The 57206-nt window shown below is 54.0% G+C and carries 54 protein-coding genes and 1 pseudogene (1 of these 55 running past the window's edge); 39 read left to right on the top strand and 16 right to left on the bottom strand.

What is annotated here, in order from left to right; all coding sequences use genetic code 11:
• Window positions 1-248 carry the final stretch of a PilZ domain-containing protein gene (locus ACPXV9_RS13705; protein WP_423898142.1) on the top strand. 319 nt of this gene lie to the left of the window's left edge, so 248 of the gene's 567 nt are visible here — the last part of the coding sequence; the start codon falls outside the window, past its left edge; it ends in the stop codon at window positions 246-248.
• Here the strand turns inward: ACPXV9_RS13705 and ACPXV9_RS13700 are convergent.
• Entirely contained in the window at window positions 245-1054 is an 810-nt protein-coding gene (locus ACPXV9_RS13700) for a flagellin (RefSeq protein WP_423898139.1), read from the bottom strand. The two genes, ACPXV9_RS13705 and ACPXV9_RS13700, sit on opposite strands and share 4 nt — an antisense overlap.
• Window positions 1055-1265: 211 nt before the next feature.
• Here ACPXV9_RS13700 and ACPXV9_RS13695 point away from each other — a divergent pair, with 211 nt between their 5' ends.
• From ACPXV9_RS13695 to ACPXV9_RS13685, 3 genes are read left to right on the top strand one after another with little or no spacing between them, the layout of a single operon-like run.
• Window positions 1266-3248, top strand: a complete 1983-nt coding sequence (locus tag ACPXV9_RS13695) for a M3 family metallopeptidase (protein WP_423898136.1) — start codon at window positions 1266-1268, stop codon at window positions 3246-3248.
• Window positions 3249-3261: 13 nt separating this feature from the next.
• A complete protein-coding gene (locus tag ACPXV9_RS13690; protein WP_423898134.1) occupies window positions 3262-3711 on the top strand; it encodes a cyclic nucleotide-binding domain-containing protein in 450 nt (149 codons plus the stop codon).
• Window positions 3712-3759: 48 nt separating this feature from the next.
• On the top strand, window positions 3760-4131 hold the full coding sequence (locus tag ACPXV9_RS13685) for a cupin domain-containing protein (RefSeq protein WP_423898131.1): 372 nt from the start codon (window positions 3760-3762) through the stop codon (window positions 4129-4131).
• A 115-nt stretch (window positions 4132-4246) separates the two neighbouring features.
• On the opposite strand, the gene argS is transcribed toward ACPXV9_RS13685, so the two are convergent.
• The 4 genes from argS to ACPXV9_RS13665 form a co-directional block, all read right to left on the bottom strand.
• Window positions 4247-5980 (bottom strand): arginine--tRNA ligase, encoded by a 1734-nt coding sequence (gene argS, locus ACPXV9_RS13680; protein WP_423898129.1) that lies wholly within the window; start codon window positions 5978-5980, stop codon window positions 4247-4249.
• A gap of 144 nt (window positions 5981-6124) precedes the next feature.
• Window positions 6125-7702 (bottom strand): DHA2 family efflux MFS transporter permease subunit, encoded by a 1578-nt coding sequence (locus tag ACPXV9_RS13675; protein WP_423898128.1) that lies wholly within the window; start codon window positions 7700-7702, stop codon window positions 6125-6127.
• A gap of 7 nt (window positions 7703-7709) precedes the next feature.
• Window positions 7710-8861, bottom strand: a complete 1152-nt coding sequence (locus ACPXV9_RS13670; RefSeq protein WP_423898125.1) for an HlyD family secretion protein — start codon at window positions 8859-8861, stop codon at window positions 7710-7712.
• Window positions 8862-8899: 38 nt separating this feature from the next.
• Window positions 8900-9343, bottom strand: coding sequence for a MarR family winged helix-turn-helix transcriptional regulator (locus tag ACPXV9_RS13665; protein WP_423898122.1), 444 nt, complete (start codon window positions 9341-9343; stop codon window positions 8900-8902).
• Window positions 9344-9537: 194 nt separating this feature from the next.
• On the opposite strand from ACPXV9_RS13665, the gene ggt reads away from it, so the two are divergent.
• Window positions 9538-11250: a gamma-glutamyltransferase gene (gene ggt / locus ACPXV9_RS13660; protein WP_423898120.1), complete on the top strand. Its 1713-nt coding sequence runs from the start codon at window positions 9538-9540 to the stop codon at window positions 11248-11250.
• 76 nt (window positions 11251-11326) lie between these two features.
• Window positions 11327-11740 carry a hypothetical protein gene (locus tag ACPXV9_RS13655; protein WP_423898117.1) on the top strand — a complete coding sequence of 138 codons (414 nt, stop codon included), beginning with the start codon at window positions 11327-11329 and terminating at the stop codon, window positions 11738-11740.
• A 17-nt stretch (window positions 11741-11757) separates the two neighbouring features.
• Here ACPXV9_RS13655 and ACPXV9_RS13650 read toward each other — a convergent pair whose 3' ends face one another.
• Together ACPXV9_RS13650 and ACPXV9_RS13645 are read right to left on the bottom strand one after the other, a co-directional pair.
• Window positions 11758-12315 (bottom strand): YSC84-related protein, encoded by a 558-nt coding sequence (locus ACPXV9_RS13650; protein ID WP_423898115.1) that lies wholly within the window; start codon window positions 12313-12315, stop codon window positions 11758-11760.
• 11 nt (window positions 12316-12326) lie between these two features.
• Window positions 12327-13157 carry an FHA domain-containing protein gene (locus ACPXV9_RS13645; RefSeq protein ID WP_423898112.1) on the bottom strand — a complete coding sequence of 277 codons (831 nt, stop codon included), beginning with the start codon at window positions 13155-13157 and terminating at the stop codon, window positions 12327-12329.
• Between the two features lie 120 nt (window positions 13158-13277).
• Between ACPXV9_RS13645 and ACPXV9_RS13640 the strand changes: the two genes are divergently transcribed.
• From ACPXV9_RS13640 to lipA, 14 genes are all read left to right on the top strand, one after another.
• Window positions 13278-15050, top strand: coding sequence for a protein kinase domain-containing protein (locus ACPXV9_RS13640; protein ID WP_423898111.1), 1773 nt, complete (start codon window positions 13278-13280; stop codon window positions 15048-15050).
• 74 nt (window positions 15051-15124) lie between these two features.
• On the top strand, window positions 15125-17710 hold the full coding sequence (locus tag ACPXV9_RS13635; protein ID WP_423898109.1) for an efflux RND transporter permease subunit: 2586 nt from the start codon (window positions 15125-15127) through the stop codon (window positions 17708-17710).
• Between the two features lie 34 nt (window positions 17711-17744).
• Window positions 17745-18998, top strand: a complete 1254-nt coding sequence (locus ACPXV9_RS13630; RefSeq protein ID WP_423898107.1) for a glutamate-5-semialdehyde dehydrogenase — start codon at window positions 17745-17747, stop codon at window positions 18996-18998.
• 6 nt (window positions 18999-19004) lie between these two features.
• Window positions 19005-19700, top strand: coding sequence for a nicotinate-nucleotide adenylyltransferase (gene nadD / locus ACPXV9_RS13625; RefSeq protein ID WP_423898105.1), 696 nt, complete (start codon window positions 19005-19007; stop codon window positions 19698-19700).
• Window positions 19685-20029 carry a ribosome silencing factor gene (rsfS, locus tag ACPXV9_RS13620; RefSeq protein ID WP_423898102.1) on the top strand — a complete coding sequence of 115 codons (345 nt, stop codon included), beginning with the start codon at window positions 19685-19687 and terminating at the stop codon, window positions 20027-20029. The genes nadD and rsfS overlap by 16 nt, the downstream gene beginning before the upstream one ends.
• Window positions 20030-20055: 26 nt before the next feature.
• The gene (gene rlmH, locus ACPXV9_RS13615) at window positions 20056-20523 is read left to right on the top strand and encodes a 23S rRNA (pseudouridine(1915)-N(3))-methyltransferase RlmH (protein ID WP_423898099.1); all 468 of its coding nucleotides are present in this window, start codon (window positions 20056-20058) and stop codon (window positions 20521-20523) included.
• 38 nt (window positions 20524-20561) lie between these two features.
• The gene (gene mrdA / locus ACPXV9_RS13610; RefSeq protein ID WP_423898097.1) at window positions 20562-22433 is read left to right on the top strand and encodes a penicillin-binding protein 2; all 1872 of its coding nucleotides are present in this window, start codon (window positions 20562-20564) and stop codon (window positions 22431-22433) included.
• A 19-nt stretch (window positions 22434-22452) separates the two neighbouring features.
• Window positions 22453-23571, top strand: a complete 1119-nt coding sequence (gene rodA / locus ACPXV9_RS13605) for a rod shape-determining protein RodA (protein ID WP_423898341.1) — start codon at window positions 22453-22455, stop codon at window positions 23569-23571.
• 70 nt (window positions 23572-23641) lie between these two features.
• Window positions 23642-24691, top strand: a complete 1050-nt coding sequence (gene mltB, locus ACPXV9_RS13600; RefSeq protein ID WP_423898095.1) for a lytic murein transglycosylase B — start codon at window positions 23642-23644, stop codon at window positions 24689-24691.
• A 19-nt stretch (window positions 24692-24710) separates the two neighbouring features.
• Window positions 24711-25565, top strand: coding sequence for a septal ring lytic transglycosylase RlpA family protein (locus tag ACPXV9_RS13595; RefSeq protein ID WP_423898092.1), 855 nt, complete (start codon window positions 24711-24713; stop codon window positions 25563-25565).
• 128 nt (window positions 25566-25693) lie between these two features.
• Entirely contained in the window at window positions 25694-26854 is a 1161-nt protein-coding gene (locus tag ACPXV9_RS13590; protein WP_423898091.1) for a D-alanyl-D-alanine carboxypeptidase family protein, read from the top strand.
• A gap of 15 nt (window positions 26855-26869) precedes the next feature.
• A complete protein-coding gene (locus ACPXV9_RS13585) occupies window positions 26870-27169 on the top strand; it encodes a YbeD family protein (protein WP_423898088.1) in 300 nt (99 codons plus the stop codon).
• A gap of 1 nt (window position 27170) precedes the next feature.
• On the top strand, window positions 27171-27854 hold the full coding sequence (gene lipB / locus ACPXV9_RS13580) for a lipoyl(octanoyl) transferase LipB (protein ID WP_423898085.1): 684 nt from the start codon (window positions 27171-27173) through the stop codon (window positions 27852-27854).
• 18 nt (window positions 27855-27872) lie between these two features.
• The gene (gene lipA, locus ACPXV9_RS13575; protein ID WP_423898083.1) at window positions 27873-28856 is read left to right on the top strand and encodes a lipoyl synthase; all 984 of its coding nucleotides are present in this window, start codon (window positions 27873-27875) and stop codon (window positions 28854-28856) included.
• A gap of 48 nt (window positions 28857-28904) precedes the next feature.
• On the opposite strand, the pseudogene mqo reads toward lipA, so the two are convergent.
• Window positions 28905-30389 (bottom strand): annotated as a pseudogene (gene mqo / locus ACPXV9_RS13570) (malate dehydrogenase (quinone)); the annotation flags it as partial.
• Between the two features lie 239 nt (window positions 30390-30628).
• Between mqo and ACPXV9_RS13565 the strand changes: the two are divergent.
• Complete coding sequence (locus ACPXV9_RS13565; RefSeq protein ID WP_423898082.1) at window positions 30629-31114, top strand: GNAT family N-acetyltransferase; 486 nt, start codon at window positions 30629-30631, stop codon at window positions 31112-31114.
• A gap of 49 nt (window positions 31115-31163) precedes the next feature.
• Window positions 31164-33218: a thioredoxin domain-containing protein gene (locus tag ACPXV9_RS13560; RefSeq protein WP_423898079.1), complete on the top strand. Its 2055-nt coding sequence runs from the start codon at window positions 31164-31166 to the stop codon at window positions 33216-33218.
• Window positions 33219-33221: 3 nt separating this feature from the next.
• Here the strand turns inward: ACPXV9_RS13560 and ACPXV9_RS13555 are convergent, their stop codons facing one another.
• Window positions 33222-33956 carry a glycerophosphodiester phosphodiesterase gene (locus ACPXV9_RS13555; RefSeq protein ID WP_423898076.1) on the bottom strand — a complete coding sequence of 245 codons (735 nt, stop codon included), beginning with the start codon at window positions 33954-33956 and terminating at the stop codon, window positions 33222-33224.
• A 2-nt stretch (window positions 33957-33958) separates the two neighbouring features.
• Window positions 33959-34846 carry a fructosamine kinase family protein gene (locus tag ACPXV9_RS13550; RefSeq protein ID WP_423898074.1) on the bottom strand — a complete coding sequence of 296 codons (888 nt, stop codon included), beginning with the start codon at window positions 34844-34846 and terminating at the stop codon, window positions 33959-33961.
• A gap of 84 nt (window positions 34847-34930) precedes the next feature.
• Between ACPXV9_RS13550 and can the strand changes: the two genes are divergently transcribed.
• From can to ACPXV9_RS13520, 6 genes are all read left to right on the top strand, one after another.
• Complete coding sequence (gene can / locus ACPXV9_RS13545; RefSeq protein ID WP_423898071.1) at window positions 34931-35530, top strand: carbonate dehydratase; 600 nt, start codon at window positions 34931-34933, stop codon at window positions 35528-35530.
• A 29-nt stretch (window positions 35531-35559) separates the two neighbouring features.
• Window positions 35560-35751 carry a YqaE/Pmp3 family membrane protein gene (locus ACPXV9_RS13540; RefSeq protein WP_423898069.1) on the top strand — a complete coding sequence of 64 codons (192 nt, stop codon included), beginning with the start codon at window positions 35560-35562 and terminating at the stop codon, window positions 35749-35751.
• A 142-nt stretch (window positions 35752-35893) separates the two neighbouring features.
• Window positions 35894-36523, top strand: a complete 630-nt coding sequence (locus ACPXV9_RS13535; RefSeq protein ID WP_423898067.1) for a DoxX family protein — start codon at window positions 35894-35896, stop codon at window positions 36521-36523.
• 93 nt (window positions 36524-36616) lie between these two features.
• Entirely contained in the window at window positions 36617-38143 is a 1527-nt protein-coding gene (rhlB, locus tag ACPXV9_RS13530; RefSeq protein ID WP_423898064.1) for an ATP-dependent RNA helicase RhlB, read from the top strand.
• A 136-nt stretch (window positions 38144-38279) separates the two neighbouring features.
• Window positions 38280-39548 carry a diguanylate cyclase gene (locus ACPXV9_RS13525; protein ID WP_423898062.1) on the top strand — a complete coding sequence of 423 codons (1269 nt, stop codon included), beginning with the start codon at window positions 38280-38282 and terminating at the stop codon, window positions 39546-39548.
• A gap of 42 nt (window positions 39549-39590) precedes the next feature.
• The gene (locus tag ACPXV9_RS13520; protein ID WP_423898059.1) at window positions 39591-40148 is read left to right on the top strand and encodes a heme-binding beta-barrel domain-containing protein; all 558 of its coding nucleotides are present in this window, start codon (window positions 39591-39593) and stop codon (window positions 40146-40148) included.
• A 1-nt stretch (window position 40149) separates the two neighbouring features.
• Here ACPXV9_RS13520 and ACPXV9_RS13515 read toward each other — a convergent pair whose 3' ends face one another.
• The 6 genes from ACPXV9_RS13515 to gatC all read right to left on the bottom strand — a co-directional run bounded on the left by ACPXV9_RS13515 (window position 40150) and on the right by gatC (window position 45092).
• Complete coding sequence (locus ACPXV9_RS13515) at window positions 40150-40596, bottom strand: MaoC/PaaZ C-terminal domain-containing protein (RefSeq protein ID WP_423898057.1); 447 nt, start codon at window positions 40594-40596, stop codon at window positions 40150-40152.
• Between the two features lie 20 nt (window positions 40597-40616).
• Window positions 40617-41378 (bottom strand): sulfate transporter CysZ, encoded by a 762-nt coding sequence (gene cysZ, locus ACPXV9_RS13510; protein WP_423898054.1) that lies wholly within the window; start codon window positions 41376-41378, stop codon window positions 40617-40619.
• 1 nt (window position 41379) lies between these two features.
• Complete coding sequence (locus ACPXV9_RS13505; RefSeq protein WP_423898051.1) at window positions 41380-41676, bottom strand: PA4642 family protein; 297 nt, start codon at window positions 41674-41676, stop codon at window positions 41380-41382.
• Window positions 41677-41805: 129 nt separating this feature from the next.
• Entirely contained in the window at window positions 41806-43257 is a 1452-nt protein-coding gene (gene gatB, locus ACPXV9_RS13500) for an Asp-tRNA(Asn)/Glu-tRNA(Gln) amidotransferase subunit GatB (protein WP_423898049.1), read from the bottom strand.
• Between the two features lie 34 nt (window positions 43258-43291).
• On the bottom strand, window positions 43292-44746 hold the full coding sequence (gene gatA / locus ACPXV9_RS13495; RefSeq protein WP_423898047.1) for an Asp-tRNA(Asn)/Glu-tRNA(Gln) amidotransferase subunit GatA: 1455 nt from the start codon (window positions 44744-44746) through the stop codon (window positions 43292-43294).
• A gap of 64 nt (window positions 44747-44810) precedes the next feature.
• Window positions 44811-45092, bottom strand: coding sequence for an Asp-tRNA(Asn)/Glu-tRNA(Gln) amidotransferase subunit GatC (gene gatC / locus ACPXV9_RS13490; RefSeq protein WP_423898045.1), 282 nt, complete (start codon window positions 45090-45092; stop codon window positions 44811-44813).
• Between the two features lie 331 nt (window positions 45093-45423).
• On the opposite strand from gatC, the gene ACPXV9_RS13485 reads away from it, so the two are divergent.
• The 11 genes from ACPXV9_RS13485 (at window position 45424) to ACPXV9_RS13435 (ending at window position 56904) form a co-directional block, all read left to right on the top strand.
• Window positions 45424-46458, top strand: coding sequence for a rod shape-determining protein (locus ACPXV9_RS13485; protein ID WP_423898042.1), 1035 nt, complete (start codon window positions 45424-45426; stop codon window positions 46456-46458).
• A gap of 126 nt (window positions 46459-46584) precedes the next feature.
• A complete protein-coding gene (gene mreC, locus ACPXV9_RS13480; protein ID WP_423898040.1) occupies window positions 46585-47418 on the top strand; it encodes a rod shape-determining protein MreC in 834 nt (277 codons plus the stop codon).
• The gene (gene mreD, locus ACPXV9_RS13475) at window positions 47396-47884 is read left to right on the top strand and encodes a rod shape-determining protein MreD (RefSeq protein WP_423898037.1); all 489 of its coding nucleotides are present in this window, start codon (window positions 47396-47398) and stop codon (window positions 47882-47884) included. The genes mreC and mreD overlap by 23 nt, the downstream gene beginning before the upstream one ends.
• A gap of 30 nt (window positions 47885-47914) precedes the next feature.
• Complete coding sequence (locus ACPXV9_RS13470) at window positions 47915-48529, top strand: Maf family protein (protein WP_423898035.1); 615 nt, start codon at window positions 47915-47917, stop codon at window positions 48527-48529.
• A gap of 10 nt (window positions 48530-48539) precedes the next feature.
• The gene (rng, locus tag ACPXV9_RS13465) at window positions 48540-50021 is read left to right on the top strand and encodes a ribonuclease G (protein ID WP_423898033.1); all 1482 of its coding nucleotides are present in this window, start codon (window positions 48540-48542) and stop codon (window positions 50019-50021) included.
• Between the two features lie 48 nt (window positions 50022-50069).
• Window positions 50070-54080: a YhdP family protein gene (locus tag ACPXV9_RS13460; RefSeq protein WP_423898031.1), complete on the top strand. Its 4011-nt coding sequence runs from the start codon at window positions 50070-50072 to the stop codon at window positions 54078-54080.
• A 2-nt stretch (window positions 54081-54082) separates the two neighbouring features.
• Window positions 54083-54907, top strand: a complete 825-nt coding sequence (locus ACPXV9_RS13455; RefSeq protein WP_423898028.1) for a carbon-nitrogen hydrolase family protein — start codon at window positions 54083-54085, stop codon at window positions 54905-54907.
• Between the two features lie 314 nt (window positions 54908-55221).
• Window positions 55222-55485, top strand: coding sequence for a BrnT family toxin (locus ACPXV9_RS13450; RefSeq protein WP_423898025.1), 264 nt, complete (start codon window positions 55222-55224; stop codon window positions 55483-55485).
• The gene (gene brnA, locus ACPXV9_RS13445) at window positions 55475-55714 is read left to right on the top strand and encodes a type II toxin-antitoxin system BrnA family antitoxin (RefSeq protein ID WP_423898022.1); all 240 of its coding nucleotides are present in this window, start codon (window positions 55475-55477) and stop codon (window positions 55712-55714) included. Before ACPXV9_RS13450 ends, brnA begins: the two co-directional genes overlap by 11 nt.
• Window positions 55715-56181: 467 nt before the next feature.
• Window positions 56182-56406, top strand: coding sequence for a hypothetical protein (locus ACPXV9_RS13440; RefSeq protein ID WP_423898019.1), 225 nt, complete (start codon window positions 56182-56184; stop codon window positions 56404-56406).
• Window positions 56407-56472: 66 nt separating this feature from the next.
• Entirely contained in the window at window positions 56473-56904 is a 432-nt protein-coding gene (locus ACPXV9_RS13435; protein WP_423898017.1) for a hypothetical protein, read from the top strand.
• Window positions 56905-57206: the final 302 nt, after the last annotated feature.

The raw sequence follows: 57206 nt of genomic DNA, 5'->3' as shown, positions 1-57206 counted from the left end.
GTCTGGCGTTCAATGTGTCGTCCGAGGTGGCGTCAGGCAAGTTGGTGGCGCTGGAGCTGCTGTTGCAGCCGGAGAATCTGCATCTCTATATTCACGGTGAGGTGGTGGATTCCACCGCCAGAGATGATCAGCCCGGCTATTATATGCGGGTTAAATTCACCCACGTATCGCCGTCTGATCAGGAATTGCTGATTCAGCACGTTGTGCGTCGCCAGGGTGCCCAGTTGCGTTATGCCCGTGAGGATTAGCTGAGCAGCTGTAGCACGTATTCGCCCCGCTGGTTTTGATTGGTCTGGGCGATGATGCTGGCGCTGAGCAGAATTTCATTGCGGGTTTTTTCCGCCACTTCCCGAGCAAAATCCGCGTCTGCAATGCGGGAGTTGGCGGCTTCGCTGTTGATGCGAGAGCTGTCCAGTTGATCGGTAACGCTGTCAAGTCGATTGATCAGAGCGCCAAAGTCGCTGCGCGAGGCGTTGACCTCTTCCTGAATCCCATCAATGGTATCCAGTGCCGCCTGTGCGCCAGCCTGAGTACTGAAATCAATGTCATTAAAACCACTGTTTTGCAGTTGCTCCACAAAGTTGGTGGTTTCAGTTGCGATGGTGTCCGTGCCATCTGGCCCCACTTGCAGGTTGATACTGGTGCTGTCTGACAGCAGAGGGATGCCATTAAAATTGCTGCTCTCGGCGACGCGATTAATTTCGTCTTGCAGCTGTTGCACCTCGGCATTGATCGCTTGACGGTCGCTGTCATTGAGGGTGCCGTTGCTGGCCTGAACCCCCAGTTCACGAATGCGCTGCAGGCTGTCGTTGATTGAACCCAGTGCGCCCTCGGCCGTCTGGGCCAGCGAGATACCGTCGGAAGCGTTGCGCGATGCCTGACTGAAGCCCTGAATGTCCGAGCGCAGCCCGGTTGAAATCGCCAGGCCGGCGGCGTCATCGGCCGCGGAATTGATCCGTTGTCCGGATGACAGGCGCTCAAGGGCCTGATCGAGCCCCTGTTGTGAGGCACCGATGGTGGGATTGACGCCGTAGCTGTTGATTCCTGTAGTCATAACTCACCCATTTAAAGACACTGCTCTTATCAGTTTACGCCTAAAAGGAATTTTGGTTAATGATTGATCAGTTATATCCATATTCAAATTATAACCGAGAGTTATTATCGGTTGGGCTGAGCCTGCCACCTGTTAAGCGGGTCGCAAATTCTGAAAATTGTCTTACTATTTCCTGTCTTGAAGCGAGCTAAAGGCCATGGGAGTAGAGCGCTTGAAAACCATCCACAAAATATTTGCCGCGGCGTTGATGTTGTCGGCGGTTACCGTATCGGCCGCCAACCTGGAGCAGGTCACGGCGGAATCCTTTACCGCTGAATGCAATTCGTCCGTTGCCACGATTACTGTGCAGTTACGCCAGCTGGAAGCGTTTGCTGGAACACCCGACAAACAGACATTTCTGCGCCCTCTGGATGAGGTGATGCTGAATCTGGCGGATGCGGCCAAGCGCGCCAATCTCTATCAGTCGGTCCATCCGGATCAGTCTCTGCGACAGGCCGCGGAGCAGTGCTCTCAGGATCTGGACAAGTTGAATACTGACATCAACTTATCGCAGCCCTTGTTTGAGGTGTTGTCGCGGCTGGACAGAAGTCCGTTGAGTTCAGTGGATAATTATCTGGTTGAAACTCTGTTGCGCGATTTCAAACTGGCTGGCGTCAATCTCGCAGACGATCAGCGCGATCAGGTCAGAGCGCTGCAGCAAGAGCTGGTTAAAGTGGGGCAGAATTTTAATCGCACCATTCGTGAAGACGTACGCCACCTTGAATTGCATTCGACTTCTCAGCTCAAGGGTTTGCCTGCCGATTACATTGCCGCCCATCAGCCGGGCGAAGATGGGGTGATACGTCTTTCAACCCGCTACCCCGATTACATTCCGTTTGTTACCTACGCCGAAGATGAAAGTTTGCGTGAGGCGTTTTACCGCATGGCGCGCTCGCGAGGTTACCCCGATAACAGAGATCATTTGCAGCAGTTGATCCAAAAGCGACATCAGTTGGCCGGGCTGTTGGGGTTTGACAGTCATGCCGATCGCATCACTGCCGACAAGATGATTGGTTCCGCGGAGGCAGCTGCCAGATTTATTGACAAGGTTTCTCTCGCCGCCGAGCCGGCCGCGCAGCGGGACAAGGCGCAACTGTTGCAGCGTTTACAGCAGCAGCGACCGGAGGCAACCCAGGTACAGCGCTGGCAGCTGAGTTATCTGCAGGACAAAATCAAGACCGAGCAATATCAGGTGGATGCCAAGCAGTTGCGCAATTACTTTGCCTATGGGCGGGTTAAAAGCGGTATCTTCGAGTTGGTTGAGTCCATGTTCGATGTGCAGTTCAAACCCTGGGATGCTCAGGTGTGGCATCCCAGTGTTGAGGCCTGGGAGATGTGGGGCGACGATCAGTTGCTTGGCCGTTTCTATCTCGACATGCACCCGCGTGATGGTAAGTATCAACACGCGGCCATGTTCCCGACGCGTACCGGTGTTGCCGGGCGTCAGGTGCCGGTGGCTACCCTGGTGTGCAACTTTCCGGGGGAAGGGAATCCCACCGAGAAGATGGAATTTACTCAGGTAAAAACCTTCCTGCACGAATTTGGCCATTTACTCCATGAGCTGTTTGCCGGCCGCAATCAATGGGTGGCCCAGTCGGGAATTTCCACTGAGTGGGACTTTGTCGAGGCGCCGTCGCAAATGCTTGAAGAGTGGGTTTATGACAAGACTACTCTGCAGTCTCTGGCGGTTAATGATGCCGGTGAGTCGCTCAGTGATGATGTGGTGACGCGGTTACAGGCGGCGCGCAATTTCAATCGCGGCGTTGGCACCCAGATTCAGATGTTTTACTCAGCGCTGTCGCTCAATTATTACCGGCATAACCCGGAACAACTGGATCTCTATCAGTTGATGCTGGATCTGGAGCAGCAATACTCACCGCTGCCGCCGGTAGAGGGCACCCACTTTTACGCCAACTTTGGCCACCTCAATGGCTACTCGGCGATTTACTACACCTATATGTGGTCGCAGGTAATTGCGCTCGATATGTTCAGTCGCTTTGAAACCGAGGGGCTGCTCAACCCTGAAACAGCGAAAGCCTACCGGCAGCTGGTGCTTGAGCCCGGCGGCAGCAAACCGGCCGCGACGCTGGTGAGAGACTTTCTGGGGCGCGATTTCAGCTTTGACAGTTTTGCCAGACGGCTTAACAGCCACTGAGGAGTCATCGGATATGGAAATTCCACGTCGCAAGTTACTTGATGTTCTCAATCGCATCGATCTGTTTGCCGACATCAGTGCTGGCGACAAGGAGCGCCTGTTGGTGCCCCGGCACATTGTTAAGGTGTTCCCTCAAAGTGACAGCCTGATTCAGGCCGGCGACAGTGACGACAACTTTTATATCTTGCTGGCGGGTAAGGCCGGTATCTATAAAGCTGGGCAGCGGGTGGCCGAGGTGACTCCCGGCGATTTTGTCGGTGAGATGGGGTTTATCTGCGGTGAACCGCGCACGGCAACGGTGACAGCGGACATGGATGTGATCGCCATGTGTCTGGACAACAAGGCGTTTGCAGGTTTGCCGTCGGGCTTGCGGGAAAAAATCAAAGACCGGTTGATCGGGGCTCTCGTCAAGCGGGTTGATAGTCTCAATCGGCAGCTGGCGCAATACAAAGCAGGCGCCTGAGCCAATCAATGTCAACAGTGACGACAAACCAACAATTAGAGGATGAGTATGTCTGGTAATACAGTGAGCGAACACGCCATTAAACGAATTGGTACAGATCAGGTAGAGGCGGAAGCCTATATGCCGGATCAGGAAAAAATTGTCGCGGGAAATCCGGCGCAGTTGATCTGGCATTGCTATGACAATCGCGACGAGACCTTTGGTGCCGGTATCTGGCAAGGCGAGCCGGGCAGCCACAAGGTCAACTACACCGAAGAGGAAGTGTGCTTTTTGCTGGAGGGTAAAGTCATTGTCAGTGACGATGATGGCAATGAGATCACGCTTAACAAAGGCGATATGTTTGCGGTACCAGCGGGCTTTTCCGGTGTCTGGACAACGGTGGAAACCGCCAAAAAACTCTACGTGATCTACGAAAAGTAATGGCTCTATCCAGAGCTAAGCAGTCCGAGGGGTATCTTCTGTCAACAGCCGATCGTTGCTAAAGATAAGAGATCCTTCGGCGCTGCGCTTCTCAGAATGACCGGGTATAGCCCGGTCACATTTTTTCCATGGTTTCAATGCCGAGTAAATCCAGGCCGGTGTGCAGGGTTTGCGCGGTGGTCTGGGCAATGGCCAGACGGCTGTTGCGGGTGGCCTCGGTGACATCGTCTTTCAGAATCGGACAGGCTTCGTAGAAGCGCATAAACAGGCTGGCCAGATCGTAGAGGTAATTGCACAGCATGTGCGGGTAAGCCTCACGGGCAACCTGAGACAGGGTTTCTTCAAATTGCAGCAATTTGAGCGCCAGAGCCTTCTCTTCTTCGGCTTCAATGGCGACCGTGTTCAAACTGTTTTTGTCGATGCCGGCTTTGCGGAAAATGCTCTGGATTCGCGCGTAGGCATACTGCAGGTAGGGGGCGGTATTGCCCTCAAAGCTGAGCATGGAATCCCAGTTGAAGATGTAATCGTTGGTGCGGGTTTTGGAGAGATCGGCGTATTTGACCGCGCCAATACCGACTTTGCGCGACACTTCGGTGCGCTCGGCTTCGCTCAGATCCGGGTCTTTGCTGGCGATCAGGCTGGCTGCCCGTTCCACCGCTTCATCCAGTAACTCGGCAAGTTTGACGGTGCCGCCGCTGCGGGTTTTGAAGGGTTTGCCATCGGAGCCCATCATGGTACCAAAGGCGTGGTGTTCAAGACTGATGGCATCACCAACAAAGCCGGCTTTTTTGGCCAGAGTGAACACCTGCTTCATGTGCAGGGATTGGCGCGCGTCGATAAAGTAGAGCACGCGATCGGCGTTCAGGGTGCCGGCACGGTAGCGTAACGCGGCCAGATCGCTGGTGGCATAGAGGTAGCCACCGCCCTGTTTCTGGATAATAACCGGGCTGGGATTGCCCTCTTTATCCGCCAGCTCCTCAAGGAACACGACCTGCGCGCCCTGGTCTTCCACAGCGAGGCCCTGCTGTTGCAGCTCAGTGACCACGCCCGGTAAGTCGTCGTTATAGGCGCTTTCACCACGGACGCTGTCGGCATCCAGAGTCACGTTCAGTTGCTCGTAGATTTCCTCACTGTGTTGCAGTGAGACCTGTTTGAATTTTTCCCACAGCGCCAGAATGCGTTCGTCTCCGGATTGCAGCTTAACCACGTAATCGCGGGCGCGGTTGGCAAAGGCTTCGTCCTCGTCAAAATGTTGTTTTGATTGCTGGTAAAACACTTCCAGATCTTTCAGCGCAAACTCGGCTTCAGTGTTGGTCTGCATCTGTTCTTCCAGTTCGGCAATCAGCATGCCGAACTGAGTGCCCCAGTCGCCCACATGATTCTGGCGGATAACAGTGTGGCCCTGAAATTCCAGGGTTCGCACCAGAGCATCGCCAATGATGGTAGAGCGCAGGTGGCCGACATGCATCTCCTTGGCCAGATTGGGGGAGGAGTAATCCACCACTATGGTTTGAGGGGTTTCGCAGGCTACGCCGAGTCGGGAATCTGTAAGTGCCCGGGCCAGAGCGTCGGACAGCCAGGCATTGCCCAGATGAATATTGATAAATCCCGGGCCGGCAATTTCCAGTTTGTCAGCGATATCGCCAAGATCCAGCTGCTCAACAATTTTTTGCGCCAGTTCGCGGGGGTTGGTTTTCATGGCTTTGGCGGCCGCCATGGCGCCATTGGCCTGATAGTCGCCAAATCCGGCTTTCTTGGCCGGCGCCAGATGAGCGCCAAATTCAGCCGGGATGCCGGCGGCCTGCATGGCCTGATGGACTTTGTGGTTGAGCAGTTCGCGAATATTCATAGTGGCGGTGCGGTATCCGTAGAGGTAATTGCAGCAATAGGGGTGCGGATTTTAACGGGCGCTGAGGCAGATGCAAGAAAGTATAGCGCTTGGCTCTCCAGACCCGCTACCCGGATGGTGGTCGTTGCAGGGTAAATCCATCCGTTATTTTTTTCGACCGAGGTAATAAGCCGGGATTACCCCAATGGCGAGCAGCAGCCCCATGTAGAGAAAGGTGTCCTGAAAACCAAGGCTCATGGCCTGGCGATAGAGTTCCTTTTGCATGATCCATGCGGCCAGTGGTTCCTGAGAGGCCATGTCGACACCGCTCTTGTGCAGCTCTGGAATCAGGCGGGTAATCATGGCTCCGGTCTGGCTGTTTTCCTCGTTCTGCAGGCTATTGATGTAGTCCATGTGTTTGGTGGTGCGGCGGTCGATGGCAACCGAGGTCAGGTTAACGCCAATGGCCCCCCCGAGCTGGCGGATAAAATTGAACGCGCCGGACGCCGAGGTCATTAGCTCGGTGGGCAGACTGGACATGGCCGCCTTGCTCATTGACGGCATGATCGCCGACATCCCGATGCGGCTCAGGATCAGCCACCAGCAGATGGTCCAGAAGGGGGTAAAGCGGTCGGCCAGTACCATGATGCCGGTGGCGTAGGCCATCAGGGCGACACCAAACATCACTACCCAGTTTGGCGGTGCCTTGTCGCTGAGCGCGCCAAAAATGGGAAACACCAGCGTCATGACAATGCCGGCGGGCAGCATGGCCAGGCCCGCCTCGGTGGCGGTGATGCCCTGAATGGTCTGCAAAAACAGGGGCACGGCGTACATGCCGCCGAACATGCCCATGCCGAACAGCACTGAGACAATCGAGGCGTTGGCGAAGTCGCGGTTGCGAAACAATCGCAGGTTCAGTAGTGGCGCGTCGGAGACCAGTTGCTGGCTGATAAAGGCGGCGGTGGCGAAGGCGCCGGTGCCGAGGCAGAAAAACACAAAATCTGAGCCCCAGCCGTAGCGCTGGCCATTACTGAGCCCGATAAGAATGCTGCTGGTGGCCACTGAGAGCCAGACCACGCTCTTGATATCCAGTCGCGCCTTATGATTCGGATCGACATAACCGGGCAGATACCAGAGGGTCAGAGGCAGGCCGATCAAAGCAATCGGCAGTGGCAGGTAGAATACCGAGCGCCAGCCAAAGGCGTCGACAGCCAGTCCGCCAAGATAGGGGCCCAGTGCCGGCCCCAGTACCGCCATTACGCCAAAAATGGCCATGCCCACGTCCTGTTTCTCGGGCGGGAAAATGCGGGTCATGACGTACATGGCGATGGGCATGTAAAAGCCGTAGGCAATGCCTTGAATCACTCGGGCGATGATCAGGGTTTCAATATTGGGGCTCACGGCCGCCAGCATGGAGCCCAGAATAAACACCAGTGACGGGTAGAAGAACGCGTTTTGTACGCCAAAACGGTCAATTACCCAGCCTGAAACCAGCATGCTGATGGTGGAACTGGCGAGAAAGCCGGTGGACAGCCACTGGGCATCACTCTGGTCGACCCCGAATGCCCCCATCACGTCGGGAATGGCGACGTTGATGATGGTCGACATCAAGAGCGCAATAAAGGTGCCCACACCCACCGAGGCAATGGCGAGGCCCGGGTATTTTTTGCCGTGGCGCTCACGCAGTGATTCAAAGGTGTCACCGCTGGCCTGACTGCCGAGGTTTTGAATAAAAGCCAGCATGGGTTGATCAGCTGTTTGGTGCGGTGCGGGTGTCGATATTGATCTGCACCATCATGCCCGGCTTCAGCAGTCCATCCACCTGATCGATGCTGAGCTTGATGCGCAGGCGTTGTGTGACCTTGGTAAAATTGCCACTGGGGTTGGGGTTTGGCAGCAGGGCAAATTCGCCGGTCGTGGCGTCATCGATGCCGATAACCGTCGCCTCAAAATCGCGGTCCGGGTAGGCGTCAACCACAATGGCCGCGGTCATGCCAGGGGCAATGTGACGCAGCTGGGTTTCCTTGATGTTGGCATTGATCCAGATCTTTTCAGGGTTGTGCAGCATCACCAGACGACTGCCCGGTGAAATGTACTCCTGAGCGTGACCAAAGGTTTTATCGATCACGCCGTCGATGGGGCTGCGAATCTTGCGGTCTTCCACTTCCAGAGCCAGTTGTTGCTGTTTGACCTGAAGGCGCTCGATATCCTGTTCCATGATCGCAATTTTGCGCTCGAGTAACTCCACGGTCATCAATTGGGCTTTGGCCTTGCGCAGTTCCGAGGTTTGCTGGGACAGGGCGGAGCGGGCCTGCTCATGGCTCTCTTTGGCCTGGGTGTAATGCAGTTCGTCTTCCTCGAAACGGCGCTGGGAAATCAATTCTTTTTTGAGTAGGGTGTTGGCGCGGCGGAAGTTGCTTTCAGCCAGTTTCAGGATGGACTCGGCTTTATTGGCGGCGGCCTTGGCGCTGTTGAGCTTTTCCTTCTGGCTGTCGAGGTGACTTAACTGTTCCTCACTGACCATGGTGCGCTCGCTCTGGGCGCGCTCAATTTCCGCCTGACGGGTGGCAATCTGCAGATCAATTTCCTGCAGCGCCAGCTGTGCGGTGCGGTCGTCGATTTGCACCAGTAAATCTCCGGCCCTGATCTGTTGGCCGCCCTTGACGGCAAAACTGTCAATCCAACCGGAGCGGTTGGCGCTGATTTCAACCACGTCACTGGCAATTCGGGCATCGCTGATGCTGACGGTATGGCTGCGCTCATAGCCCCACCAGCCGACAACGGTGGCGAGTATCAGCAGGATAAACCAGCGCAGGTTTTCCTTGTGGATGCTGTGTTCACCATCCTCATGTTTGAACAGGAAGGGCAGGATGCGTCGGATGCGATGTTGGTTCTTGGTCATAATGTCTTACTCAGAAATGGTTGCGCCTGAATTCGGCGTTAACGCATGTTGCTCAGGTTGTCGCTGACTGTGGCCAGCAGATCCAGCATCTGTTGGCGTTGTTCATCACTCAGGTGTGAGAAGGCTTTGTTGTTCAGATCCGCCGAGATGCCTTCGATGATGGGCATCAGGGGCTTGCTGGTGTCGGTGATGTAAATTCGCTTGGCGCGTCTGTCTCTGGGGTCCTGGCGCCTTTCAATCATGTTTTTCTGTTCCAGTTTGTCCAGCAGTACTCCCAGAGGTGCCTTTTCCATCAGCATGATGTCAGCCAGTTCGGACTGGATACGGCCATCTTCCACACTCAAGAAGGCCAGTACCCGCCATTGTGCGCGGGTTAAATCCAGTCCCTGCTGTTTCAGCGTCCTGTAAAACAGGCTGGTATAAAGCCGGTGAATATTGCTGAGCAGTACGGGCAGAGAATCTTTCAGTGCGGGCTCTGACATATCGGTTCGTTTAATTGGTTTACAGGATATAAGGTAATATTAGCATATAGTATACATTGGTTACTATTTTGGGAAAATCAAAAACCCGAACGGCTTTTTTCTCAAGCATGGGGCTGGTCCATGGCAGGGTCTTTCCCCCGGCACAGTCGGCTGGTTATGATGGGCGCCGTAATGGATGCTTTGCAGGAATATTTATGAAACGTCGTGGTTTGATGCTGGTTCTCATGGTGCTGCTGGCGCCTGTGCACGGTTGGGCGCAGGCACCCATTTTGCGCGACCCGGGTATTTTTCATCCGGTGGTGGCAACCAAAGGCATGGTGGCCACCCAGCATCGACTGGCGAGTGAAGTGGGTGCCCGGATTCTGAGTCAGGGCGGCAACGCGGTGGATGCTGCGGTTGCGGTGGGGTTCTCTCTGGCCGTGGTGTTGCCACGGGCAGGCAATCTGGGTGGCGGTGGTTTTATGTTGCTGCATTTGGCCGAGGACAATAAAACACTGGCTATCGACTACCGGGAAATGGCTCCGGCCGCGGCGCACAGGGATATGTTTCTGGACCAAAGTGGTCAGGTAGACAGTGATAAGTCGCGCTTCAGTCACGCTGCCGCCGGTGTACCCGGTACCGTGGCCGGACTCATTTATGTACAGGAGCAATATGGTCTGTTGTCGCTGCAGCAGGTGTTGCAGCCGGCTATCGAGCAGGCCGAACAGGGTTTTGCGGTGACTCACGATCTGTCGAGCAAGCTGCAGGCCTACAAGCACCTGAAAAACAATCCGGCCACTCGTGCGGCCTACTTTAAACAGGGCGGTGAGGCCTATCAGGCCGGTGAAATCCTGAGGCAATCGGATCTGGCTTGGAGCCTGAAACAGATTCAGATGCAGGGTGGCGAGGCCTTTTATCAGGGTGCTATTGCCGAGCGTCTGGTGGCGGAAATGCAGCGCGCAGGCGGCTTGATAACTGCGGAGGATCTGGCCAATTACAAAGTGGTGGTGCGCGATGTGGTGCGTGGTGACTATCGCGGTTATGGCATCGCTTCCATGCCGCCGCCCAGTTCCGGCGGGGTGCATCTGGTGCAGATGCTGAATGTGCTGGAACAGGCGCCATTGGGGCAATACGGATATGGCAGTGCCGATGCCATGCACTGGATGGCAGAGACAATGAAGCGCGCCTATGCGGATCGAAGCAAGCATCTGGGCGATCCGGATTTTGTGCCGGTACCGGTGGCACAGCTGACCAGTAAGGATTACGGCCGCTACCTGTTTGGTCAGATTGACGGGGAGCGTGCCACCCCCGCTAACGAGGTGCATCCGGCGGAGCATTTTGATCATGAGAGCCGCGATACCACCCACTATTCGATTATGGATGCCGAGGGTAACGCCGTTGCCAATACCTACACCCTCAATTTTTCTTTTGGCTCGGGGATCACGGTGCCGGGTACCGGAATTCTTCTCAATAACGAAATGGATGATTTCTCGGCCAAGCCTGGTGTGCCCAATGCCTATGGTTTGCTGGGGGCTGAGGCTAATCGGATTGAGGGCGGCAAGCGTCCGTTGAGCTCGATGACGCCGACTATTGTGTTCAAGGGCGATAAACCCTGGCTGGTTACGGGCAGCCCGGGCGGCAGCCGAATCATTACCACCACCCTGCAGGCCATCGTTAATACCATCGATCATAAAATGAATGTGGCTGCGGCCGTTTCGGTCCCGCGTTTTCACAATCAGTGGCTGCCTGACAAGGTGTTTGTCGAGCCCGGTTTTAGCCCGGATACTGTCAAGCTGCTGGAGCTTCGGGGGCATGGGGTAAAGCAGGTTCGGGGGATGGGCAGTGCTCAGTCAATCATGTGGGAGGATGGCGTATTTTACGGCGCTGCCGACCCGCGCAAGCCCGATGCGGCAGCGGTGGGCCTGTGAGTTTTTTGGGTGTAAATGGCGCAATAGTCTTCTATACTGAAATGCCTTCAGTGAGTTCGACAGTTTAATCAGTCCTATGGATATTTCAGCCGCCGATACGGTGAGTTCTCAGATCATCAACCCTGCCCGGGAATCGCAACAGGTTCAACGGGAGCAGGAGCGCTCGGCCCGGGCTCAGGAGTTGCCTGCCGCCCGATCTGAAAGCCTGTCGTCGTCGCCCATTGAAAGAGCGGCAGTGGCGCCGGTTGAGCCTCAGGTACCTGCCCGGGAGTCAGGCAATCAATCCCGCTTCCCATCGAGCCCTGACCGGGTCAGTCTGTCGGCTGAGGCGCTGCGAGCAGCGCAAGAATCTCAGAGTGGTGCCGGCGAAGGTGGGACGGTGATCGATAACGATACCGGTGAATTGGTGCCGCAGCGGCCAGAGCCCGAGCCGCAAAACCGCAGTGCGATTAATGCCTACGCTTCGGTGCAGCAGCTGACCGGTTTGTGACTCTGGCCTGAGTGCTGCTATTTATTCAGTTTGGAGCTCTTCCAGTATTTGGTACCTTGCAGGGTCGCTTGCAGGGCCAGTCCACTTTCGGTCAGTTGGTAAACGGTAACGCCGGGAATCACCGTCGCGGCGCCGCTGGCTTCATCGCCTTTTTTGCCGGACTTTGCCGCAGCATCAGCCTGTCCGGAAAAGTCCCAGCCTTGCTCCACAAAATCATTCATGGCATCGCGGTCGTGGAACACAAACACGGCGCGGAAATCCTTGACGCCCATGCCGATGCCCAGCCCGGCAGAGGCCATATTCATGTAGATGTCTTTGCCGGTCTTGTTGTCGCGAACCACGCCATTACCACCGGCGGCGGAAAAGAAAATGACATTGATGCCAACGTTGGAAAAAACCCCGTAGCCGGCCGCCTGTTTGATTTCGTCGCGGGTGTCAGCTTCCTCCCGATAAAGTCTTTGTAAAACTTCACTGCGCATTTCCCGAATGTCTTTGCGTTCTTTCTCAGCACTGGCGCCGAAGGCCTGTGTGGATGAAAGCAGTGCGAAAATCAGTGTGCTGATCAATAGTTTCATTTGTGGGCTCCTCAAATAAATCCCAGATAGACGAGTGCTGCGAGCATGGCGGTGCACAGTAGTAGGCTTAGTAAAAACGGCAGATGTGAATTTTGCTTTACCGGCTCCACGCGGTTGCCTGGCGAGGTGGGGCGAGTTTTCCATTTCTTGGGTGAGTCATCGGTGCTTTTACGGGCTCTGGCCGAAACCGGCGGGGCGGGTTTACGCACCCGGGTTTTGTCGTGGTCGGTGTTGGGGCCGCGAATTTTGAACGGATAGATGTCGACACGAATTTCATCCCCGGGGTGGGCACTGGCCTCGGTAATTTTGCTGTTGTTCAGGTAGGTGCCGTTGGAGGAGCCCAGATCACGGACTAGAAGCTGATTGCCCTGAATCTGGATCTCGGCGTGCTGGCGCGACAGGTGAGTGCCCGGAATCACGATGTCGCACTGACTGCTGCGGCCGATGATGGTTTTTGGTTTGCTGAGCACAAATTCCTGACCGGTCAACCAGCTGCTGCTGGCGATCAGCGCCCACTTGGGTATCTGGGCATCGTTCAATGCTGTCTGGCTGATAGACTCGTGGGGGTGAAGTATCTGCAGGTCGATGCTGCCGATAGTCAGGGTGTCGCCGGGGCGAATCTCACATTCATCCACCACCTGACCATTGACGCAGCAAGGGGGGTGAGAGGCAACGGCTTTCAACAGCAATTGTTGGTCCTGAGTGATAAGCTCGGCGTGTTGCGGGGACAGGCTCTGGTCATCAAGAATCAGATGGCAGGCGGGGTCGGTACCTATGCTAAAAAGCTTATCTACAATCCATACCGGTTCGCGACGTTTGTCTTTAAACTGAATTTTAAGCATTGTGCTGGTATAAATTCCTGTAATAGGCAGCAACATAGAAGTCATGGGGTAATGCGGGCGTCCTGCCGCATCGATAATAGCAAGAATAGCAGCCCTGTGAAGATTGAGGAGAATAGGTTTGTGGCGCTGGAACTACCAGGCTATCGGTTTGTAGAAAAAATTGGCGAGGGAGGCATGGCGACTGTGTACCTTGGGGTGCAGGAGTCACTACAGCGCCCGGTTGCCATCAAGGTATTGAGCGCCCAGATGCGGCAACAGGGGGAGGTGCGTGACGCCTTTGAGAGGGAGTCACTGATTGTCGCCCGGCTTGCCCACCCCAATATTGTCTCGGTCATTGATCGCGGTGTGTCCGAGCGTGGCACGCCCTATTTTATTATGGAGTTTGTCGACGGGGTGGACTTGTCCCGGGTTTTGGCCGAGGGACAGTTGGGGTTGAATCGTAAGCTGGAGTTGGTGCTGCAGGTCGCCAAAGCGCTGGCCTATGCCCATCGCAACGGCGTGATTCATCGAGACATCAAGCCTGGCAATATTCTGGTCGACAAGGATTGGCACGTGCGGGTGGTGGATTTCGGCATTGCGCATATGCTGCGTGACGCCCGGTCAGACAGCCGGGCTGGGTGCGGTGTCGCAGAGACCAGTCCGAGTATTATGGGTACCGAAGCCTATATGGCGCCGGAACTGCAGCAGGGTGAAGTGGAGGCCTCGGTTCGCAGCGATTTGTATTCTCTGGGGGTGATCCTGTTTGAGCTGCTCACCGGGCGTCGCCCTGACGGTTCACCGACGCCGCCCTCGGCGTTGGCGGAGGCCATACCCCGGGAGCTGGATCTGCTGGTTCTCAAGTGTCTGGCCCCCGATCCGAAAATGCGCCCCCAGCGTGCGGAACAGGTCTGCGATGCTTTGCTGGAGTTGTTGCATGGCGCCCATTTGGATAACGCCCAGAAGCAGCGCGCAGAAGCGACTCTCAATAAAAAAAGTTTTGCGCTGCTGGATGTCTGGCGGGAAGCGTCCTCTGGCGCGGTTTATCTGTTTCTGGAGCGCAAGACCGGTCGCCGCTATGTGGTCAGGAAATCCTCCTCAATTCATCAGGGGTATGGTGCCTGTTCCAGCCTGTCCGGATTGGAACACCCACATCTGGTCAAGGTGCATGGGGTGTCGAAAAATAATCGCGCCTTTATTGCGGTGCTGGAGTATATGCCGGGTGGCAGCTTGCAGGAGCGGATGGCGCGCCCGTTTGAACTGAATGCATTTTTGCCGGTGGCGATCCAGATGTGTCAGGGATTGGCGTTCGCTCACGGTCGGGGTGTGGTGCATGGTTTTCTCAGGCCCAGCAGCGTTCTATTTGATCAGCTGGACAATGTGCGAGTGGCGGATTTTGGCTGGCCCTCTCTGCTAGGTGACAAGGCGTTGCAAGTGGCGGAGGCAGATAGCGATTTCAAACTGCTGGATGAGCCGCGCGAGCAACCACTGGATGTGTACGCCTGTGGCGCCATTTTTTATCGAATGCTGGTGGGCGACTGGCCGCGCTACAGTCGCGGTCAGTTGTCGGCTGGCGCGGCGTTTAAGCGCCTGCCCGAGGCACTGCGGCAACTGCTGAAATCCATGCTGAGTCAGGAGCCATCGGCCCGTCCCGAATCCTTATTGCAGGTGGTCGGGGTGCTGGATGGCCTGGGGGACAACCTGCCGACTCAGGTATGGTCGCAACAAGTTGTCGATACTCCAGCGCCATCCGTTAACAAAGAAGAGGGACAGCAAAAGGAAATGCTGCTGTTTCTGTTGCTGATACTGTTATTCCTGGTATTGGTTAATACCGGGGTGATTGCTGTCTTTGAGGGTTGGCCCATGCCCTTCGGTGAGTCGCTGCGGGAATTGTTATTGGATTGGCTGGACCCATGAGTGGTTTTAAAGTCCGGCAGAATTGCTCATAATGCCCGACTTTTTTAGCGCTTGTGCTCAAGGATCTGAGATAGATGTCAGTTTTTGAAAAGTTGGTTTCCCTTTATCAGCAATTGGTGATTCAGCGCCCCAAGTTGGCGTTGTCGCTGGTGGCGGTAACGGTGTTGGCGTTTGCGGCTGGATTGCCCAATTTTCGCCTCGATGCATCGGCAGACTCGCTGACTCTGGAGACGGATACCGATCTGGATTACTTCCGCGAGGTCAATAAGCGCTACCAGAGTGGCGATTTTCTGGTTATCACCTTTAAGCCTCATGATGAGCTGTTTTCCGATGATTCCATCGAGTTGATGCAGGCGTTGGTGGCGGATTTGTCGCAGGTCGACGGTGTGACCTCGACATTGTCGATGCTCGATGCCCCGCTGCTCTACAGCCCCAAGGTTTCCCTGACCGAAATTACCGAGCCCCGCACCCTGTTGACTGAGGGGGTGGACTGGCAGGACGCCAAGAGCGAGTTCCTTGAGAGCCCCATTTACGAAGAGATGATTCTGGGGCCCGATGGCCAGACCACCGCCATTATGCTCAATCTGCGAGTCGACGAAGACTACATTCGCATGGTGCGCCACCGCGACAGCCTGCGCGCCAAGCGCAACCAACACGGCTTGACTGCGGCGGAACAGCAGGAGCTGGACCGGGTTTCGAAAGAATTTCTCGATTATCGCACCGCGTTATCAGACCGCGATCATCTGCGGGTGGAAGAGGTGCGCCGCATTGTTGCCAGCTACCGCGATCGAGCGGAGCTGTTTGTGGGCGGTGCCACCATGATCACCTCCGATATGTTGAGTTTTATCGAGCACGACCTGAAGGTATTTGGCATTGCCATTCTGGTCTTTATGGTGGCGATCATGGCGTTGATCTTCCGCCAGAAGCGGTTTGTGGTGTTACCTTTGCTGACCTGTTTCAGTGCCGTGATTATCATGCTTGGCGGGCTGGCCTGGGTTGATTGGCGACTGACGGTCATTTCATCAAACTTTGTGTCGCTGTTGTTGATTATTTCCCTAGCGATCACCATTCATTTGGTGGTGCGCTATCGCGAGTATCACGCCGCCACCCCGGATGCACCCCAGTCGGAATTGGTGATGAATACGGTGCGGTTTATGGCGCGCCCGTGTCTCTACACCACCTTGACCACCATGGTGGCTTTTATTTCGCTGGTGGTGAGTGATATCCGCCCGGTGATCGATTTCGGTTGGATGATGAGTATGGGGCTGGCACTGGCGCTGGTTCTGGCCTTTATCATTATTCCTGCGGGCTTGATGGTGCTGCCCAAAGGCGAGCCAAAAGACAAGGGCGATAATTCCCACGTCTTCACCCTGAAATTTGCCTGGTTTATTGAGAAACACCATGCTCTGGTGTTGTGGTTGAGTCTGTTGGCTGCGCTGGTGAGCGCCTATGGCATCAGCAAGCTGGAAGTGGAAAACCGGTTTATTGATTACTTTCACAGCTCCACGGAAATTTATCAGGGCATGGAAACCATCGATAAAAATCTTGGTGGCACCATTACTCTGGACATCACACTGGATGCGCAGGAGCTGTCCGACGGGTTTGATTATGCCGCCGAAGGTGTGGCTGATGAGGACGACCCGTTCGGTGAAGCGGATCCGTTTGATGAGCCCGATCCGTTTGCCGAAGCGGATCCATTCGGTGAGGCCGACCCCTTCTCGGAACAGAACCCGGAAGCCAAAGCCAAAGACTCTGTGTGGTTTACTGTGTCCGGCTTGGAGCAGGTCAAGCGCATTCACGATTATCTGGATACCTTGCCTGAAGTGGGCAAGGTGCAGTCGCTGGCGACGGCCTACAAGGTGGGTAATGACGTCAATGGCGCGCGGCTGAATAACTTTGAGCTGGCGTTGATGAAGAAGAGCCTGCCGCCTGAGATCAATGATGTGCTGGTAGCGCCCTATCTGTCGGAGGAGTACAACCAGACCCGAATCACCATGCGTGTCAAAGAAACGGATCCGGATCTGAAGCGAATGGAGTTGCTACAGCGTATCCATCACCAGATCGTCAACGAGCTGGGGTTTGCCGAGGAGCAGGTGAAGCTGTCAGGTTTGCTGGTGCTTTACAACAACATGCTGCAGAGTCTGTTTACCTCGCAGATTGTGACCCTGGGTGCGGTGTTTCTGGGTATTCTGCTGATGTTTATGGTGTTGTTCCGCTCACTATCCCTGTCGCTGGTGGCGATTGTGCCCAACCTGCTGGCGGCTGCCGTAGTGCTCGGTGGCATGGGCCTGTTCGGGGTGCCGCTGGATATGATGACCATTACCATTGCCGCGATTACCGTTGGTATCGGGGTTGATGATACGATTCACTATATTCATCGCTTCAAGAAAGAGTTTGTCATCGATCACGATTACGTCGAGGCGATGCACCGCTCCCACGCGTCCATTGGTCGCGCCATGTTTTACACCTCGGTGATTATTGTGGTGGGCTTCTCGATTCTGGCGCTGTCGAATTTTATCCCGTCCATCTATTTCGGTTTGTTGACGGGGCTGGCCATGGTGGCGGCGATTCTGGGTGCTTTGACCCTGTTGCCGCGGTTGATTTTGTTGTTCAAGCCGCTGGGGCCGGGAAAGGTTCCCGAAGAGCTGCAACACGTATAACGATGTAAATGAATGTAAGTAAAAGCTGTTTGATATGAATGTAAAAGAGTATATGGCCCGATTGGGCGAGCAGGCGCGCAAGGCCTCGCGAGTGATTGCCATGGCTTCAACCGGGCAAAAGAACAAGGCGCTGGCAGCCATTGCCGATGCCATGGACGCCTCCCGTGACAAGCTGCTGGCAGCCAATAAAATTGATCTGGAAAACGGTCGTGCCAAGGGGCTGGATGCGGCGCTGCTGGACCGTCTTGATATCAATGACGATCGCATCGATGCCATGATCGAAGGTTTGCATCAGGTGGCGGCGTTGCCCGATCCCTGTGGCGCCATCAGTGACATGAACAGTCGCCCCAGTGGTATTCGCGTCGGCAAGATGCGTGTGCCTCTGGGTGTTGTGGGTATCATCTACGAATCCCGCCCCAATGTGACCATTGATGCGGCCAGTCTGTGTCTGAAATCCGGCAATGCCACGATTCTGCGAGGCGGCAGTGAGGCCTTGCATTCCAATCAGGCCATTGCCGAGTGCATCAAGCAGGGGTTGGAGACCGCTGGTTTGCCGCAAGCGGTGGTACAGGTGGTGGAAACCAGCGATCGCGAGGCGGTGGGTGAGCTGATTCGCATGCCCCAGTTTGTCGATGTCATTGTTCCCCGTGGTGGTAAAAGCCTGATTGAGCGTATCAGTCGCGAGGCGGAAGTGGCCGTGATCAAGCACCTTGATGGCATCTGCCATGTCTATATTGATGACCGAGCCGATAAGGACAAGGCGTTTGCCATTGCCCTGAACGCCAAAACCCATCGCTATGGGGTCTGCAATGCCATGGAGACCCTGCTGGTGCACGGGGGAGTGGCCGCCGATATCCTGCCGCGTTTGGCTGAGGCCTATGGCGAGAAAGGCGTTGAGCTGCGTGGGTGTGAGCGCACCCGTCAGTTTATCGAGGCGTTGCCCGCCACTGAAGAAGATTGGTCTACCGAGTATCTGGCGCCCGTGCTGTCGATTCGGGTTGTGGATGATATGGAAATGGCCATTGAACACATCGATCGCTACAGCTCGGGTCATACCGAAGCCATTGTGACGGAAGATTACAGCCGCGCACGGGCGTTTCTGACGCGGGTGGATTCCAGCTCCGTGGTGGTCAATGCTTCCACCCGTTTTGCCGATGGCTTTGAGTACGGATTGGGTGCCGAGATCGGTATCTCCACTGACAAAATTCATGCCCGTGGCCCCGTTGGGTTGGAAGGGCTTACCTCGCAGAAGTATGTCGTCTTGGGCGATGGCCAGATTCGGGAATAAGCCCCGATGAGCCAGTCTTTCCAGGGCGTCATTCGCGGCGTTTACGGTTACTTTGGCGGCACCTTCGACCCCATTCACAATGGCCATCTGCGGATGGCCATTGAGTTGCAGGAAACCCTTGGTTTCGATCAGTTTGCGCTGGTGCCCTGTCATCAGCCTCCTCATCGGCAAGCCCACAGTGATGATCGCGTCAGGGCGCAGATGGTGTCTTTGGCGTTGGAGCAGTGCCCCGGCCTGCAGCTTGATCCCCGCGAGCTGGAGCGCGATAGCCTGTCCTACAGCATCGACACCTTGCAACAGTTGCGCGACGAGCTGGGTGATGCTGCCTCAATCAGCTGGTGTGTGGGCATGGATTCCCTGGTCAATATCGGCAGTTGGCATCGCTGGCGGGAGTTGCTGGATTATGCCCATTTGGTGGTGGTGGCGCGTCCGGGATGGCAGTTGCCACAGAGCGGAGAGGTGGCTGACTGGTTGCAGCAGCATCGGGCCGATACCGACGTGTTACATCGCCGGCCTTGTGGTGCGGTGGTGATTCAGCCGTTAAGTCTGCTGCAAATATCCGCAACCGATATTCGACAGAGAGTTGCGAGCGGAAATAGCGTACAATTCCTGCTGCCGGAACCGGTGCGGCAATTTATTGAACAAAACGGGCTCTACCGCAGGGCTCCTGGAGAAAGCGAAAACCCATGTCTACCGAAGTAAGCCGTTTGGCTGTTGAAGCTCTGGAAGATCTGAAAGGCAATGACATCGTCAGCCTTGATGTAACCGAACTGTCCGACGTGATGGATACCCTGGTGATTGCCAGTGGTACCTCCAATCGTCACGTCAAATCACTGGCCTCCAACGTGGTCGAGGAACTCAAGGACAAGGGTGAGCGACCGATCGGGGTAGAGGGTATGGACAGTGGCGAGTGGGTGCTGGTGGACTTTGGCGATACCGTTGTCCATGTGATGATGCCCTCCACCCGTGATTTTTACGACCTTGAAAAGCTCTGGAGCACCGAGCCCAGTACCCGCTCCGGCGACAGTTAATCCCTATCCGAACAGGTTGGTAGTCCATGCGATTTAAAATTATTGCCGTGGGCACCAAAATGCCCGGCTGGGTCACCGAGGGCTGGAACGACTATGGCAAGCGTTTGCCTCGTGATTTTCAGATCGATCTGGTGGAACTGCCCCTGGGGCCAAGAGGCAAGAATCAATCGGTTGAGCGCGCCATCGCCAAAGAGAGTGAGCAGATTTTGGCGGCAATTCCCAAGGGGGATCGGGTGATTGCCCTGGAGGTAACCGGCAAGCCCTGGAGCACCGAGCGACTGGCGGCCAATCTGGCTGACTGGTCAATGGATGGCGGCAATTTTACCCTGATGATTGGCGGCCCGGACGGCCTTTCCCGCGACTGTTTGCAGCGGGCTGACCACAAGTGGTCGTTGTCGGCGCTGACCTTGCCGCACCCGCTGGTGCGAATTGTGTTGATTGAACAGTTGTATCGGGCCTGGTCGATACTCAATAATCATCCCTACCACAAATAATAAAAACGCTCGTGACAGCGTCCCAGTATCTGAACTGAATGTCTGAACTGCATCACATTAAGGATCACCACACCGAAGCCCGGATTTTTACCCGTCGGCTGATTTTTGCTGCGTTGGTGATTGTGCTGCTGTTGTCGGTGTTGCTGGTGCGCTTCTACAATTTGCAAATCGTCAATCACGACGAGTATGTAACCCAGTCGGATCGCAATCGGGTACAGGTTCAACCCATCCCCCCCACCCGGGGTTTGATTTACGATCGCCACGGCCAGCTGCTGGCCAATAATCGCCCCAGTTACACGCTCAACATTGTTAAAGAACAGGTTGATGATCTGGATCAGGCGTTGCTGGTGCTGCAAACCCTGATCAATTTTCGCGACGGTGAAATCGAAAAATTCAACAAGCGCCTCAAGCAGCGACGCCGCCCGTTTGAGCCGGTGCCTTTACGCTTCCGCTTGACCGAAGAGGAAATTGCCCGCGTTGCCGTAAATGAATACCGGTTGCCGGGGGTCAAGGTAGATGCCGAATTGGTGCGAGATTACCCGACCGGGGAATTGTTAGCTCACAGCGTGGGGTATGTGGGGCGCATTAACGACCGCGAGCTGGAGCGTTTCGATGAGGAAACCTATCGCCGCTACAGTGGCACCTACACCATTGGCAAGATCGGTCTGGAAAAACAGTATGAAGCCGAGTTGCTGGGGGAGGTGGGTTATCAGTACGTTGAGACCAACGCCCGGGGCCGGGTGCTGCGAGTGCTGGAGCGCATCGATCCGGTGCCGGGTGCCAATCTGCGTCTCTATCTGGACAGTCAGGTGCAACAGATGGCGCATCAGAGTCTGGGTGAAAATCGCGGCTCAGTGGTTGCCATTGAAGTGGCCACCGGAGGTGTATTGGCCATGGCCAGTACCCCGAGCTTTAACCCCAATCTGTTTGTGACCGGCATCAGTTACAAGGATTACAAAGCGCTGAACGAATCTCTCGATTTGCCTCTCTACAATCGCTCGATTCAGGGACAGTACCCGCCGGGATCGACCTTAAAGCCGATGCTGGGACTTGGGGCGCTGCACCACAATGTAGTTGACTACCGCTACTCCGTGCCGGATCCCGGTTACTACCAGTTGGAGGGTGACGAGCGGCTGTATCGGGACTGGAAAAGGGGCGGTCACGGTAGCCGCATCAATCTGCGACAGGCCATTACCCAGTCCTGTGATATCTATTACTACGATATGGCGTTCCGGATGGGGATTGATCGGATGCACGAATTTGGCGTGCATTTTGGTCTGGGACAGAAGGTGGGTATCGATATTCCCAGCGAGCGAAAAGGCCTGTGGCCTTCGCGTCAGTGGAAGCGTGAGTCGCGGCGCCTGCCCTGGTTTCCCGGGGACAGTTTGAATGTTGGGTTGGGTCAGGGCTATGTTTTGGCGACACCATTACAGCTGGCGGTAATGACGGCCACCATGGCACGCAAAGGCGAGTTTATTGCTCCGAAAATGGTGTACAAGGTTGGTGATCAGGTGCTGAGCGCCAAGCGCAGGGCTCATGAAGCGCAGGTTAACCCGTCGCACTGGGAACATGTGCACAGTGCCATGGTGAATGTCGTTCACGGCCTCAAGGGCACGGCTCAGGGGGTGCGACGCGGCATGAATTATCGGATGGCCGGTAAAACGGGTACGGCTCAGGTGGTGGGTATTGCTCAGGAGGAGGAATACGATTCCGAGAAACTGCTTGAGCGTCAGCGTGATCATGCTTTGTTTGTCGCCTATGCGCCTGCCGCTGATCCACAGATTGCGGTGGCGGTGATTGTAGAAAATGGCGAGTCAGGGTCATCTTCTGCCGCTCCCGTTGCCCGTAAAGTAATTGACGCCTACATGGCCTCTGTGGCCTCGGCTGAGGAGAGAGCAAGTGAGCAGTAGCGCAGACTTTAGAAGGCAAATGCCGGAGGCCAGTCGCGATTTGCGCCAGCCTGTCAGTCTGTCCCAGCGCTGGCACATTGATCTGCCGTTGCTGGTGCTGTTGTTGTTGCTCGGTGGCTTTGGTTTGTTGGTGCTCTACAGCGCCAGCGGCCAGAACATTTACTATATGAAGCGCCAGATCATGTTCTTTATTCTGGCCTTTGGCGTGATGTTTACCGTGGCGCAGTTTCGTCTCAAAACCATGGAATCCTGGGCGGTCTGGTTTTACGGTGGCGGCGTATTTTTGCTGATCATGGTGCTGTTCTTTGGTGTCGGGGCCAAGGGCGCGCAGCGTTGGTTGAGTCTTGGCGGTTTCCGCTTTCAGCCTTCAGAGATTCTCAAGTTGGCGGTTCCATTGATGGTGACCACTTACTTGTCAGCCAGGATTTTGCCGCCGAGATTCAAGCACGTGTTCTGGACCCTGACCCTGATCGGCGTCCCGACCCTGCTGATTATGAGGCAGCCGGATTTGGGTACCTCGCTGCTGATTGCCTCGTCCGGCTTGCTGGTACTGTTTTTTGCAGGGCTGTCCTGGAAATATATTTTTTCGGCGGTGGGGCTGGTGGTGGCCAGTGCCTGGCCAATGTGGCAGTTCGGTTTGCACGATTACCAGCGGCAACGGATTTTGACGTTGCTGAATCCCGAGGAGGACAAACTGGGTGCCGGCTGGAATATTATCCAGTCCAAGACTGCCATTGGCTCTGGCGGTTTTGATGGCAAGGGTTGGCTCAATGGTACCCAGTCACAGCTCAACTTTCTGCCGGAAAGCCACACGGATTTTATCATTGCGGTTCTGGCCGAGGAGTTCGGGTTGCGGGGGGTGCTGTTATTGATGACCCTGTATATTCTGATTTTGGGACGTGGTCTATGGATTGCGGGCAACGCCCAGACTACATTTGGGCGATTGCTGGCTGGCAGCATTACTTTCACCTTTTTTATCTATATTTTCGTAAATATTGGTATGGTGACAGGATTGTTGCCGGTGGTGGGGGTGCCTCTGCCACTGGTCAGCCATGGGGGAACGTCCATTGTCACCTTGATGATGGGGTTTGGTATCTTGATGGCGGTCAGTACGGAACGTCGCAGAGTAACGATCTGATTGCGTTTATTGGTTTTAGTTGTTCAAGGAGTCAGGTGACGTCGCGCTAGTGGCCACCTTGGGGGAAGTTATGAAGTACGGGGTATCTGTTGATTGGTTGCGTGGTTTGAGTGCGGCCATGGTGTTATTGCTGCCAGTGGTGGCAGCGGCGGAAAGTTATGGTGACAGACCCGAAATAAAAACCTTTATCGATGACATGGTGGTGCGCCATCAGTTTGATCGGCAGCAACTGCAGCAGCAGTTTGATCAGGTGCAAAAGAAGCAGCGCATTATTGATGCCATGTCCCGTCCGGCCGAAAAGACCAAAAACTGGGGCGAATACCAGGACATTTTTATCAAGCCGCAACGCATTCGTAAGGGCGTGAAATTCTGGCAGGAAAACAGCGAGGCACTCGCCGCGGCTGAAAAACAGTTTGGCGTGCCGGCGGAAATGATCGTCGCCATTATCGGTGTTGAGACCAACTACGGCGGCAATAAGGGCAGTTGGCGAGTAATGGATGCGCTGGCGACACTGGCGTTTGATTATCCGGATCAGGATAACAAAAAATATGTGGAGCGCCGCAAAACCTTTTTTACCAAAGAGCTGGAGCACTTCCTGTTACTGGCGCGTGAGCAGCAGCGAGACCCTCTGACATTGAAGGGCTCCTACGCTGGTGCTATGGGTTATGGCCAGTTTATGCCGTCGAGTTATCGTCGCTACGCCACCGATTTTGATGGCGATGGCTTTACCGATATCTGGGAGAATAAGCGCGATGCCATTGGCAGTGTGGCCAACTATTTTCTGGAGCACGGTTGGCGTGCGGGCGAACCGGTTACCAGCCGCAATCGGGTTGCCAAGGGTTACGACAAGTCGGTGTTGAATCTGTCTCGCAGCAAGCGCAAGGCCGCCGGTTTGACCGTGGCAGATCTCGCTGAAAAAGGTTACACCCCGGTACAGCAAGTGGAGTCCACGTTGCTGGCCGGCGCGATCAAGCTTCAGGGTAAAAAGGGCGCTGAGTTCTGGATGGGATTCAATAATTTTTATGTGATTACCCGCTATAACACCAGTATCAAATACGCTATGGCGGTGCATCAGCTCAGTCAGCAAATTGCCGCAGCCAAGGCGGCGGCAGAAGTCTGAGCAGGTCAGGGTGCAGATTATGAGCGTGCGATTCGGATTTTGGACTCTGCTGGCGGTGGTACTGACTGGCTGTGTGGGTGGCGGTGACATCAAAGACAGTGGCCCGACTAGGCCGGTGGATATGTCCCATGTCCCCGATGCGGTTCCTCGTGCTGAAGTCAGAACCAAAGCCGGCAATAAGTCGCCCTACACGGTGCTTGGCAAAACCTACACGGTATTGCCATCGTCGCAAGGCTATAACGAAGTGGGTGGCGCCTCCTGGTACGGCAAAAAATTTCATGGCCGGCGTACCTCCAATGGGGAGGTTTACGACATGTACGGAATGACAGCGGCCCACAAAAGCTTGCCGATTCCCTCCTATGTGCGGGTGACCAATCTGGCGAACGGCCGTCAGGTGGTCGTGCGCGTCAATGACCGTGGTCCCTTTCATGGTGGCCGTATTATTGATCTGACCTATGCGGCGGCTTCCAAGCTGGGGTTTGCCCAGCAGGGTACCGCACAGGTTCGGGTAGAAACCGTGGGGCCGGGTGATCAGCCACCACAATCAGTTGCGGTCAGCCCGGAACCAATACAGAGACCCACCGTCAAACTGTCACCGCCAGAAAGCGGCAAGCCGGTTAACACCCAACCCGTTTATCGATTGCCGGCCAATACCTATCTGCAGGCAGGGGCGTTTTCCAGTCGTCAGGGGGCGGAGTCGGTGCAGCAGCGTATTAGTCAGCTGACTTCGGTACCGGTCACCGTCACCGAGACGGTCAGCGATAGCCTGTTTCGGGTGCGATTGGGCCCGGTTACCGACAATCAGGTGATTATCCGGTTGCGTCAGTTGCTGGCAGAAAATCAATTGCCCGTGCCTCATGTTGTTTACGAATAACGATATGAACAAATAAACGGACCAGAGTGCTCTGACAGTCGCGACTCATGGTTCACCCATGGTGCGGTCACTGGTAAACTGGCGTCCTTATTGATGTACCCCAACTTATTGGTTTAACAGTGAATTCAATGCAAACAATCTTTTCTCGCGTTTTCCTTGTGGCTTTGACGTGGTTTGTCGCTGTTTCGGCGCAAGCATCTCAGGTTATTATTCCTGCTCCGCCGCAGCTGGCATCTACCGCTTATCTGTTGCTCGATGCCGATACCGGTAAAGTACTGGTAGAGAATAACGCCGATCAGCAGCTACCTCCGGCCAGTCTCACCAAGATGATGACGGCCTATATCGTCTTCTCGGAGATTTCCCGTGGCAATTTGCAGGAAGATGATCTGGTGGATGTCAGTGTCAAAGCTTGGCGTATGGGTGGCTCCAAGATGTTTATCCGTGAGGGCACCCGAGTTGCGGTTAAGGACCTACTGAGAGGCATGATCATTCAGTCGGGCAACGATGCCAGTGTGGCCTTGGCCGAGCATGTGGCGGGCAGTGAAGATGCGTTTGTGGATGTTATGAATCAGCAGGCTGCACTGTTGGGCATGAACGATACCCTGTACCACAATGCCACGGGCTGGCCAGCGGAAGGGCATGTAACCTCCGCTCGCGATCTGTCGTTGTTGGCTCAGGCATTGATCAACGATCACCCCAGCTTTTACAAGCTCTATTCGGAAAAGTATTTCAAATACAACGGCATCAATCAGCCTAACCGCAACAAATTGTTGTTCCGTGACAAGAGTGTCGACGGCATCAAAACCGGCCACACCGATGAGGCGGGTTTCTGTCTGGTGTCTTCTGCCAAGAAAAACGGCATGCGTTTGATTGCCGTGGTCATGGGCACCCGTTCTGAAGCGGCCCGGGCGGCGGAATCGCAAAAACTGCTCACCTATGGTTTCCGTTTCTATCAGACTCGCACGGTCTACGCCGGAGGGGAAGAGCTGGACAGTTCCCGGGTCTGGGCTGGCCAAACCAATCAGGTGAGTCTGGGTATAGAAAACGATCTGCTGCTGACCATCCCCCGCGGCGCGGAGAAACAGCTGCAGGCTTCCATGCTGGTGGATGAAGTGATTAAGGCGCCGGTACCGGTTGGCAAGGTGCTGGGTGAACTTGAGATTCGCCTGGGCGAGGAAGTGGTCGCGAAACAGCCTCTGGTGGCGTTGAATGCGGTAGAGCAGGCGGGTTTCTTTGCCCGCCTGTGGGATGCCATCAAGTTGTTCTTTTCGCAGATGTTTGCCGGCTAAAGGTGGGTTATAGCGATGTCAAACAATTCAAATACCAGTGCTCCGGGTCAGCCGGAACCCCCCAAAATTGAATTTCCCTGCCCCGATTACCCAATCAAGGTAATGGGGGAGGCGGGCGATGAGTATTATCAATTCGTCATCGATGTGATGCAGCGCCACGCACCGGGTTTCGATCCGGCCAAGGTGGGGATTAAAGAGAGCCGTAATGGCAGCTTTCAATCCATCACTTTTTTTATCACGGCAACCGGGGTCGATCAGCTGGAAGCGCTGCACAACGAGCTGCGTGCCAACAGCAAAACCAAGATGGTGCTTTGAGATGACCGAACCCCAAGGCTCGGTTGAAGTTCGAAATCTGGGTTTACAGCCCTATGAACCCGTATGGCGTGCCATGGCCGACTATACGGACCAGCGCGATCAGGACAGTCCTGATCAGTTCTGGGTCGTTCAGCACCCCCGGGTGTTTACTCAGGGGCAAGCGGGTAAAGCCGAACATGTGCTGATGCCGGGCGATATACCTGTGGTGCAGGTGGATCGTGGAGGTCAGGTGACCTATCACGGCCCGGGACAGTTGGTGCTCTACCCTTTGATTGATCTGCGGCGTTTGGGTATCGGTGTGCGGGATCTGATCACCGCCACCGAAAATGCCATCGTCGCCTGTCTGGCGGAACTCGGCATCAGCGCCTTCCCCAAGCCCGATGCGCCCGGCGTCTATGTCGATGGCGATAAAGTGGCTTCTTTGGGATTCCGGATTCGTAAAGGCAAGAGTTTTCACGGCCTGAGTATCAATGTGGACATGGATCTGGAGCCGTTTCAGCGCATTAATCCCTGTGGTTATCAAAGCCTGAAAATGGTGCGGACAGCGGATCTCAGTGAGGATCCCAGAGCCGTTGCCGTTGACGCCGTGCAAGAGATTCTGGTGCCAGAGCTGGCACGCGAACTGGGTATTAGCGGCATCGAAGAGGTGTCGAATCCGGCCGATGTGCTGGCCCCCTATCTGTAAATGATGTGAGTAATGAGTATGACCACGGATTCCGAATTTGAGCCGGTAAAACGCACCCGTCGCATCAAGCAGGGTGAAAAGTTGCGCGATGCCGACAAGGTTGAGCGGATTCCTGTCAAGGTCATTCAAACCGACCAGTTGCAGCGCAAGCCCGACTGGATTCGAGTGCGAGTTCCGGCTTCACCCGAAGTGGATCGCATTAAAAAGTTGCTGCGGAAAAATGGTCTGGCAACTGTGTGCGAAGAGGCCTCCTGTCCCAATCTGGGGGAGTGCTTCAGTGGTGGTACGGCCACCTTTATGATCATGGGTGAGATCTGTACCCGCCGCTGTCCTTTCTGCGATGTCGGCCATGGTAAGCCGCTGCCGCTGGATGTTGAAGAGCCCGCCAATCTGGCTCGTGCCATTGCCGATATGCGTCTCAAGTACGTGGTGATCACCTCGGTTGATCGCGATGATCTGCGTGATGGCGGTGCCCAGCACTTTGCCGATTGCATTCGCGAAGCCCGAGCCCTGTCACCGAATCTGGAAGTGGAAATTCTCACCCCGGATTTTCGCGGGCGCATGGATGTTGCTTTGGATATTCTGGAAAACGAGGCGCCCAATGTGTTTAACCACAATCTGGAAACGGTGCCGCGGCTGTATCGCCAGTCCCGCCCCGGGGCCAATTACAAGTGGTCACTGAAACTGCTGCAGGAATACAAAAAGCGCCGCCCCGATGTGTTGACCAAGTCCGGCCTGATGGTTGGCTTGGGTGAGACCAAAGAGGAAATCTTCGAGGTGCTGCGGGATATGCGAGAGCACGACATCGACATGCTGACCATTGGTCAGTATCTGCAGCCCTCTCGCGATCATCTGCCGGTTGAGCGTTATGTACACCCGGATGAATTTGAGGAATACACCCAGCTCGCCAATGAGCTGGGGTTTGTCCACGCGGCCTGTGGACCGCTGGTGAGATCGTCTTACCACGCAGACAAACAGGCACACGGTGAGACGGTCAAGTAACCGGACGTTATTACTGTGTTGAGGGCCGGTCAGGCCGGCCCCGTGGGCTTAGGACTGCAGACCCAGTGTCGATAGCGTGCGCTGGCGAATGCTGGCGGTGAGCTCAGCGTCCGTTGCCAGATCTTCGCCGTACGAGGGAATGATCTGCTTTAGTTTGTCTTTCCAGTCGCCATTTTCCAAACGATCTTTAAAGCAGTGCTCCACCACTCTGATCATGGTTTGAGTGGCCGTAGAGGCGCCTGGTGAGGCGCCCAGCAAGGCCGCCAGAGTACCATCCTGACTGGCGACAATTTCGGTGCCGAATTCCAGTTTGCCCTTGCCTTTCTCGTCTTTCTTGATGATTTGAACCCGCTTGCCGGCGCGGGCCAGTTGCCAGTCCTCGTCTTTGGCGCCCGGGTAGTATTCGCGCAGGGCTTTCATGCGCGACTTGTTTGATTGCATGGCCTCGCTGATCAGGTATTTGGTCAGCCCCATGTTTTTGGCGCCCACCTGCAACATGGGTTTGAGGTTGTTGCGCTTGATGGACTTGGGCATGTCCATTTTCGATCCCTCTTTTAGGAACTTGGTGGTAAAGCCAGCGAAAGGACCAAATAAGAGCGCCTTCTTGCCATCGATAACGCGGGTATCCAAATGTGGGACCGACATCGGAGGCGCTCCGATAGCCGCTTTACCGTAGACCTTGGCCAGATGTTGGGTGACCACTTGTTGTTTGTTGCAGACCAGCCATTGCCCGGCAACCGGAAAGCCGGCGTAGCCTTTGCCTTCCGGGATGCGTGATTTCTGCAGCAGTGGGAAGGCGCCGCCGCCGGCACCCAGAAACACAAAACGCGAGCGGATCGGGCGGGTTCTGCCGGTGTTCTGATCTTTTAGCAGCAGGGTCCAGCCACCGGGAGCGGCTTTGAGATTGACTACGGCGTGGTTGAGAATCAGATCGAAGCTGCCCCGGCGTTGCAGATTGCCCACCAGCTGGCGAGCGAGGGCGCCAAAGTTGACGTCCGAGCCGTGCTCCACCTTGGTGGCAGCCACGGCTTCATCGGATTGGCGGTTCTCCATGACCAGTGGCATCCACTTGGCAATGGTGTCGGGGTCGTCACTGAATTGCATGCCCTTGAACAGGTGGTGCTGGCTCATCAGCTCGTAGCGTTTGCGCAAAAACTCGACATTTTCACGCCCCCAGACAAAGCTCTTGTGGGGGGTGCGATTGATAAAAGATTTGCTGTCGGCAATCACGCCCTGCTCGACCAGATGGGACCAGAATTGCAGGCTGACTTCAAACGCCTTGTTGATGCCGATGGCCTTGCTGATATCGATATTGCCCTGCTTGTCTTCCGGGGTGTAATTCAACTCGCAGTAGGCTGCGTGTCCGGTGCCGGCATTGTTCCAGCCATTGGTACTCTCATTGGCGACACTGTCGAGTTTTTCGACCATGGCGATGGAAAGGTCGGGGTCAAGTTCTTTTAGTAACATGGCCAGTGTGGAGCTCATGGCTCCGGACCCGACCAATAGCACATCAACGGTTTGAGTTGCCATAAAATTGCTCTCTGTTTGTCTAAAACGCTCAAAAAGTGCGTTTCAGGGCTTAAAAATAATTGGGGGCGCGATTCTACTGGTCTGATGAACGGGGGCAATGGTTTATTTGTCTATTGGTCGTCAGCAAACTCGAATATGTCGCAAAATGTCGATACAGGGGCTGTTTTTGGGGTAGTCTGAGTTATTTTCTGGACGATTTGAGGTGTGTTTTGGCTGTTGGAGAGGGGGCTGGATCGAGTGTTTTGGCGTCGCTGCGCCTGCTGGATCTGCGTTGTTGCCGGGAGCGGTTGGCGACAATAGCCAGCTGGCATCAACTGGAGTGGCAGCAGCAGGATCTGTCCGAGCGCACCCGCCAGTTAACCACTCATCTGGAGACTGAGGCCATTCCCACCACGCTGGTTGCCTTGAGCGGTGATTGTGCCGTAGGCTCTGTAAGCTTGGTCCGATATCAGCGGCTGGGAGGTTATCCTGCCAGTGTCTGGCTGGCCAATATGTACGTTGTGCCGGAGCTGCGTCTCAAGGGAGTCGGTTCCAGACTGGTTGCGGGTGCAGAGGCGGAGGCCGCTCGACAGGGCGTCGAAAAACTCTTTCTCTATACTCACGATCAGGAAAATTATTATAAAAAACTGGGGTGGCATAGCTTGCGACAGCATCGATTGGCTGGTCGGCCTGCCACAATCATGACGCGCACACTGGATGAGGCGCGTAATCAAAAGGCGTGTGGTTAAACGCCTTCTGCATGGACGTCTTTTGGGATTGCCCTGAGGATTGGCACGCATGAATGCATTGCAGAATAGGCTGAGTCGCGAAAGCAGCCCCTATTTGCAATTACACCGCAAACAACAGGTGGCCTGGCAAACCTGGTCGCCTGAGACTCTTGAGCTTGCCCGAAAACAGGGTAAACCTATCCTTCTGTCCATTGGCTACTCAACCTGCCATTGGTGTCAGACCATGTCGCGTGAAAGCTTCGAAGATGAAGTGCTGGCGCAACAGATGAACGATAACTTTATCAATATTAAAGTGGATCGCGAGGAGCGTCCCGACCTCGATCAGATTTACCAGTTGGCGCACCAGATGTTGAATGGCCGATCCGGTGGTTGGCCTCTGCATGCATTTCTGTGTCCGGAAACACAGCTGCCTTTTTTTGTCGGCACCTATTACCCCCGGCACAGTCAGGGTGAGCAGCTGGGGTTTGCCGATTTACTGCCGCGCTTGCTTAACTACTTTCACAATAAAAAAGACGACTTTGCCAAGCTGGTTAATCAGGTTGAAGAAAGTTTCAATCACATGGCCAGACCGCTACCTGCCCCAGATGATGATGGTCATCATTCTTTTTGGGCGGACGCTCTCGAGCGACTTATGTTGCAAAAGGATGAGATCAACGGTGGTTTTGGTTCTCAGCCTAAGTTTGTGATGCCGGTTAATCTGCAGTTTCTGTTGTCCTCTGTGGCCCGTCAGAAGGCTTCAGAAGAAGACAGTTATCATTTGCACTTTACCCTTAAAGCCATGGCTGAACGGGGGATCAATGATCGCATTGGTGGTGGCTTCTTTCGCTATTGCAGTGATGCAGCCTGGAGTGTGCCGCATTTTGAAAAGATGCTCTACGACAATGCCTTGCTGATGGATGTGTTTGCCAACGCCTGGGAAATAAATCGCAACCCACTGTATAAAAGTGCGTTGTTTGGTATCCAGCGCTGGATGCGCCAGTTTATGTTGTCCGAGTACGGGGCTTTTTTTAGCGCTCTGGATGCCGATTCAGGTGATCGCGAGGGAGGCTTCTATCTTTCTTCCAGAGAAGAGATCAAACATCATCTGACCGGTGATGAATTCGAGTTGTTTCAGTTGATGTTCGGTTTGCAGGGAGAATCGCCGTTTGAAGGCGGTTGGCACTTTGCTCAGCAGATGGATCTGGCGGCGGCTCGTAAATTGATGCTGACCCGTGACAGTGCTCTGGATTTATATCGCAGTGGTCGGGAAAAAATTGAAGCCATGCGCGCCGAGAAAAGCTGGCCGCGCATCGATCATAAAATCCTGACCGGCTGGAATGCCATGGCGATCAAAGGTTTTGCCATTCTCGCTAGGGTATCTGGTGATAAAAAAAATCTGGTACTGGCGCAGCAAACAGCAAACTTTATTCGCAAGAATCTGTGGATGAATCAGCGCTTGTTTGGCAGCTGGCAAAAAGGGCAGGCCAAGGGGCACGCTTTTCTCGATGACTACGTGTACCTGATGGATGCGCTGCTGGAGCTGTTGCAAGTGCAGTGGCGGGATGAAGACTTTCAGTTTTTGAATGCCTTGGCAGAATCGCTGCTGTCGCGTTTTGAAGATGAAGAGCACGGCGGCTTTTTTTATACGCCCCATGATCATGAGTCGTTGATTTATCGCAGCAAGCCGTTTGCCGATACCATTATGCCCGCCCCCAACGCTGTGGCCGCCAAAGTTTTTCTGCGGTTGTCTGTGCTGGCAGCCGAGCCCCGCTATCAGGAGGTGGCTCACAATACGCTGCTGGCGGGGTACCGGGCCATGCAGCAGTTGCCTGAAAATCATCTGACCCTGGTTCAGGCCTGGGAGGAATATCTCAAGCCGCTGCCGCAGGTATTGCTGGTAGACGGTGGCGATATGATGAATTGGCAGGAGGATATCCGCTCGCACTTTTCCAGCCGGGTACTGAGTTTCCGGATTCCTTTCTGGACGGAGGTGCAGCCACCCTGCATCCTGGGGGTGGAAGCCGGTGATGCAGTAGTGTGCTTTGGCGATCAGCATGTGGCCACCCTCAAATCTCGTATTGGTGTTGTTACGGAGCTTTCGAGACTGGTTGGGGCTGGCGGTTAACGGCTATTTCTGGTTTTGTGAGAGCTGGTTTAAATCCAATAATTTCTGTGGGTGATCCGTGAACACGCCGTCTACCCCCAGTTCGCTCATATGGCACAGGTCGTCTATTTCATTAACGGTATAAACCCACACCTGAAGACCCCGGTTATGGGCGTCGTCCACCAGATCGCGATTGATGAAATTGACATTGGGGTGGAAGGAGTAAGCTTCCAGTTCGTCGCAACACTGGGCATAGTGTAACGGGATACCTTCAACCAGAACGCCCCGCTTTACCTGTGGCAGGCGCTGTTTAAAATCAAACAACTGATGCTGGTCAAAGCTGGAAATAACGTAGTTGTCGAAGCTGGCGCCGGTGTCGCGAACGAACGCTTCGAGTAGCTCGGCAACCGGTTCACTGCAGCCCGGGCCTTTTAATTCGATGTTCAGGGTGGCCTTGTTACCGACCAGTTGCAGGATGTCATGCAGACTGGCTATTTTGTTGCCGCAGGCCATTTCCAGATTGCGCAGATACTCAGGGTGATGATCGATCAGTCGACCCTGGCCGGGCAGAGTGCGCCCCAGTCTCCGATCATGGGTAATCAGCAGTTCACCACCAATTTGCCAGGTGTCTATTTCAATCGCATCAACCGGCAATGTCAGGCATTGTTGCAGGGCCGCCAGTGTGTTCTCTGTGTGGTTGCCAACGCCACCGCGATGGGCAATACAGTACAGAGGCTTGGGTAAAATGATTGAATCCATAATTACCGTTCCATAATCCGCTTCAGCAGTCTGCTGGCGGAACCCAGATAGCTGCCGCCAAACAGGTTGGCGTGATTCAGTAGATGGTACAACTGATAGATATCCCTTCGCTGTTGGTATTGTGCCGGGATGGGCTTGGTGTCGTGATAGCCCCGATAAAATTCGTCCGGGAAGCGACCGAATAATTCGGTCATGGCCAGATCCGTTTCGCTGTCGCCAATATAGCAGGCGGGATCAAAGATTACCGGTTGATGATTACAAAAACCGATATTGCCCGACCATAAATCTCCGTGAACCAGAGAGGGAGGTGGTTGATGTGTTTCGAGCTGACGGGCGATTGCATCGATACATTGCTGCCGTTGTCTGTCGCTGTGCTGTTGCAATAATTCTAATTGCCGGCCAATTCTTTGCTCGGCAAAAAACTTTGCCCAGTTATCTGCCCAGCTATTGTTTTGCAACGTCGTACCGCAATAGCTGTCCTGATGCCAGCCGTAGTTTGTCCCGGCCGGGGCCAGATGCATAGTGGCGAGCTGTTGCCCGGCCACCCTCCAGTCGCCGTGGTGCTCAATGTTCAGTGCTGCCAGTAATAAGTAAGCTTGCTCTTGGTGTTGTCCCCAGCTGATGGCGTTGCAGGTGGCAATGGTTGCTGATTCTGCAATGGCATTGAGGCCGTTCTTTTCGGCGACGAACATGGGCAATTGATCGCAGCGGTTCACTTTTAAAAAGTACTGGCCAGTGGTTGTGTCAATTCGATAGCTCTGGTTGATGTCGCCGCCCTGAACGTTCTGGATGCGAATCTGGTCGGATTGTTTTGACAAGGGGCTTGGTAATCCCTGACTGATATGCTCAAACAGGTCGCTAATGGATTTGGTTTGGTCTGTTGAGAGCATTTATACTAGCCGCCGTTTTTTAAACAGTTTAGAGAGCTATGCCCCCGTGTAAAAAGGGGATTGATAAAGTCGGAGATAAATAAAATGAGCGATATAGAGCAGTTATTTGCCAACAATAAGGCATGGGCCGATGGCATTAAAGCGGAAAATCCGGATTTCTTTGCCCGTCTGGCCGAGGGGCAAAGCCCCGAATATCTGTGGATTGGGTGCTCGGACAGTCGCATGCCAGCCAACCAGCTGGTGGGGATGGATCCTGGTTCCATCTTCGTGCACCGCAACATCGCCAATGTGGTACCGCCCTCGGATATCAATTGCCTGTCGGTAATTCAGTATGCTGTTGAAGCGCTGAAGGTGAAGCACATCATGGTTGTTGGTCACTATGGTTGTGGTGGTGTTTGTGCTTCCATGGAAGATCAGAATCTGGGTTTGATTGATAACTGGCTGAATCATATTCGCACTGTGCAGAGTCGTCATGAGCAAGAGTTGAATGCCTGTGCCACACTGGAGCAGAAGCAGGATCTGATGTGCGAGCTCAACGTCAAGGCCCAGGTCGAACATGTCTGTCAGACCAATACGGTGCGAGAGGCCTGGGCTCGTGGTCAGGAGTTGACTGTTCACGGCTGGATTTACCGCCTGAAAGATGGTGTAGTAAATGATCTGGATGTTTCCGTCAGTGGAAATTAATACGATCCCTGTTTAATTGAGGTTTTTCTATGCGTTTGATTCTCGCGTTGCTGTTGCCCTGGTTGCAGTTCTTTACCATTGGTCGTCCCTTTGCCGGTATTATTTGTCTTATCCTGCAACTGACATTGGTGGGTTGGCTCCCCGCAGCAATCTGGTCGGTGTATGCACTGAGTCAGTACAAAACGGATAAAAAAATTGAGGATGCGCTGGGCGACAAATAGTTACCATGATGTGTGCTTGCCCTGCCGATGGTGGCAGGGTGTCGCAGTTCAAATTTCTGAATACCTCTGCGCCTTGCGTGGAACTCCCCTCGGCAAATCAAGTCTTAAATCACTCTAATAATAGTTTGCTGGAATCCTTGCTATGAAGCAGCTCTTTGGTGGCATTGCTGGTCACTATCAATCGTCTGTCGAAAAAATCACCGTGGCCGATGGCTTGGCTCCGTTGTTCTTGCGTCTCTATCTCGGCCCTATTTTTATCTATGCCGGCTGGAAAAAGCTGACCGGTATCGAAAACACCATTGCCTGGTTTGGTAATCCGGATTGGGGGCTGGGATTGCCCATGCCCGAGTTGCTGGCATGGCTGGCGACCCTCACCGAGTTGGGAGGGGGTATTGCCCTGCTGTTGGGATTGGGGGTGAGGTTGTTTGCCATTCCGCTGATGGTGACCATGCTGGTGGCGGCTGTTACTGCCCACTGGCAAAACGGTTGGCAGGCGGTGGCCGACCCCGGTTGGCTGTTTGCCAATGAACGGGTGATTGAGTCTGCAGAGCGGCTGGCTGTTGCCAAGGAAATTTTGCGTGAACATGGCAATTACAGCTGGCTTACAGAGCATGGCAATTTTGTGGTGCTCAATAATGGCATCGAGTTCTCCATGACCTATTTCATAATGTGTCTGGTATTACTGTTTACCGGGGGAGGCCGTTTTGTCAGCCTCGATTACTTCGTATCCCGCTATTTCTCTCCTGCAGCCTTAAAAGTCACCGGGAGCTGATTGAAATCTGTGCGATTGGTTGAACAGATATCACCCAGAGCCTGCTTTGGGTGATATACTGCCGGCCTTTTAGTCTGAGTACAGGTCATTCCCTTGTTAGGTAACCTATTTCGTAAGCGCTCTGCGGAGCAGCCCAAAGCCGATGCCACCAAGCCTGCTGATAAGCGCAGTGGCGGCAAGAAAGCCAATCACGGCAAAGACGCCGCCAAGAAAAGCGGCGGCAAGTCACAGCATTCTCATGGCGGTAAGCGCCGCAATCAGCGTCGTCGCAAGTCTGAGGTCAGCAACAAGCCGGCATGGAGTCTGGATCAATTCAAGGTGCCAGAGGTTGAAGGCAAGAGCCGTTTTCACGATCTGGATTTGCCGCTGGAATTGATGCACGCCATCGCGGATCTGGGTTTTGAATACTGCTCGCCGATTCAGGCGCAATCACTGCCGCACACCCTGAATGGTCACGATATGGTGGGTAAGGCCCAGACTGGTACCGGCAAGACGGCGGCGTTTCTGGTGTCCATTATTGACGATCTTATTCGCCATCCACTGCAAGAAGAGCGCTATGCCGGTGAGGCGCGTGCTCTGATCATTGCACCGACCCGTGAGCTGGTGATTCAGATTGCTGACGACGCCAAGGCCTTGACCAAACACACCGATTTACAGGTGCATACTCTGGTTGGTGGCATGGATTACGGTAAGCAACAGCGTCGGTTGCAGGATTCTCTGGTAGATATTCTGGTGGCTACGCCGGGGCGTTTGCTGGACTTTTGTGGCAACCGCGACGTTTATTTGGATCAGGTTGAAGTGCTGGTTATCGACGAAGCCGATCGCATGTTGGACATGGGCTTTATCCCTCAGGTGCGTCGCATTATTCGCCAGACGCCGAAGAAATCCCATCGCCAGACTTTGTTGTTTTCCGCCACCTTTACCGATGATGTATTGAATCTGGCCGAACAGTGGACCGATAATCCGGCCCGAATTGAAATTGAGCCTGAAAGCGTCGCTACAGATCGGGTGTCACAGCATATCTATTTGTCGGCTACCGATGAAAAGTACACCCTGCTTTACAATATTCTGCAGCAGGATGATGTCGAAAGCCTGATCGTGTTCGCCAATCGCCGGGATGAATGTCGTCGACTTCATGAAAAGCTCGAGCGTCACGGCTTTAAGGTGGGTATTCTCTCCGGTGAAATTGCCCAGAATAAGCGGGTTAAAACCCTCGAGGGCTTCAAGGATGGCAGTCTCAAAGTTCTGGTGGCTACCGATGTGGCGGGGCGTGGTATCCATATTGATGGTATCAGTCATGTGGTCAACTTTACTCTGCCTGAAGAGCCTGAAGATTACGTTCACCGCATTGGCCGCACCGGTCGTGCTGGCAAGACCGGCACTTCCATCAGTTTTGCCTGTGAAGATGACGCCTTCAGACTGATGCCGATTCAGGAATTGCTCGGTCAGGATTTGAAGTGCGAGCAACCTCCTGAGCAATTATTGGTTGATACTCCGCCGCTGGGGCCAAGAAAGCCCGGCAGTGACAGTGACCGCTCAGGTGGTCAGGGGCGCTCCGGTGGCGGTCGCGGCAGGGGTGGTCCTCGTCGCGATGGCCAGAGAAGAGGTCCGCGTCGTTAATTTGATGTGGACTAATAAAGTCTAAAATAAAGCCTAGAAAGAGCCGGGATTGCCCGGCTTTTTTGTGTCTTTAGCTTGGGCTGGGGAGTGGCTTTGGCTACACTTGGTAAATTGAGTGCCAGCCTGTGAAAAGTTTATGGAAAAGATAAAAAAAATATTGGTCGTCGAAGACAGCCCCATAGTCAGTAAAATTGTTCGCCACGTGTTAAAGGGCAATAAGTCCGTCGAGGCTTACTACGCAGCCGATTTTGCTCAGAGCCGCAAACTCTACGAGGAGCACAAGAATGAACTGTTTGCTGCGTTGGTGGATCTCAATCTGCCCGATGCCCCGGACGGTGAAGTAGTGGACTATATGCTTGAACAGAAGGTCCCCACGATTGTGTTAACCGGCAGTTACGATGATCAGCGACGCGAAAAGCTGTTATCGAAAGGGATCGTTGATTACGTTATCAAAGAGGGGCGCTATTCCTACGATTACGCGGTGAATCTGGTTGGGCGTCTGTCCAAGAATCAGGATGTCAAAGTATTGGTGGTGGATGACTCTGATACGTCGCGCAATCACATTTGTGAGCTACTCAAGCGTCATTTGTATCAGGTAGTCTCAGCCAATAACGGCATTGAGGCGATTAAGGTGTTGCTGGAAAATCCCGACATCAAATTGCTGATCACCGATTACAATATGCCGGTGATGGATGGTTTTGAGATGGTGCAGAACATCCGTCATAAATACGAGAAATCGGATCTGGTGATTATCGGTCTTTCCGGTGAAGGGCAGAGCAATCTTTCCGCCAAGTTTATTAAGAACGGTGCCAATGATTTTTTGCAGAAGCCGTTTTGTCAGGAAGAATTTTATTGCCGGGTTACGTCCAATGTGGAATCGCTGGAGCTGATCGCCCAGATTCGTGACGCCGCCCATCGCGATCATCTGACCGGCCTGTTTAATCGACGCTATTTCTTTGAGCAGGGCGAGCAAATCTACAGTCATGCGCAGTCGGCGGCGACGCCTTTGTCGGCGGTGGTGCTGGATATTGATTACTTCAAGAGCATCAATGACACCCACGGTCATGAGGCCGGCGATCTGGTGTTAAAGCAATTCGCCGAAATTCTGGATGAAGCACTGGGCCGTTTTCTGGTGGCCCGCACGGGCGGCGAAGAATTTTTTGCGCTGTTGCCAGGGCTTGATTGCGATAAGGCGAGCGCTTACATCGATAAAGTTCGCTCCATTGTGGCGAGCACGCCCATGGATATTGGCGAGTCAGAGCCGGTGTATGTGTCTTTCAGTGCCGGTGTCACTGCACACTTGAGCACCACGTTGGATGATCAACTGAATATTGCCGATGAGCACCTCTACCGGGCCAAAGATGCCGGTCGCAATCTGGTGATTGGCGACGATGCCGGCGCCTAAGCCGGCTGTGATTTGTTAAGTAACGGGAAAGGATTGTTGTAAGTGAATGACGAAGTGGATTATGGGCCTCTGGCCGGTTTGATTGGTACCTGGAAAGGCGACCGGGGCGTCGATATCGCGCCAGAACCGGATGGCACCGAACGCAACCCGTTTTACGAGGTGATTACCTTTGAAGCGGCCGGTGATGTGGATAACGCCGAAGAGCAGGAGTTGGCGGTGGTGCGCTACCACCAGCAAGTATTTCGCTCATCGAATGATAAGCAGTTTCACGATCAGGTGGGTTACTGGACCTGGGATGCGGCGACCGGCTCCATATCCAATTCATTTGTGATTCCCCGCCGCGTAGCGGTTGTGGCCGGAGGCAAAGTGGTTTCACAGGAAGATGGTGTGATTACCATTCAGGTGGATGCCGCTGACGGCGACCCGGACTGGGGGGTGAGTCAGTCGCCGTTTATGCGGGATAAGGCGCGCACCGTGGCTTTTACTCAGACACTGGTGATTGAGCGTGATGCCCTGACCTATCGGGAAACCACGGCGCTGGATATCTATGGTCGCGACTTTGACCACAAAGACAGCAGTCGCCTGATTCGCGTCGACTGAATCAATCCCGCATTGAGACCAGATATTCTACGTCCATTTTTACCACCATCTGGCCGTTTTGATTAACGGCCAGGCTGCGTGCCTGAACCAGGCCGCGCTTGAGTCGCGGGTAGGCTTTCAGGCCGGTGATGTCCATCTTGGCGGTAATTACATCATTGCTCACTACCGGTTTTAGCAGATTGAGGTTATCGATGCCGCGTCCGGCAATCAGGTGAATGTGGTTGTAGAGTCCTTCCACATTGAGCCGCTGCACCACTGACATGGTGTGCAGGCCGCTGGCACAAAAATGCCCCATGGGAGAATCCTTGGCCGCTTCCGGGTCTGTGTGGAAGGGTTGGGGATCATACTGTTTGGCGAAACGGATAATTTCAGCTTCGCTCATTTTGTAAGAGCCAAAAGTAAAAGACTCGCCAACACAGAAGTCTTCAAAATATCGTTTGCTGTTCATCGAGTAATGGGATTGGGGCGTTAGTCTGCGGATTTCAGTTCTTCGACCCAGAAGGCGGTGGCGCCAACCACGGCAATGGGCAGAATAATGATGTTGAGCAGCGGCACCATGGTGCCGAGCATAACCAAACCGCCAAAGCTCAGGCTGCTGTATTTTTTATCACCCAGTTGCTCGCGCAGGGTTTTAAAAGGGGTCTGGTGATTGTCGGCCGGGTAGTCCACGTACTGAATCGCCATGCACCAGGCGCCCCAGATAAACATCACTATGGGAATAATGGCGCTTACTGGGGGGATGATAAACGACAGGATAAAACCGCCGATGGCGAGCACAGCACCGCGCCAGAGAAAGTACCAGAGTTTGCGCAGTTCGCGCAGCAGTACTCTTGGAATCATCTGCATCAGGGGTTCTGAATCCGGCGCCTTGCCGGTGATCAGGGCTTCGGTTTTTTCCGCCAGAATGCCGTAAAAGGGCGCCGCGATCAGGTTGGTAATCATGCTGAAACTGTAGCCATAGACCAGCAGTAACAGAACGGAAAACAGGCTCCAGAGAATCCAGCTGACAAAGTCCAGCCAGCCGGGCAACCAGCCCAGCATCCACTCTACCGAGCCGCTGAACTGTTGAATCAGAATGCCAGTAATAATGACAAACAGAATGACGTTGACCAGCAGTGGCACCAGAATAAACCAGCGTAATTCCGGACGCACAATCAGTTGTGCGCCACGGGTCAAGTGGTTCAGGCCATTAACCAGGTTGTTGCTTCTGATGGCTGCCGGTGTGGTCATCTTATTGCGCGCCTGCGGCAGTCAGTATGGTTTCGTAGTCGCTGCCGTGACGATGCTCGCGCACCACTTGCAGGATGTTCTTGCCTTCAGGGCCTACGGCATTGATGTCGCGCTGATCTTCTTTGAAGAAGCGTACAAAGGTTTCGAAGTTTTCGGCTTTCATGCCGCGGTAGGCCTTTTCCAGAACGTGAAAGTCCCGATTGGCATCGCCGTAGGCTTCATAGTCCAGAAAGGTTTTGATGCGGGCGTCGTCGAAGACTTCGCCCAGAACTTTTTGTTTGTCTTTTTTTAGTGACATGGTTTGTTTCTCGATTGTTCGTTGATGCTTCTGTCATTGCGAGTCGCGGAGCGACGTGGCAATCTCTTTGGCTTTGTGCCTTGGTGGGGAGATTGCTTCATCGTTTCACTCTTCGCAATGACGGGTTCTTTAAAGTAAGTCGTTTAACTTCTTGCTCAGAATCTGGTTAACCATTCCCGGGTTGGCCTGGCCTTTGGTGGCTTTCATAATCGGGCCCATAAAGCCGCCCATTTTTTTCTTGCGCTTTTTCTCATCGGAAGCCAGCCAGTCATCAATCATGGCCTGACTGTTGGCCAGTACTTCATCGACAATTTTTTCCAGCTCGCCGGTATCGGACATCTGCTTCAGGCCCTTGGCTTCAATGATGGAGTCGGCGTCGCCTTCACCGGCCCACATGGCTTCGAAGACTTGCTTGGCGATTTTGTTGGAGATGGTGTTGTCGCCAATGCGAACAATCAGGCCGCCCAATTGCTCGGCCGTGACCGGGCTGTCCTTGATGGATTTTTCCTCGGCATTGAGGCGTGCTGACATTTCACCCATCACCCAGTTGGCTGCCAGTTTGGCGTCTTTGCAGGTGGCGACTGCGGTCTCAAAGAAACTGGCAGTATCGCCATCGGCCGCCAGAATGCTGGCATCGTAGGCCGACAGTTTGTACTGCTCTTCAAAGCGATGCTGGCGGGCGTCCGGCAGTTCCGGCAGGGACTGACGCACGGCTTCAATATAGTCGTCGTCGATTTCTACCGGCAGCAGATCCGGGCAGGGGAAGTAGCGGTAGTCGTTGGCCTCTTCCTTGGAGCGCATGGAGCGGGCGGTTTTGGTGTCGCCGTTATAGAGGCGAGTTTCCTGAACGATCTCATCGCCGTCTTCCAGCACATCGATCTGGCGTTCGACTTCCAGTTTGATGGCCTCTTCCATAAAGCGGAAGGAGTTGAGGTTCTTGGTTTCGGTACGCGTACCCAGTTGCTCAATGCCTTTGGGGCGAATGGAAATGTTCACGTCAAAGCGCATGGAGCCTTGAGACATTTCGCCGTCACAAATGCCCAGCGAGGTCACGATGGAATGCAGCTTCTTGGCAAAGGCCACCGCCTCGGCCGAGCTGCGCATATCCGGCTCGGATACAATTTCAATCAAGGGGGTGCCGGCACGATTAAGATCGATGCCAGACATGCCATGAAAGTCTTCGTGTAACGATTTGCCCGCATCTTCTTCCAGATGTGCGTGGTGGATTCGAATCGATTTGGTGCTGCCATCTTCCAGTTGGATTTCAACATGGCCGGCACCCACAATCGGGGCATCCAGTTGCGTGGTTTGATAACCCTTGGGCAAATCCGGGTAGAAGTAGTTTTTACGTTCAAACACAGAGCGCTTGCCGATCTCGGCGTCAATGGCCAGACCAAACATCACGGCGTAGCGAAACGCCTGCTCGTTAGGCACCGGCAGGGTGCCGGGCATGGCCAGATCAACGGCGCAGGCCTGAGTGTTGGGCTCAGCACCGAAAGCGGTACTGGCGCCGGAAAAAATCTTGGTGTTGGTGGCCAGTTGCACGTGCACTTCCAGGCCAATAACGGTTTCCCATTCCATTTCTATAATCTCTCTTCTGTTCTCGCTCGGGGTCTTAGTCGAGGTTTGGTGCTGTGGCCTGATGGTGGTCGGTGCTCTGCTGGAACTTGTGGGCGGCATTGAGCAGCTTGCCCTCGGCAAAGTAGTTGCCAATCATCTGCAGACCTACAGGTTTGTTGTCGACCAAGCCGCAGGGAATGGAGAGACCGGGCAGGCCCGCCAGGTTGGTGGAGATGGTGTAGATGTCTTCCAGATACATGGCGATGGGGTCGGCGCCCTTCGAGCCAAATTCAAACGCGGGTGAAGTCGCCGTTGGGCCCATGATGATGTCCACCTCGTTAAAGGCGTCGACAAAATCCTGCTTGATCAGGCGGCGCACCTGTTGCGCCTTGCGGTAGTAAGCATCGTAGTAGCCGGCTGACAGGGCGTAGGTTCCTACCAAGATGCGGCGTTTCACTTCATCGCCAAAGGCTTCACCGCGAGAGCGCTTGTAGAGGTCGTTCAGGTCCGCCGGGGTTTCGCAGCGATAGCCGTAGCGCACGCCGTCAAAGCGTGACAGGTTGGCGGAGCACTCGGCCGGTGCAATCACGTAGTAAGCCGGCACCGCCAAATGAGTGTGCGGCAGGCTGATTTCTTTGATGTTACAGCCCAGCTTTTTGTACTCCTCAATGGCGGCTTCTACCCGCGCGCCGGTTTCAGCGTTCAGACCTTCTCCGAAATACTCCTTGGGGATACCCACGGTCATGCCGGCGATGTCGTCGTTAAGAGTGGCGGTGTAATCCGGCACTTCTTTATCGATGCTGGTGGAATCCTTGGCGTCGTAGCTGGCCATGGTGTTGAGCATGATGGCCGCATCTTCGGCTGTGCGCGTCAGGGGGCCGGCCTGATCGAGGCTGGAGGCAAAAGCAATCATGCCCCAGCGTGATACCCGACCATAGGTTGGCTTGAGGCCGGTCAGGCCACAGAGGCTGGCGGGCTGGCGAATCGAACCGCCGGTATCGGAGGCGGTCGCCGCGGGTGCCAGTTGCGCGGCCACAGCGGCGGCAGAACCGCCGGAGGAGCCACCCGGAACACAATTGGTATTCCAGGGGTTTTTTACCGGGCCGTAGTAGCTGGTTTCGTTGGAGGAGCCCATGGCGAATTCGTCCATGTTGACCTTGCCCAGCGTCACTGCACCGGCATGTTTGTAGTTTTCTACAATGGTGGCGTCGTAAGGCGGAACAAAGTTATCCAGCATTTTTGAACCGCAGCTGGTGCGTACGCCATTGGTGCAAAAGATGTCTTTGTGGGCGATGGGTACGCCACACAGTGGATTGTTGTCGCCCTGCGCCAGTCGCTGATCGGCGGCACGGGCCTGTTCCAGAGCCAGTTCTTCGGTGGTGGTGACGTAGCTGTTGTAGGTTGGATCGAGGCGTTTGATTCGATCCAGATAATGTTGCGTTATCTCTTCGCTGGAATATTCCTTGTTGCGTAGATCCTTGGCGATCTCCGCGATGGTCTTGGCGTGCATTGCAGGCTTTCCTGTAGCTGTTAATTCTGATTGAGCGAATGTGGTTTGATGGATCAGATCGGTATCAGTCGATGACTTTGGGTACCAGATAGAGGCCATCTTCCGTGGCTGGCGCAATGGCCTGAAACGCTTCGCGGCGATTGTCTTCACTGACCTGATCGGCGCGCAGTTTTTGAGTGGCATCCAGTGGGTGGGCCATGGGGGGGACGCCTTCGGTATCGGCGGCTTGAAGCTGGTCTACCAGTTTTAATACGTCAGTAATGCTGCTGGCGGCTTCATCAATGGTGGCGTCGGTAATTTCGATGCGGGCCAGTTCGGCCAGTCTGGTGATCTCGGAGCGATCCACAGTTGTCTCCAAATGGTTGAAAAATGGGCTTTCGGGCTTTTCCACTGGCGATGGCGGAAAGGCCGGATTGTCAGTTGTATGCTTTTTGCGCAACGTAGGTGCGGATATGTGAAGCAGGTGGCTAAAGTTATCACATTTGTGCCTTGCTCTAAATCCCCGCCGTTGGTAGAGTTCCACAACTTGGACGGGGCCCGTGGGTAACTGCTCACAGACTCAAACTAACGGATTGAAATAACAACAAAAAACGGTGCTCTGTTACCGTCATGTCAATTCCGACAGATTTGCCCCCATTGATTGACCAACTCTGATTAAAGATAAGGCTTTGTCTCCGATGCTTAAGCGTTTGCGTGGAGTATTTTCCAACGATTTGTCCATTGACCTGGGTACGGCCAATACCCTGATTTACGTTCGCGACCGCGGCATTGTGCTGGATGAGCCATCCGTAGTGGCCATTCGTCACCACAATGGTCAGAAGATTGTTGAGGCGGTTGGCGTTGAAGCCAAGCGCATGCTGGGTCGTACTCCCGGCAATATCACGGCGATTCGCCCATTGAAAGACGGTGTTATCGCCGACTTTCAGGTGACGGAAAAGATGCTGCAGCATTTTATCAAGAAAGTGCATGAGACTGCCTGGTTTCAACCGAGTCCACGGGTTTTGGTGTGTGTTCCTTGTCTGTCTACCGAGGTTGAAAAGCGTGCCATTCGTGAGTCTGCGCTGGGCGCGGGCGCCCGTGAAGTTCGCCTGATCGAAGAGCCCATGGCAGCGGCTATCGGCGCCGGCCTCAAAGTTGAGGAAGCCACCGGTTCGATGGTGGTGGACATCGGTGGTGGCACCACCGAGATTGCCATTGTCTCTCTCAATGGTGTGGTTTACTCCGATTCGGTCCGCATCGGCGGTGACCGTTTTGATGAGGCCATCGTCAACTATGTGCGCCGCAACTATGGCAGCGTGATTGGTGATGCCACCGCTGAGCGTATCAAGCAGGAAATCGGCTGTGCCTTTGCCGGCAGCCAGATGCGTGAGATTGACGTGCGTGGTCGCAACCTGGCCGAAGGTGTGCCGCGCAGTTTTACCCTCAACAGTGATGAAATTCTCGAAGCCCTGCAGGAGCCTCTGGCCGGTATTGTTCAAGCCGTCAAAAGCGCACTGGAACAGTCTCCACCGGAACTGGCGTCTGATATTGCCGAGAGCGGCATTGTCTTGACCGGTGGCGGAGCGCTGTTGCGCGATCTCGATCGCCTGCTGACTGAAGAAACCGGCTTGCCGGTGATTGTTGCCGAAGATCCGTTGACCTGTGTTGCCCGCGGTGGCGGCAAGGCACTGGAATTGATGGATCGTCGCAGCATCGATCTGCTGTCTAACTGATTAAACTGTCTTATTGAACAAGGGCCCTGACGGTCACCCCTTGGTGACCGTCTTTAGTGAACAGGAGTTTATGTTATCAAACCGCTGTTTACGCAAAGTGCATCCGCTGCTTCCAGAGTTGCGGGTGTGGGGCTGCTCTCTCTGGCGCTTCTGTTAACCCATCTGTTTACCGACTGGCTCGATCCGGTGGTGTCAAAACTGCAGGTTCTAACCACGCCCTTTTACAAAGTCGTCAATACGCCTGGTGATCTCTATCGCTGGGGCAGTGATTCCATGGTCAGTCGCGAGGAGCTGGAGCAGCAAAACGCCACCATGAAAGCTGAGTTGGCGATCCTAAAACGCAAATTGCAACAAATGGGTGCCCTGGCCGCCGAGAATGTGCGGCTGCGGCAGTTACTGAACTCCGCCAAGATCATCAGCGATCGGGTGCTGGTGGCCGAGTTGATCAGCGTCTCCCCCGACCCGCTGTTGCACTCCGTTACGCTCAATAAAGGCATCAAGGACGGTGTCTATGTCGGCCAGCCGCTGCTCGATGCTCACGGCCTTATGGGACAGGTGACCGAGGTGGGGGATCATCAATCCAGAGCGCTATTGATTACCGATGCTACCCATGCGCTGCCGGTTCAGGTCAATCGCAATGGTGTGCGGGCTGTGGCTGAGGGTGTGGGTGATCTGTACCGGCTGGAATTGCGCCATCTGGCCAATACCGTGGATATTCGCAAGGGCGATCTGTTGGTGAGCTCGGGGCTGGGGCAGCGGTTTCCGGTAGGTTATCCGGTGGCCGAGGTGATGTCGGTAAGTCGTGATCCGGGGCAGCCATTTGCCAAGGTGGATGTGCGTCCGAAAGCTCAGCTTAATCGCAGTCGTCATGTGCTGCTGGTATTCAGTGAAGAACAAGCCCTCAATAATCCGGGTTTTCTTGATAAGGGGGCCGCAGGTGGCTCTGATCAAAGCCCATAACCGCTGGGTTATCCCTCTCACCTACATTGTTGCTCTGTTGTTGTGTGTGTTCCCTCTGGTCTATGAGGGGCGCTGGCTGCGCCCTGAGTTTCTGGCTCTGGTTGTTATTTTCTGGGTGGTGAGAATGCCGCAGCAGGTCAGTATGACCTTGATTCTGGCGATGGCTTGCCTGCAGGATTTACTCGAGGGCGGGCACCTGGGACAGCACGGTCTGGCCCTGGTGGCCGTGGCTTATCTGGCATTGCTGCTGGAGGCCAGAATCAAGCACTATGTGATGTGGCAGCAGGCTCTGGTGGTGCTGTTTATGGTTATGGCTCATCAGCTGGTGGATAACTGGGTGCATAGTTTTCAGGGCGGGGCTGCGGCCAATCTGGAATTCTTGATGCCGGCGTTTACCAGCGCCATGATCTGGCCCTTGGTGCAAATGGGCATGGAGCGACTGCGGTTGCGCTTGCGTGTCAGCTAGTCGACATCACACATCAGCGTACTGACGATTATGAATAGCCTGTATCTCGCTTCACAATCCCCCCGCCGACGCGAATTATTGACGCAGATTGGTGTCCAATACCAGATGGTTTCGGTTGATGTACCCGAGCAGCGCGAGGCTTGTGAATCGCCCAGTGATTACGTCTGTCGTCTGGCTCTACAAAAGGCCCGGGCGGGTTTTCAGGCGCTGCAATCGCGGCGCTTATGTTCTTCCGAGGAGCTGGCCAAAGCCGTCGTATTGGGGGCCGATACGCTGGGCGTGTTGGGTGATGAGGTATTTGAAAAGCCGTTGGATCACAATCACGCCAGGCAGATGCTGCGGCAATTGTCCGGGGCCAGTCACCAGATTTTGAGTGCGGTGGCGTTGGTCAGTGGTGAACGCCACGCTCTGCGGCTGGTGACCACCCAGGTCAACTTTCGAGAATTATCGGATGAGGAAATTGATGCCTACTGGGCGTCGGGGGAACCCTGTGATAAAGCCGGGGCCTATGGCATTCAGGGGTTGGGCGCGGTCTTTGTGAAGTCCATTGAAGGCAGCTACAGTGGGGTTGTGGGGCTGCCGCTGACGGAAACGGCCGAACTGCTAAAGGATTTTTGTGTGCCGGTCTGGCAGGCACAGGATTGAGAATAACAATATGAGTGAAGAAATACTGGTTAATGCCTCACCCACTGAAACACGAGTGGCGCTGGTGGAAAATGGCATGCTGCAGGAAGTGTATCTGGAGCGAACCCAGCGCAAGGGTTATGTGGGAAAAATTTTCAAAGGGCGAGTGGTGCGGGTTCTGCCGGGCATGCAGGCGGCGTTTGTGGATATCGGGCTCGAGCGCGCCGGTTTTATTCACGCCTCTGACATCTCTCCCCTGAACGAAGATGGTATGGAGCAGCGCGACAGTGAGATCGAGGATATTACCTCCATCTTGCGCGAGGGGCAGAGTCTGGTCGTGCAGGTAGTAAAGGACCCGATCGGTACCAAAGGCGCGCGCCTGACAACCCACTTGTCGGTTTCCGGTCGCCAGCTGGTGTATATGCCGTACACCCAGCATCTGGGTATTTCTACCCGGATCGAAGATGACAATGAGCGTGAAAGGCTGAAGGGGATTGTGCAGTCCAAGGTTGAGGAGCTGGCCTCTGAGCAGCACGCCGGAGGCTTTATTATCCGCACCGTTGCCGACGGTGTCAGTGCCGACGAAATTTGCGCAGACATACCGTTTCTGTATCGCTTGTGGTCCGATCTCGAAGACAAAATTGCCACGGCCAAGGCGCCGGCAGTGATCTATGAAGATCTGCCATTGTTTCAGCGCACCCTGCGCGACTTTGTTAAGGCTCATATCGAAAAGGTGCGGGTGGACTCCCGGGAAGTGCTGGGCAAAATGAATGAGTTTGCGGATAAATACGCTCCTGAGATTCGTCAGCGTCTGGAGCATTACCCGGGTGAGCGGCCCATTTTTGAGCTCTATGGTATTGAAGATGAAATTCAGCGGGCGCTGGAAATCAAAGTGTCACTCAAGTCCGGTGGCTACCTGATCATTGAGCAGACCGAAGCCATGACCACCGTGGACGTCAATACCGGTGCGTTTGTGGGGCACCGGAATCTGGAAGAGACTATTTTTAAGACCAATCTGGAAGCGGCTACCGCCATTGCCCGTCAACTGCGCCTGCGCAATCTGGGCGGTATCATCATTATTGATTTTATCGATATGAAAGACGAGGAGCATCAGCGTCAGGTGCTGCGCACCCTTGAAAAGATGATGGAACGCGACCACGCCAAGACGTCGATTACCGGCGTGTCCGAGTTGGGGTTGGTGGAAATGACCCGTAAGCGCACTCGTGAATCGCTGGGGCAGATCATGTGCGAACCCTGCTCGGTGTGTCAGGGGCGCGGCACCCTGAAATCGGCGGAGACCGTTTGCTACCAGATTTTCCGTGAGATTCTGCGAGAAGCCCGGGCTTATGACAACAAGAAGTATCTGGTGTTGGCGTCGCAAACCGTGATTGAGCGATTGCTGGACGAGGAGTCTGCCAATGTTGCCGATCTGGAAGAGTTTATCGGCTGTACCATCCAGTTTCAGGTAGAAAGCATCTATAGCCAGGAGCAGTACGATATTGTTCTGGTGTAGTGCCGGGCAGTCCCGGTACCGGCGCTTTGTGCATGGCGTAGTTGAAGTATGAAAAATTATTTTCACTGGACTTTAAGAAAATTCTGGATGCTGCTGGCTATCGCTGTTCTGGTGATGGCCGTGGTGGTTCAGCTTGGGCGTCAGGTGGCGCCTATGGTCAGTGAAAACAAGGCGAGCATTGAAGCTTATTTCTCCGAGCGCATCGGCGGCCATATTACCAGTGAAACACTGACGCTCAACTGGAGCGGTCTGTTGCCGGAGTTGCGTTTTACCCAGTTGAAGTTGCAAGGACCGGACAACAACACGGTGCTCAGTGTCAGGGGCGCGGTAGCGACGCTGGACTTTCTTGGCAGCCTCTACAATCTGTCACCAAAAATCTGGAAGTTGCACCTCGATGGTGTCTCCATGCAGTTAACTCAGGACGATCAGGAACGCTGGTATCTGACCGTGCCGCGAGACGCTGCCACCGATGCCACCAGCAGCGCATCGGTTACACCCCTGGATGCGATTTTTACTGCGCGCGATGTGTTGCTCAATGACGTGGTGATCCGTTATCACTTTCTGGGTGGTCGGCAGCACGCTTTTAATTTCAATGAGATCAGCTTGCAGAATCACGCAGGTTTCCATCGCTTGAATGCGGCAATGGATTTGCCGGAACAAAAAAATGCACTGAATTTGCTGCTCGAGGGTGAAGGGGATCCGGGAAGCTGGCGGGAGTTTTCCGGCAGTGCCTATCTGCAAATTAACAATTACCAGTTGCGCGACTCTGTGGCGATAGCCTCGCGTCAGATTGCTGTTTCGGAAGGCGTGGTCAATACCCGCCTCAATGCCGATCTCTGGCTTGATTTTGTACCCGGGGAGCCATTGATCCTGAAAGGTACTTTACAGGCCATGCGTCCCGGTGGCGGTAAGTTCGCCGCCTTGCCCAGTTGGCTCGATACCAATATCTGGGGTTCTCTGCAAGGGGCTGATGATTGGCGTTTGCAGCTGCAGTCTCTGCAGTTTGAAAATGATTTTCACACGGGCTCCGGAATTGATTTGGCCATAGAGCAGCGCAGCGGCGATCAGGTTACCGTCTATGCCCCCGAGTTGGATTTAGGCTTCTGGGCGCAGCTTGCGCAGAGTTCGGGGCTCTTGCCTGAGCGGCTTGAAACGGTATTCGAGACTCTGCAATTGCATGGCTATGCCCGCGATCTGCTGGTGCAGATTCCCCGTGATCAGCCAGCCGAATTTTCCCTGCAGGCCAATTTGCAGGATGTGGGGGCCAATGCCTGGAAGGGCTCGCCGCAGGTGTCGGGTCTCAAAGGCTTCCTGCAGCTGGATAAAAATTCCGGATCGGTGCAGATCGACAGTGACGATTACTTCCTGATGCACTACCCCAAAGTGTACACCGAGCCCTTTGAATTTTACTCGGCCCAGGGCGAGGTTGCCTGGCAGTACGATCGCGACGCCAATGAGGTTTTCATCAACAGTGGTTTGTTAAAGATGGATGGCGATATTGGCAAGGTGCGTGGCTATTTCCTGATGGATACGCCGTTTGTTGCCAAGAGTCGACTCAGTGATTTGACCTTGCAAATCGGGTTGCAGGATTCGAAGGCTGTCAATCAACGCTATCTGGTGCCCTATACCTCCCCGCAATCGTTACGCGATTGGCTGGACTCTGCGATTCAGGGGGGAGATGTATCTCAAGCAGGATTTTTCTATCGCGGTTCGGTTGCTAAAGGCGATCTCAACAGAACCATGCAGTTGGGGTTGTCGGTAGAGAATGGCCAGTTGGACTATTCACCCGGCTGGCCACATCTGAAAAACTTTGATACCGAATTGGTGGTGGATGATCGCAATCTCTACGGGGCTGTTGCCAAGGCGGGTTTGATGGGCAGCCAGTTAACGGCTGCCGAAGTGTCGATGATGCCCAATCCTTCGGGCGTTGGTTCCCTGTTGAACATTACCGGTAATTTGCGAGGGCCGGCTCAGGACTTGCTGACGGTGTTGACCGAGACACCGTTGCAAAAGGCTCTGGGTGATGGGTTTTCCCAATGGCAGATGCAAGGTGATATGAAGGCGCAGTTGCAGTTGGGTATTCCTCTGACAGCCGGGCAGCCGGGAATGACTCAGGATATTGCCGTGACCTTGCGCGATGTCGATCTGGCCATGCAGGATACCGGCTTGACCGTCGAATCACTGTCCGGTGATCTGCACTATTCCGATAAAGCCGGGCTGGCGGCCAAACAGTTGCAGGGTTTTTTCTGGCAGCGGCCACTGGATGCCGTGATTGAAACGCAGGTGTCAGCTTCTGACGGCGCAAAAGAAACCCGCATCTATCTGATGGGTGAAGCGGAGATGGCGGATCTTGCCAACTGGTCGCGCCGACCAGAAATAAAATTTACCGAAGGCGTTACCTCAGTGGGTGGTGTGGTATCGATTCCCTTTGGTGGCGCGAAAGACAAACAAGGTCCCGGGGTGCGGCTGGAATTGGGTACAGATCTGCGCGGGGTTGCGGTGAATCTACCTGAACCATTTGCCAAATCCGACAAGGAGGCGGCTCCACTCTCCTTTCGGATGGACATCGGAAAAGCTGCCAGCCGCTACCGTTTGAATTATCGCGAGCAGATCCAGACTGATTTACTGGCCCGTAAAGGCCAGCCGTTACAGGGCGAGGTGGCTCTGCTGGGCAAACCGGAAGGCGATGGCCGCGATGGCTTGTTTGTCACCGGTGAGCTGGCGCGTCTGGATGAAAAGGAATTGTTTGAATTTATCGATCGCTATCAGGGGTACAGCGATGATTTTGCCGATGGCTCCAATACGACTTCAGGCGCTGCTACCCTGTTGCAGTTTGATGCCCAGGTCGAGGAGTTTGTATGGGGCAAGGTGACACTGGATGATTTGGTTGTAGCCGGCGGTCAGGTGTCCGATGGTTGGCTGTTCAAGTTGGAAAATCCCTGGTTTAAAGGTGATCTTGGCCTGCATGGACAAGCGCCCATTCGGGTGGATCTGGACTATTTGCATATCCCGGATTTTGCCGATGATACAGTCCCTCAGCCCGGCGCCACTGATGGCAACAGCGCCAGCAGCCAGGCTCAGGTACGGCAAGAAGACCTGCTGAAAGATCTCGATTTGAAGCAGATTCAGGCGATGGATGTTTCAGTTCGTGAGGTCACTCTGGCTGGAGGCGAATTGGGCCAATGGCAGTTCAAAGTGCGACCTGTGGACAACGGCGTAGAGTTACAGGATATCCGCGGTGAAGTTCGCGGTGCCCGACTGTTTGGCCCGGTCAAAGACAGTGGCGCTTCATTGCTTTGGCTGGCCGATGGCAATGGTCACCGGTCCCGTTTCAACGGCGTGATTGAGGCCGTCGAGCTTGGCCATGTGATGCAGCAGTGGCGGCAGCCGAAACTGCTGGAAAGCAAACGGGCCCGAATGCGAGCGGATCTTTCCTGGCAGGGCAGTCCGGTGGCCATGAATTTGGTGGACCTGTACGGCAAGGTCAATATCGATGTGAACAAGGGTCGCTTTATTCGCAACAGTGAAAACGCCGAAAGCGCGTTGTTGCGACTGATAGGCCTGTTCAATTTCGACAGCTGGGTGAGGCGTTTGCAGCTGGATTTTTCCGATGTCTATAAAAGCGGGTTGGCCTTCGACAAAATTGAAGGTGAAGCGATTTTTGATCAGGGCATGTTGCTGCTTGAGCGGCCGTTGGTGGTGGAAACACCGTCATCGGAACTGCAAATGGGTGGCGAGATTAATCTGCGCAAGGAAACACTGGACGCTTCGCTGGTAGCGACCTTGCCGGTTGGTGGCAATGCCACCACGGCGGCGGCGTTCTTTGCCGGTTTACCGGTAGCGGCCAGCGTTTATCTGGTCAGCAAACTGCTGGATAAGCAAATCAAAAAACTCACCAGTATCAGTTACAAGATAGAAGGCCCTTGGGCATCGCCCGAGGTGGAGTTTGATCGTCTGTTCGACAGCAATGCCGCAAAAAAAGCCGGTAAGAAAGTACGCCAAAAATCCGCTCCTCCGGTGGTTGCTAATCCGGACGCCAGTGCAGAGACACAGCCGTGAAGGTGGCGGCCATACAAATGGTCTCCGGTACCGATCTGCAGGCCAATTTGCAGTCGGCAGCGCAGCTGATCAGTGAGGCGGCCGCCGCGGGCGCTGAACTGATTTTACTGCCGGAGAATTTTGCTTACATGGGCGGGCGCGACACGCTGGCCATCGGCCGGGAGGAGCTCGCCGACGCCGGTCCGATCCGCTCTTTTGTTGCTGCACAGGCAAGGGCCCATGGCGCAGTACTGGTTGCAGGTTCATTGCCAACCTGCGCAGCGGATGAAGCCGGGGTCAAGCCACCAGAGGGTAAAGTGTTTACCGCCAGTTTTGTCTATGGTCCCAATGGGCAGATGTTGGCGCGTTACAATAAAATGCATTTGTTTGATGTGGACGTTGACGATGCTCAGGGCCGTTATCGTGAGTCTGACGATTTCTGTGCCGGGCACAGCGTGCAGACAGTGGCAGTTGATTCTGACTGGACCCTCGGATTGAGTATTTGCTACGACCTGCGTTTCCCGGAACTGTATCGGGCTCTGGTGTCGCAGGGGGCCAACTTGATCACGGTGCCGGCCGCTTTTACCTACACCACCGGCGAAGCCCACTGGGAAGTTTTGTTGCGCGCCAGAGCCATTGAGAATCAATGTTTTATTATTGCGGCCAATCAGGGCGGACAGCATTCGACATCCCGCAAGACCTGGGGCCACAGTTGCATTATTTCACCATGGGGCGATGTGCTGGCTTTACAGGAGCAGGGTGAGGGAGTTGTTGTCGCCGATTTGTCTTTAACTGATTTGCAGCGCAGGCGTCGTACTATGCCCGCTTTGCAGCATCGCCGGCTCTAGCCTGTAGGTTTGTCATTTTGACAGGTTTTTGCTCCTGCAAAACCTGTATACACGACATCCTTGGTGAGAACGATTATAGGGAGGAGGAATCCTAGAGATCCTTCGCTTCGCTTAGGATGAGAAGTCTTAAGGTAACCCTATTTAGCCATCAATCGGGTTTGTCATTCTGACGACCATAGGGAGGAAGAATCTCAAGATCCTTCACTGCGTTCAGGATGACCTGGCTCAATTTAACCCATAACGGTCATTTGGAGTGAGTGCCGCCTCTGTGCTTATAGGTTGTAAAAGGTATAAAAAAGGTATATTTTTGGCTTATGGATATATTTGAATATGATCCCAATAAGAGCCAAATAAACCTTGAGAAGCACGGTATAGATTTCGATTCCGCTCAAGAGCTTTGGCAAGATCCCGATTTAATAGAAATCTCTGCAAAAACAACTGATGAACCAAGATCTCTTGTTATCGGGAAGATTGCAGGGAAGTATTGGTCTGCGGTCATTACATATCGTACACCCAAAGTTCGCATTATCTCTGTAAGGCGATCTAGAAAAGCTGAGGTAGCCCTATATGAAAGCTAAAGAATTCGATGAGAAGTTTGATGCTAACGAAGAAGACATTCTTTCAGAATTAGATCTTTCTACCGCTAAGCGGGTGAATCAGCAACAGAAAAGGGTAAATGTGGATTTTCCTATCTGGATGATTGAATCCCTGGATAGGGAGGCTTCCAGATTGGGAGTTACACGGCAGTCCATAATCAAAGTTTGGTTGGCTGAGCGACTTGAGCATCAAGTATCGCATCACCATTAAGTGCTCGTACTTTATTCGTCTGTAATTGGCACTATTGAGCAGGGATGTGAAAAATGGAAAATTTTGCATATATCTTGGCAATAAGCCTGCTATTGCTGATTATCTACATGTCTTCACTTGTGACGTACCACACAGTTAAGTCGGATTTTTTTGATGCTCCACAGAAAAAGATCATAATTTTCCTAGCTTGGATCGTCCCCATAATTGGGCCAGCATTGATAATGAGCGTGCTGGCAAGCAATAAGCCTGTAATTAAGTATAGTGGCAGTAGGTTTCTAAGTTATTTGTTTCTAGCCCATTTCTTTAATGAAATCGAAGGAGCAAAGGAAGAAGCTGATATGCCGGGAGACCTAGATTCAACTTCGTCGGATCATGGTATAGATTAAACGGCTAATTTTGGCACGACTTTGCCCAGACCCCCTGATACAGAAGGAGGCACTGGCTACTATTTTTAGGCATGAAATATTATGACTAAACACGTAATAAGCGGGATCGTCTTTTGTATTGGGGTATTATTCATTGTAGTTGGCCTATTGGTCGGTGATGCCAGTCTCAGTAATCTACCCTTTATCGGCCTGATGATTTGCATTGTCGCTGCTTATATTGCGAGTATAGGTAGTAAAAAAGAAGCCAAAGGACTGAAGAAAAGACACTATGATAACTTTCCTGGTGGCGGATATTCTGGCGAATAATATAAAGCTAAAGATAACAGCTAGTGAATATCCGTGACTGGCGGTAGTAGCTATGGTTAGCTTCCCATGAGAGTAATAAGTAAAGTTTTACTGTTTTTCGAGTCTATATTTATTGCCTATGTATCTTTTCTTGGCGGGATGATCGGCTTTGGATCTCTGATATATCTACTCAAAGATTACAAAACGATTGAAGATGTAGCGATCTTTATATTCGGCATAGTCATTCTTAGCTCAATCGTCTCAGGATGGCGTATTTTCTTTTGGGTAATGCTTAATGGCCCTGCAAATGGCAGAAGAATTTCAAAGATATGGTGGTGTTCAGCAGGATTAGGAGCGTCACTAACAATTGCTTCATTGGCAACTGTTCTTATTTGTAACCTGCTAGGGTGGGAAATAAATAACTATTTTGTTCAAATCTTCCCGCTAGGTGGGCTGTTTTTAATTCCTTGTTTCCATGTTTTATATGAATATCGGCTGCAGAAGCTATCGATGCGGTAAAACTGACGGCTTTCCGCCACTATCAACGGGATGCTTACGATAGTTGTTATATTGTTTTTTGGTTCTTTAAATTGATTTAGTGCAAACTTTGAGTGGCCGTTACTGGCACAAATCATCATCCCATAAGTTATAAAAGAAGGACTTTCTTTGTATAAATTGATGGAACAATGAAAAAGTATTATTCACAGCTAAGTCGCCCAAGAAAATTCCTTAAGCCTATATTTATAGTGGGCTCGTTGTTATTTTTATTTTCGGGACTAACTGGCTCAAACTCATTGAGTTTATCTGATTCAGTATTACTT

The sequence above is a fragment of the Candidatus Pelagadaptatus aseana genome (assembly GCF_040362265.1).
GTDB classification, from domain to species: Bacteria; Pseudomonadota; Gammaproteobacteria; order Pseudomonadales; family Cellvibrionaceae; genus Pelagadaptatus; species Pelagadaptatus aseana.
The sequence above is the reverse complement of the archived record's forward strand: the minus strand, read 5'-3'. Positions and strand labels throughout refer to the sequence as shown.

What these genes read in the sequence shown, in the direction of transcription:
- ACPXV9_RS13700 (WP_423898139.1), bottom strand. Translation starts at nt 1,054, where the DNA reads ATGACTACAGGAATCAACAGCTACGGCGTCAATCCCACCATCGGTGCC.
- ACPXV9_RS13690 (WP_423898134.1), top strand. Translation starts at nt 3,262, where the DNA reads ATGGAAATTCCACGTCGCAAGTTACTTGATGTTCTCAATCGCATCGAT.
- ACPXV9_RS13685 (WP_423898131.1), top strand. Translation starts at nt 3,760, where the DNA reads ATGTCTGGTAATACAGTGAGCGAACACGCCATTAAACGAATTGGTACA.
- argS (WP_423898129.1), bottom strand. Translation starts at nt 5,980, where the DNA reads ATGAATATTCGCGAACTGCTCAACCACAAAGTCCATCAGGCCATGCAG.
- ACPXV9_RS13675 (WP_423898128.1), bottom strand. Translation starts at nt 7,702, where the DNA reads ATGCTGGCTTTTATTCAAAACCTCGGCAGTCAGGCCAGCGGTGACACC.
- ACPXV9_RS13670 (WP_423898125.1), bottom strand. Translation starts at nt 8,861, where the DNA reads ATGACCAAGAACCAACATCGCATCCGACGCATCCTGCCCTTCCTGTTC.
- ACPXV9_RS13665 (WP_423898122.1), bottom strand. Translation starts at nt 9,343, where the DNA reads ATGTCAGAGCCCGCACTGAAAGATTCTCTGCCCGTACTGCTCAGCAAT.
- ggt (WP_423898120.1), top strand. Translation starts at nt 9,538, where the DNA reads ATGAAACGTCGTGGTTTGATGCTGGTTCTCATGGTGCTGCTGGCGCCT.
- ACPXV9_RS13655 (WP_423898117.1), top strand. Translation starts at nt 11,327, where the DNA reads ATGGATATTTCAGCCGCCGATACGGTGAGTTCTCAGATCATCAACCCT.
- ACPXV9_RS13650 (WP_423898115.1), bottom strand. Translation starts at nt 12,315, where the DNA reads ATGAAACTATTGATCAGCACACTGATTTTCGCACTGCTTTCATCCACA.
- ACPXV9_RS13645 (WP_423898112.1), bottom strand. Translation starts at nt 13,157, where the DNA reads ATGCTTAAAATTCAGTTTAAAGACAAACGTCGCGAACCGGTATGGATT.
- ACPXV9_RS13635 (WP_423898109.1), top strand. Translation starts at nt 15,125, where the DNA reads ATGTCAGTTTTTGAAAAGTTGGTTTCCCTTTATCAGCAATTGGTGATT.
- ACPXV9_RS13630 (WP_423898107.1), top strand. Translation starts at nt 17,745, where the DNA reads ATGAATGTAAAAGAGTATATGGCCCGATTGGGCGAGCAGGCGCGCAAG.
- nadD (WP_423898105.1), top strand. Translation starts at nt 19,005, where the DNA reads ATGAGCCAGTCTTTCCAGGGCGTCATTCGCGGCGTTTACGGTTACTTT.
- rsfS (WP_423898102.1), top strand. Translation starts at nt 19,685, where the DNA reads ATGTCTACCGAAGTAAGCCGTTTGGCTGTTGAAGCTCTGGAAGATCTG.
- rlmH (WP_423898099.1), top strand. Translation starts at nt 20,056, where the DNA reads ATGCGATTTAAAATTATTGCCGTGGGCACCAAAATGCCCGGCTGGGTC.
- mrdA (WP_423898097.1), top strand. Translation starts at nt 20,562, where the DNA reads ATGTCTGAACTGCATCACATTAAGGATCACCACACCGAAGCCCGGATT.
- rodA (WP_423898341.1), top strand. Translation starts at nt 22,453, where the DNA reads ATGCCGGAGGCCAGTCGCGATTTGCGCCAGCCTGTCAGTCTGTCCCAG.
- mltB (WP_423898095.1), top strand. Translation starts at nt 23,642, where the DNA reads ATGAAGTACGGGGTATCTGTTGATTGGTTGCGTGGTTTGAGTGCGGCC.
- ACPXV9_RS13595 (WP_423898092.1), top strand. Translation starts at nt 24,711, where the DNA reads ATGAGCGTGCGATTCGGATTTTGGACTCTGCTGGCGGTGGTACTGACT.
- ACPXV9_RS13590 (WP_423898091.1), top strand. Translation starts at nt 25,694, where the DNA reads ATGCAAACAATCTTTTCTCGCGTTTTCCTTGTGGCTTTGACGTGGTTT.
- ACPXV9_RS13585 (WP_423898088.1), top strand. Translation starts at nt 26,870, where the DNA reads ATGTCAAACAATTCAAATACCAGTGCTCCGGGTCAGCCGGAACCCCCC.
- lipB (WP_423898085.1), top strand. Translation starts at nt 27,171, where the DNA reads ATGACCGAACCCCAAGGCTCGGTTGAAGTTCGAAATCTGGGTTTACAG.
- lipA (WP_423898083.1), top strand. Translation starts at nt 27,873, where the DNA reads ATGACCACGGATTCCGAATTTGAGCCGGTAAAACGCACCCGTCGCATC.
- ACPXV9_RS13560 (WP_423898079.1), top strand. Translation starts at nt 31,164, where the DNA reads ATGAATGCATTGCAGAATAGGCTGAGTCGCGAAAGCAGCCCCTATTTG.
- ACPXV9_RS13555 (WP_423898076.1), bottom strand. Translation starts at nt 33,956, where the DNA reads ATGGATTCAATCATTTTACCCAAGCCTCTGTACTGTATTGCCCATCGC.
- ACPXV9_RS13550 (WP_423898074.1), bottom strand. Translation starts at nt 34,846, where the DNA reads ATGCTCTCAACAGACCAAACCAAATCCATTAGCGACCTGTTTGAGCAT.
- can (WP_423898071.1), top strand. Translation starts at nt 34,931, where the DNA reads ATGAGCGATATAGAGCAGTTATTTGCCAACAATAAGGCATGGGCCGAT.
- ACPXV9_RS13540 (WP_423898069.1), top strand. Translation starts at nt 35,560, where the DNA reads ATGCGTTTGATTCTCGCGTTGCTGTTGCCCTGGTTGCAGTTCTTTACC.
- ACPXV9_RS13535 (WP_423898067.1), top strand. Translation starts at nt 35,894, where the DNA reads ATGAAGCAGCTCTTTGGTGGCATTGCTGGTCACTATCAATCGTCTGTC.
- ACPXV9_RS13525 (WP_423898062.1), top strand. Translation starts at nt 38,280, where the DNA reads ATGGAAAAGATAAAAAAAATATTGGTCGTCGAAGACAGCCCCATAGTC.
- ACPXV9_RS13515 (WP_423898057.1), bottom strand. Translation starts at nt 40,596, where the DNA reads ATGAACAGCAAACGATATTTTGAAGACTTCTGTGTTGGCGAGTCTTTT.
- cysZ (WP_423898054.1), bottom strand. Translation starts at nt 41,378, where the DNA reads ATGACCACACCGGCAGCCATCAGAAGCAACAACCTGGTTAATGGCCTG.
- ACPXV9_RS13505 (WP_423898051.1), bottom strand. Translation starts at nt 41,676, where the DNA reads ATGTCACTAAAAAAAGACAAACAAAAAGTTCTGGGCGAAGTCTTCGAC.
- gatB (WP_423898049.1), bottom strand. Translation starts at nt 43,257, where the DNA reads ATGGAATGGGAAACCGTTATTGGCCTGGAAGTGCACGTGCAACTGGCC.
- gatA (WP_423898047.1), bottom strand. Translation starts at nt 44,746, where the DNA reads ATGCACGCCAAGACCATCGCGGAGATCGCCAAGGATCTACGCAACAAG.
- ACPXV9_RS13485 (WP_423898042.1), top strand. Translation starts at nt 45,424, where the DNA reads ATGCTTAAGCGTTTGCGTGGAGTATTTTCCAACGATTTGTCCATTGAC.
- ACPXV9_RS13470 (WP_423898035.1), top strand. Translation starts at nt 47,915, where the DNA reads ATGAATAGCCTGTATCTCGCTTCACAATCCCCCCGCCGACGCGAATTA.
- rng (WP_423898033.1), top strand. Translation starts at nt 48,540, where the DNA reads ATGAGTGAAGAAATACTGGTTAATGCCTCACCCACTGAAACACGAGTG.
- ACPXV9_RS13460 (WP_423898031.1), top strand. Translation starts at nt 50,070, where the DNA reads ATGAAAAATTATTTTCACTGGACTTTAAGAAAATTCTGGATGCTGCTG.
- ACPXV9_RS13450 (WP_423898025.1), top strand. Translation starts at nt 55,222, where the DNA reads ATGGATATATTTGAATATGATCCCAATAAGAGCCAAATAAACCTTGAG.
- brnA (WP_423898022.1), top strand. Translation starts at nt 55,475, where the DNA reads ATGAAAGCTAAAGAATTCGATGAGAAGTTTGATGCTAACGAAGAAGAC.
- ACPXV9_RS13440 (WP_423898019.1), top strand. Translation starts at nt 56,182, where the DNA reads ATGACTAAACACGTAATAAGCGGGATCGTCTTTTGTATTGGGGTATTA.
- ACPXV9_RS13435 (WP_423898017.1), top strand. Translation starts at nt 56,473, where the DNA reads ATGAGAGTAATAAGTAAAGTTTTACTGTTTTTCGAGTCTATATTTATT.